We start from the raw sequence: 56268 nt of genomic DNA on the forward strand, positions 1-56268 counted from the left end.
TACCACCCCCCGCCGTGGGGGGTCCTGGTTGCCCGCGGTTCCCTCCCGGGGGCGGCGGGCGGGGGGGGGCCCCCCGCGCCCGGCCCGGCCCCCACCGCCCTCGGCGGTGTTCAGGGGCCGGATCAGCCGGCGTGCGGCACGACCTTGACGATCTTCACCATGGCCGGCTTGCCGTTCGGCAGCTCGTAGGTGGCCTCGTCGCCGATCTTCTTGCCGTCGATCGCGCGGCCCAGCGGGGACTGCGGCGAGTAGACGTCCCGGTCGTCGGAGCCCGCGACCTCACGGGAGGCGAGCAGGAACTCCATCAGGTCGTCCTCGTCACCGTCGAAGGCGACCGTGACGACCATGCCCGGGGCCACCACACCCGAGTCGGCCGGGGCCTCGCCGACCTTGGCGCGCTCCAGCAGCTGGGTCAGCTGGCGGATGCGCAGCTCGGTCTTGCCCTGCTCCTCCTTCGCCGCGTGGTAACCGGCGTTCTCCTTGAGGTCGCCCTCCTCGCGCGCCGCCTCGATCTTCTGGGCGATCTCGATGCGCCAGGTCCCGGTCAGATGGTCCAGCTCGGCCTTGAGCTGGTCGTAGCCGGCCTGAGTGAGCCAGGTCACGTTCTCGCTGGTCTGGGTCACGGGTGCTCCTCGTAGGTGCTGGGGCTGTGCTGAGGGTGTGAGTCGTCAGCAGGGTTGTCGGTGATATCGGTCGTAACTACAAAGCAACGCCCGCTCCCGTACCATCCGGTGCGGAAGGGGCGAAACCACGAGCCTAACAAGTCCTGCCGACAAGCGGGAGAGGCGTTAGTGGGTCATTGACGACAGTGTTACGCCACGGTGTACAGGAACGGTGTACGGGACTTCCTACGGATGCCCGTTCTCCCGAACGAATATGCGCTCCCGCGCCGTTCCGCCTACTTCGCCGGAGTGCAGCCCAGCAGCTCGGCGGTGGTGCCGCGGGTCGTGGTGCGCAGGGTGACGGTGGCCTCGTAGCTCGACCCGGCCGCCGGGACGGGGAAGTCCGCCACCCCGACCACCGCGTGGTCGTCGCTCTGCGAGCGGACCGTACAGGTGCCCGCCGTCCCGTCGCTCTTGCTCACGGTCAGGTGCAGCTGGACCTCGGTGTCGGAGAGCACCTGGAAGGTCGGCACCGAGCCGTTGATCTTCGACTCGCGCAGCACGTACGAGCCGCCCAGCCAGGCGATCACGCCCAGGGCGAGCACGCCGCAGACCGCGCCGACCACCTTCAGGCGGCGGTCAGACTCGCTGTTGCCGCTCCGGCCGTAGCGTCCCTCGGGCAGCTGGGCGGCGGTGCTCTGTGCAGTCATCGGGCTACGTCCTTTCCCGGGGAGGGGCCGCGTGGGCGGTGCGGGGGAATGCGACGCTCCTCCAGTCCGTCACTATAGGAGGGACACGCCCGCGGCCGGTCCGGCGGGGGCGGGCTCGGCAAGGTCGACCACCGGCCGGTGGCCGGCCTTGCGGCGACGTGGTCCCGAAGTGAGCGGTTCGTACGGTGGGCAGACCGGACTTCGCGGAACGCCCGAACATGTGGAAGGAACGCAAGGCGTTGACTGAGCAGTTGCGACTGATGGCGGTGCACGCCCACCCGGACGACGAGTCCAGCAAGGGCGCGGCCACCATGGCCATGTACGTCGAGCAGGGCGTGGACGTGCTCGTGGCCACCTGCACGGGGGGCGAGCGCGGGTCGGTTCTCAACCCCAAGCTCCAGGGGGACCCGTACATCGAGGAGAACATCCACGAGGTCCGGCGCAAGGAGATGGACGAGGCGCGGGCGATCCTGGGCATCAAGCAGGCCTGGCTGGGCTTCGTCGACTCCGGCCTGCCGGAGGGGGACCCGCTGCCCCCGCTGCCCGAGGGCTGCTTCGCCCTGGAGGACGTCAAGGAGGCGGCCGAGCCGCTGGTCCGGCTGATCCGCGAGTTCAAGCCGCAGGTCATCACGACCTACGACGAGAACGGCGGCTACCCGCACCCGGACCACATCATGACCCACAAGATCACCATGGTGGCCTTCGACGCGGCCGGGGACCCGGACGCGTACCCGGAGGCCGGCGAGCCCTGGCAGCCGCTGAAGCTGTACTACAACCACGGCTTCCCGATGGGCCGCATCCGCGCGCTGCACCAGTACCTCACCGAGCACGGCCTCGACTCCCCGTACGGCGAGTGGATCGCGGGCTGGGAGAAGAGCGGCCGCAAGGAGCGCGAGATCACCACCCGGGTGCGCTGCGACGACTGGTTCGAGACCCGTGACCGCGCGCTGATCGCCCACGCCACCCAGATCGACCCGGACGGGCCGTGGTTCCGCGTCCCGCTGGAGGTCCAGCGCGAGGTCTGGCCCACGGAGGACTACGAGCTCGCCCGTACCCTGATCGATGTGGACCTGCCGGAGGACGACCTGTTCGCCGGTCTGCGCACCCCCACCCTGGTGGCCGAGGCCGCCGACGCGCGCGACTGACCCACCCCCGACGGCCCGGCTCGCCGTGAGCCGGGCCACCATAGAGATATGAGCGCCCCCGTGAACTTCGTCCACCTCGCCGCTGACCTCGCCGTCGACGACGCCAAGGTCACCCCCGGTCTCCTCGGCTTCGTCGTCTTCGCCGCGCTCGGCGTGGCGACGTGGTTCCTGGCCAAGTCGATGAACCGGCAGTTCAAGAAGGTCGACTTCGCGGAGGAGCCGGAGGCTCCCAAGGAGTGACCCCCGCTGCGGACCGGCTTCGGTGAGGCCGGTCCGGCGGGCATCCGGTAGCGGGTGTCCGGTAGTGGGCGCCCGGCGGCGGGTGGCCGGCGGCGGGATCGGCGCGAGCGGGGCCCGGGCTGACGCGTGTCCCGGCTGACACGCGTCAGGGCCCCGATGCGGGAGGATGGGGGCATGCCGAACCGTCTCGCGGACGCGACCTCGCCCTACCTGCTGCAGCACGCCGAGAACCCGGTCGACTGGTGGCCCTGGGGCCCCGAGGCCTTCGCGGAGGCGGAGCGGCGCGGCGTGCCCGTGCTGCTGTCCGTCGGCTACGCCGCCTGCCACTGGTGCCATGTGATGGCCCATGAGAGCTTCGAGGACGCCGGGCTCGCCGGATACCTGACCGAGCGGTTCGTCGCGGTCAAGGTGGACCGGGAGGAGCGGCCCGACGTCGACGCCGTGTACATGGAGGCCGTCCAGGCGGCGACCGGGCAGGGCGGCTGGCCCATGACGGTGTTCCTCACGCCGGAGAAGGAGCCCTTCTACTTCGGCACGTACTTCCCGCCCGAGCCCCGGCACGGAATGCCGTCCTTCCGGCAGGTCCTGGAGGGCGTGGACGCCGCCTGGCGGGACCGGCGGCAGGAGGTCGGCGAGGTCGCCGGACGGATCCGCGCCGACCTGGCCGAGCGGGCCGCCGTCTACTCGGCCGGCGCCCACCACCCGCCGGGCGAGGCCGACCTGCACCAGGCGCTGGTCGCCCTCAGCCGGGAGTTCGACCAGCACCGCGGCGGCTTCGGCGGGGCGCCCAAGTTCCCGCCGGCCATGGTGATCGAGTTCCTGCTGCGCCACCACGCCCGGACCGGCTCGGCGGCGGCACTGGAGATGGCCGTCCACACCGCGGAGGCGATGGCCTGCGGCGGCATCCACGACCAGCTCGGCGGTGGCTTCGCCCGGTACGCGGTGGACGCCGGCTGGGTGGTGCCGCACTTCGAGAAGATGCTGTACGACAACGCCCTGCTGCTGCGCGCCTACCTGCACCTGTGGCGGGCCACCGGCTCCGCGCTCGCCCGCCGGGTCGCGCTCTCCACCGCCGACTTCCTGCTGCGCGAACTCCGCACCCCTGAAGGCGCGTTCGCCTCCGCGCTGGACGCCGACAGCCTGGACGAGGAGACCGGCGCCACCGCCGAAGGCGCCTACTACGTGTGGGAGCCCGGCCAGTTGGTCGACCTGCTCGGCCCCGCCGACGCCGCCACCGCCGCCCGGCTGTTCACCGTCACCGCCGACGGCACCTTCGAACACGGCTCTTCCGTACTCCAACTCCTCGCCGATCCCGAGGACTTCGCCGAGTACGAGACGATCCGCGCCCGGATGGCCGAGGCCCGGGCCGCCCGCCCCGCCCCGGCCCGCGACGACAAGGTGGTCGCCGCCTGGAACGGCCTCGCCATCGCCGCGCTCGCCGAGACCGGCGCCCTGCTGGAGCGCCCCGACCTCGTCGACGCCGCCGAACGCGCCGCCGACCTGCTGCTCGCCGTCCACCTCACCCCCGACGGGCGACTGCTGCGCACCTCCCGGGACGGCCGGACCGGCGCCAACGCGGGCGTCCTGGAGGACTACGCCGACACCGCCGAGGGCTTCCTCGCGCTGTACGCCGTCACCGGCGAGACCTCCTGGCTGCAGCTGGCCGGCGGGCTGCTCGACACCGTGCTCAAGCACTTCACCGACGAGACCTCCGGCGCGCTGTACGACACCGCCGACGACGCCGAGGAACTCATCCGCCGCCCGCAGGACCCCACCGACAACGCCACCCCCTCCGGCTGGACCGCCGCCGCCGGCGCCCTGCTGACCTACGCCGCGTACACCGGCTCCGACCGGCACCGCACCGCCGCCGAACGCGCCCTCGGCATCGTCGGCGCGCTGGCCGGGCGGGCCCCCCGGTTCATCGGCTGGGGTCTGGCCGTCGCCGAAGCCCTGCTGGACGGGCCGCGCGAGATCGCCGTCGTCGGCCCCGCCGGGGATCCGGCCACCGCGGCGCTGCGGCGGGCCGCGCTGCTCGGGACGGCGCCGGGCGCCGTCGTCGCGGTCGGGGAGCCCGGGGACACCGACGTCCCCCTGCTCGCGGACCGGCCGCTGGTCGGCGGGGCGCCCGCCGCGTACGTGTGCCGGCACTTCGCCTGCGAGGCGCCGACCACGGATCCGGCGGTGCTCGGTGAACGGCTCGGGACGGCGGTCGAGTAGACCCGGTCGGCGTGGTCGGCGGGCGGATAATCGTTGGCGGGAAAGGGCCGGTCGGGGCGAGCATGGGCCATGACCTGGACCCTCAGCACCTCGCTCGACGACTTCCGTGGGCAGGCCGGTGAGTTCCTGGCCTCCCGTCCGGCCGAGAACACCGTCCTGCTCACCATCGCCCACCGACTGGCCGAGGCCGGACTCGACGTGTTCGGGGAACGTCCGCCGGTCTTCGGATGGTGGCGCGGCGAGGAGGGCGGCCCCGTCGAGGGCGCCTTCCTCCAGACGCCGCCCTTCCCGCCCCGGCTCTCCTTCATGCCGCCGGCCGCGGCCGCCGAGCTGGCGGTGCGGCTGGCCGAGGCCGGAAGCGGGTTCACCGAAGTGACCGGGATCGGCGGCGGAGCCGACGCCGTCCGCGCCTTCGGCGAGGCCTGGACGGCCGCCACCGGTGCCGGGCAGACCGTCAGCGTCAGCGAACGCCTCTACCGCCTTGGCGAGTTGACCGATCCGCCACGCCCGCCGGCCGGCCGCCACCGGCTCGCCGAACCGGCCGACCGCGAGCTGGCGATCCGCTGGTACTGCGAGTTCCTGTCCGAGGCCAAGGTCCGCCTGCCCGACGTGCCCAAGGCGGTCGACGAGAAGATCGCGAACGGCGGCCTCCACCTCTGGGAGGACGACGGCCGCCCGGTCTCCTTCGCCGGCACCAGCCCGGTCCTCGCCGGCATGTCCCGCATCGGCCCGGTCTACACTCCCGTCGACCTCCGCGGCCACGGCTACGCCAGCGCCGTCACGGCAGCCGCCTCCGCACACGTGCTCGGGCTGGGGGCGCAGGAGGTGCTGTTGTACACGGACCTGTCCAACCCGATCAGCAACTCGATCTACCAGCAGATCGGGTACCGGGCGGTGGAGGACGCTGTGGTGCTGGACTTCGAGGCGCGGTAGGGGAGTTACGCGTCCCTGGTCAGATGGCCGCCGGTCGCGCCGACCACCTTCGTGCCGAAGGGGTCGGAGACCGGCGCCGGGGTGGGTGGCGGCAGGTGGTCGGCGTTCAGGTACGTCTGCGCGCAGGTGATGAGGTTGCCCCCGGCCGACTTCATGTCATGGGAGAGCCCGTCCAGCAGCGTCTTCCAAGCGCTGCCGCACCCCGTCAGCGCCGCCCCGCTCTGCCAGCCGGCCAGGCCCCCGGCCGCCTTGCTGCTGGGCTCCGCCAGCTTCGCCGTCTCCTCGGGGACCTTCCCGGCCACCGCCACCGCGTTGTTCCCGGCGGCGGTCAACTCGCCGGGCTTGACGGTGAATCCCGGATCCTGCCCCACCGAATCCCCCTGCTGTCCGTGTCGGTCACGAACGTTATGGTAGCTGTGGGTGTCGCGAGGGGCACGGAGTGTGCAGGGGGACTGGGGATGGACATCGCGAGCCTGCGGAACGCCAAACTGGCGGACCTCTACACGGCGGCGGACGCGTACGACGCGCTGTGCAAGGCGTTCCACCAGCATGTCAACGACTGGACGAGCGGAACCACGGACCGGGTCCACGGTTCCCAGTGGACCGGCCCGTCGGCCGACGCCGCGATTCCAGTGCTGGACGGTCTCACCACCAAGATGCGTTCGGCGATGACCGAACTCAGTTGCATCGGCAAGGACATCCGCGACTGCGCCGACACCATGACGCTCGCCCAGGGCAGGCTCACCCAGGCACTGTCGGACGCCCAGGCGAAGGGCTTCTCGGTCAGCGACACCGGTGCGGTGAGCTGGCCGGCGTCGACCAACCCGTACCAGGCCACCGACTGGCAGGCCAAGCAGAAGGCGGCCGCCGACGAGATCAGCAAGCAGATCGGCAGGGCGCTGTCCGATGCCACCGAGGCCGATACAAGCCTGACCCAGGCGCTCAACCGGTACGCGGGCCACGCCAAGGACAAGTCGGGCCTGGACGAGAAGACGGCCGAGGCCGACGCGTACATGGAGACCTGGGCCGACGCGGCCAACCCGTGGTGGAAGAAATTCACCCCGGACAAGGACGCCAGTCCGACGGAGGTCAACTCCTGGTGGAAGGGGCTCGGGCCGCAGGGCCAGCAGTGGTACCTCAGCCACCACCCGGAGGTGCTCGGCAACCTCGACGGCATTCCGGCGGAGGTTCGGGACAGGGTGAACCGCGACCACCTGGAAGCCCTGATGAAGCCCATCAGGGACAAGACGAAAGCGGGCCAGCCGCTGGACTCCAAAGACAAGTCGATCCTCGCCCTCTACGGGCCGATCAACGCCCGCCTTGCCGACAGCAAGGGCGACCCGCCGATCTTCCTGCTCGGCCTCGGCAGTGAGGGCCAGGGCCGGGCGGTCCTCTCCTACGGGAACCCGGACACCGCCACCGACATCTCCGCCTACGTGCCGGGGATCACCACCACTACGGCCAGCCTCGGGCCGGGGGAGAACGACGGGACCAACGAGGCGGAGAACGCGCTGAACCTCTACCGCGCCGCGAGCGGCAAGGCTCCGGCCGGCCACTCCGTCGCCTCGATCGTCTGGCTCGGGTACGACTCGCCGGGGATGGACCTCGGGGCCGCGTCGACGAAAGCGGGCAAGGACGGCGCCCCGGCCTACGCGAAGTTCCTGAGCGGTGTGCGGGCTAGCCACGAAGGCATCCAGCCTCCGCACATCACCTCGGTCGGGCACAGCTACGGTTCGTACCTGGTCGGCCAGGCCACCAAGCTCGCCACCCAGCCGGGGTCGCACTGCGCGCCCCCGGACGACGTGGTCTTCATCGGCAGCCCGGGCGTCGGCGTGGACAAGGCCTCCGATCTCAAGATGCCCTCCGGCCACGTCTGGGTCGGTGCCGCCGACAACGACGTCGTGACGCACGCCCCGTCGAAGTTCAGCCTCGACCCGGACGAGCGCTGGTACGGGCGGGACCCGTCGAGCAAGCACTTCGGCGCGAACCGCTTCACCGTCGACGACTGGAGCCGCGGCAACCCCATCGACGCGCACACCAAGTACCTGAACGGGCGCGGCGGGCCCTCACTGGACAACATTGCGGCCGTCGTCAGTGGCAGTGGGGGCGTCAAACTGCAGGGCCAGCGCGGGTGAAGCGGCGGCGACGTGCGCTGGGCTGTTCCGCGACGGCGGCGGTCGTGCTGGCCACGGGGGTGGGGCTGTTCTACAACGGGTACGGTCCGATGGCGCTGATGGACCGGGACTCCGCCCGGAGCGCGCGTGAGGCGAAGGAACAGCTCGACGACACCCTGCAGGCCGCCATGGGTGCGATCAGCCCGTCGCTGAGCTACTTCGGCGGTGTCTACGTCGTTGAGCGCGCTCAGGAGCACGCCGACGGCGAGCCGAGCATGCTCTCCAGCGTCACGGCCTCGGTCTCCGTTCGGACGAAGGTGGCTCCGGCGAAGGTACCGGTGCTGGTGGACCAGGTGAAGCAGCTCTGGGGTGGGCAGTGCCGACCCGACAGTACCGTGGAGACCGCGGCGAAGCGCTACACGGACCTGAACTGTTCCGGACGCGGAGACACCCTGTTCACGCTGTCGGTGATCAGTTCCACGACCGACTCGACCATGCAGGTGCTCATGAGCGCGGAGGCGTTCGTGGTGCGCTACCAGCCCGCCGAGGACTACGGCGCTTCCCCGGTCAAGCCGCGGCTGACCGGACACGAGCCTGCCCCCGACGTCGACGACCCGTACTGGTCGCACTGACTGCCCCCCGTCATTCCCAGTCCCACCTGATCCCCAATATGCACGGCCGCACCGCCGTCGCCACCAGGTGCACGCAGCGGTGTCCGTCGAGGGTCAACTCCTCCGTCTCGTACGGCGCTTCGCCAGGCGAGTGCAGGGCGAAGCGGTGGCAGCGGACCGGTAACGCGGCGGGGTGGAAGGTGACCTGGAGGACGTACTGGCCGGCGCCGGAGTTGAAGCCGCGGACGTATTCGCAGCTGGGTTCGGGGGAGGGGGCGTCGTCGAAGCCGTAGCCGAGGAGGTGGGTGTCGCCGGCGCGTAGGCGGCGGTCGAGGAGGAGTTCGGCGGCGAGCAGGTGGTGGGCCTGGTCGCGGCGGACGCGGCCGGGGCGGCAGTTCTCCTCGGCGCGGACGCCGACGCGGGTGATGTCGCTGCCGGGGTCGCCTTGGTAGAGGGCGAGGTAGCGGTCGATGCCGTCGCGGTGGGCGCGTAGGGCGTGTTGGGAGTCGCGGCGGGCGAGTTGGCGGTCGGGGCCGATGCGGATGCGTTCGATGTGGGTGATGGTGTGCAGGCCGGTGTCGCGGGGGCTGGCCAGGGTGGTGAGCAGGTCGTCGACGGCGGTGGGTGGGGAGATCAGGTCGCGGTAGGGGCGGACCGGGGGTCCGGCGGTGACGGCGGTGCGGCGGGGGCCGAGCAGTCGGGTGAGCGAGTGGTGGGGCAGGTCGAGGACTTCTTCCAGGGCGGCGACGGCGCGCAGTGATTCGGGGCGTTCCGGGCGACGGCGGCCTTGCTGCCAGTAGCTGAGGCTGGTGACTCCGACGTGGACGCCGCGTAGTGCGAGGTGGCGGCGGATGCGGTGGAGGGCGAGGCCTCGGGCGGCGATGGCGGTGCGCAGGGCGAGGTGGAAGGGGCCGGTGCGCAGGGCGGCAGCGAGGTCGGCGGGGTCGCTCCGGTGGATGTCGGCCTCCTGAGGGGCGTTCGCGGAACCGGGTTTTGACCGTGAATATTCACATCGGTTCGCCGGTTTGTCACCGGTCCCGGGCAGGTGGCGCTGCGGTTTCCCGGGTGGTGTTCACAGCCGAGCCGGCCCGTTCACACCTGAACTCGGGTCGAAGCCAAGCCCGTTGACCAGTCTCCGACAACGGCGCGATGCTCGGGACGCGATCCGGACCGCGCCCCCACACTGCACTTCGCTCCGCTCGCAAGGAGGCACCACCCCCATGCCAGTTCCACGGATACGACTGCGCCGCGCGGTCTCCCTGCTCGCCCTCGGCGTGCTCGGCCCGGCGCTGACCGCCGCGGTGAGCACCCCCGCGGCCGCCGCCCCCACGCAGGACCGGGCTCCGGCGCAGGTCCGCCGGGCCGCCGAGCCCGGCAGCACGGCCGATCTCGCCGGCACGTTCAAGAAGCTCAACATCTCCATGCAGCAGCAACAGCAGACCAACTGGTGCTGGGCGGCGAGCGGGAACACCATCGCCACCTGGTTCGGCTACAACTACAGCCAGAACCAGTTCTGCAACGCCGCGTTCGGCCGCTCGATCGACTCCAACTGCCCCAACAGCCAGGCCACGCTGGCCGATGTGCAGAACGGGCTGGACTGGGTGGGCATCACCCCGGGCTCGTACGTCACCGGCTACCTGCGCTACAGCACGGTGCAGTCGGAGGTGGACGCCAACCGGCCGATCGAGACCCGGATCCAGTGGAGTTCGGGTGGCGGGCACATGCACGTCCTGTACGGCTACGACACCGGCGACAACTGGGTCTACTGGGGCGACCCGTGGCCGTCCAACTACCGCTACAACTGGGCGGATTACTGGTACTACGTGAACAACGACACGTTCTCGTGGACCCACTCCCTGTACCGGATCGGCGCGTGAGGGGCGACCATGACCGAGCTCAGCAAGGCCCGTCGGGCCGCCGTGACCGCCCTGTTCGCCGCCGGCCTCGCGCTGGCGCCGGCCCCGGCCGCGCAGGCCGACACCCCGAGCGGCGCCGCCCCTGAACCGGTGCCCGCGGCCGACCTGGCCCAGGCGCGCGGCGCGGTCCAGGACCCCGCGGTGCTGGACAAGGTGGGGCACTTCTTCGCCCGCAAGGGCGTCCCGCCGACCAGGCAGCTGACCATCGGCGCCGCCGAGGAGGCGAGGGCGGCGAGCGATTCCGCGCCCCGGCTGGCCGGTGACACCGTGCCGGTCTACACCCTGGACGCCGGTTTCGTGGCCGGCACCCCGGGCGCGCCGGTGGCGAAGGCCGCGTTCACGGCGAGCAAGGTGGTCGCGGCGGACGGGCAGGCCGCCTCGGTCTGGACGGTCCGTCAGGGTGACGCCTGGCGGGTGGTCAACATCGCCTCCGGCGGCGACGAGAGCGACTACGCGGCGAGGGCGGCGGACAGCGGCGGGGGCACGGCCTTCCGCGAGCCGCAGGTCAACGCCTGGTACGTGCTGCGCGACGGCCGGGTGCTGCCGCTGGACGAGGAGGCGAAGCGCTCGGTGGGCGCGGGCGGGCTGTCGTTGGCCGCGTACCAGCAGCTGGTGCACCAGCGGTACGGGAACAAGCTGCCCGGTTCGGCGTACGACCGGGCGGGCGAGGGCGGCGGCTACCGGGTGGACGCCGCGCCGCAGCGGGAGGCGGCGGGCAGCGGCTCGGAGCTGCCGGCCGTGACGGCGGCCGCGGCGCTGGGCGCCACCGCGCTGGTGGGCGCGGGCGCCGTGCTGCGGCGGAGGCGGAGCGGCCGCTGACGCCGGGCGGGGTCCGGCCGGTCGGGCCGGGCTCCGCCCCTTCCTCTTCCTCAGGCCGGGGCCCACCCCCTGGCGCAGGGCTCACACCCCCGCGAAGCCGCTCCCGAGCAGCGCGAAGGTGTGGTCGACCAGGTCCGCGATGTCCTGCCGGCCGTCGGCCGCGGCCCACTGCAGCACGGCCTCGGTGGTGGCGGCGCCGATGGCGGCGGCCGTGACCCGCATGTCGTAGGTGGGTTCCTCGACACCGGCCCGCCGGGTGAGGACGGAGAGGTAGAGCTCCCGCGGGCTGTTGCCGGAGCGGTCGAGGCCGGCGCGCAGCGCGGGGACCTCGGTGACCAGCCGCATCCGGGTCAGCAGCTCCTGGCGTTCGTGCTGGAGCAGGGCGCGGATCAGGTCGATGATCGCCTCCCGGCAGGAGGTGAGGAAGGGCTCGTCGGCGGGGCGGGCCAGCAGGGCGGAGACCATCGCCGGGTCGTACTCGTCGGAGAGGACGAGATCCTCCTTGGTGGCGAAGTAGCGGAAGAAGGTGGACGGCGAGATCTCGGCGGCGGCGGCGATCTGCTCCACCGTGGTGTTCTCGTAGCCCTGCTCGGAGATCAGCCGGTAGGCCTCGCGGCGGATGGTCTGCCGGGTCTTCAGCTTCTTGCGCTCGCGCAGCGACAGCGGCGCCTCCAACAGTGCCTGGACCGGGTTGGTCGGGGCGTCCGGGAGGGCCGCGGTCGGCTGCTTGGGAGTCATGGCGACGATTATCGGCGATCTCCCGCGGCGACGTGTTCGGGCGCGTCCGCGGCCGTGTCGGCATCCACGCCGGCATCCCCGCCGACCGGCATCCGGGCCGCGACCAGCACCGCTGAGACCACCGCGACCAGTCCGGAGACCAGCAGCACCACCGTCATCCCGTGCACGTACGCCGCGTGCGCGGAGGCGCTGAGCGAAGGATGTCCGGTGGCCCGGGCGACGGCGTCGGCGGCGACCACCGACTTCCCGGCCCGGTGCGCGGCCTCGGCCGGCAGTCCACCGGTGTCCAGCGCGCCCCGGTAGGCCCCGGCGAGCAGGCTGCCGAAGGCGGCGATGCCGATCGCACCGCCGACCTGCCGCAGGGTCTGGAGCAGTCCGGACCCGACCCCGGCCCTGGCGGGCGGCAGGGTGACCAGGGCGGAGGCCTGGGCGGTGATCAGCGACAGGCCCATGCCGAGGCCCAGGACGGTGAGCCAGACCGCGGCCCGTCCGTACCCGTCGGTGGGGCCGGTCCGGCTGCCGAACAGCAGCGCGCCGCCGAGCAGGGCCAGGCCGAGGGTGATCACGGTACGGGCGCCGATCCGGCTGACCAGCCGGTCGGTGAGCTTGGCGGCGACCAGCAGGCCGAGCATCATCGGCATCAGCCGCAGTCCGGAGCCGAGGGCGTCCGTGCCGAGCACGCTCTGGAAGTAGAGGGGCAGCACGAAGAAGACGCCGAACAGGACGAGCGAGATCAGCGTGGCCGCGACGGCGGACCAGCGGAAGGTCCGGTCGGCGAGCAGGGCGAGGTCGAGCATCGGGTCGCGCCGGCGGCGGCTGCGCAGCACCAGCGCGGTGAGCAGGGGCACCGAGCCGACCAGGGTGGTGACCACCACCGGGTCTCCCCAGCCGGCGTCGGCGCCCTCGATGATGCCGTAGGTGAGCGCGCCCAGTCCGGCGGCGGCGAGCGCGGTGCCGGGCAGGTCCATCCGGGGTGCGGCGGGGTTGCGGCTCTCGGGCAGCAGCAGGACGCAGGCGACGATGCCGATCGCGGTCAGCGGGACGTTGATCGCGAAGACCGAGCCCCACCAGAAGTGCTGCAGCAGGAAGCCGCCGATGAGCGGTCCGAGCGGGGCGCCGGCGGCGAGCGAGGCGGCCAGGACGGCGGTGGCCCGGCGCTGTTCGGCGGCGGGGAAGAGCCCGGGGATGACCGCCATCGACATCGGCATGACGAGTGCGCCGGCCAGTCCCATTCCGGTGCGGGCGGCGATCAGGGTGCCGGGGGAGTCGGCGAGCGTGCCGACGACGGAGGCGAGCGCGAACAGGGCGAGGCCGGTGGTGAGGGTGCGGCGGCGGCCGTACCTGTCGCCGAGCAGTCCGGCCGGGAGCATCGCGGCGGCGAACACCACGGTGTAGGCGTCGACGATCCACTGCTGCTGCCCGGTGTCGGCCTGTAACTGCGAGGCCAGGGTGGGCAGGGCGACGTTGAGGATCGTCATGTCGAAGCTGATCACCAGGACGCTGAGGGCGACGGCGACCAGGGCGAGCCGGCGGCGGGGGTCGGCGACCTCGGTGGTGGTGGCGGAAGCGGGCGGAACGGCGGGCACGGTGACCTCCAGAGCCATCCGAAAGGGAGTCACTTTCAAATGACAGTAACTCTCAAAAGATGGCAGCCGTCAATATGACTCCGCACCGTAGGCACGTAGTCGTACGGGCACGGTCCGTGATGTGTCCTGGAAGTGCTGCTTCCGCACGCGGAATTGACGCAACGTTGATCTGTCGTTCGCCGCCCGGGGGCAGTCCCGAGTGACTGTCGGTAGATACCATGTGGCAATCGGTCAGTGCCGGCCGACGCACGCCGAGAGCGGAGAAGGGGTGGGGCGGCAGGAGCCGACCACGAGCCCGGCGCCGGGAAAGGAGAAGCCGAAGTGGCCGACAGTGACGACAGGCAGGCAAGTGCCCAGGGGTGGGGTGCGGCCGTGGTGGTGGGCTCCGCGCTGGCCGTGGTCGCGGCCTATCTGATCAACGGCGCTGCGCTGGTCCTCGGGGTCGCCGGGGCCGAGGTGCTGCTGCTCATGGTGTACGTCGCGCGCCGCTGGCGCGCCCTGCACCAGCAGGCCTCCCCCGCCGGACACCGTCCGCGGCGTGGCATCCCGGACGCGGCGCACTGCGAGCGCTGCCGCCGGGCGCGCGAGGCGCTGGACGCGCGGGAGGCGCGTGGGCGGGGCGCGAAGGCCGCCCGCGCCGCACGCCGGGAGTCCGGGCCGGAGTTCGCGCCGGAGTTCGCGCCGGAGTTCGCGCCGGAGTCCGCGCCGCGGTCGGCCGAGCCCGCGCAGGTCCGGCAGCCGGAGTCCGACGCCGCCGACCACCCGCCGTACCCGCACCGTTCGCAGGGCCGGGCCCCGTACGAGCGGCCCTGGACGGCGGAACGGGCGGCCGCCCGGTCCGTGGACCGTACGACCGCCCGTCGGAACGCGCCGGGTTCAGCCGGCCGTGCTGTACGCCACCAGTGAGACGCCGACGTACTGCACGATGAAGGCTCCGAGGGTGAAGGCGTGGAACACCTCGTGGAAGCCGAACCAGCGCGGTGAGGGGTCGGGCCGCTTGAGCCCGTACACCACGCCGCCGATGCTGTAGAGCACCCCGCCGACGATCATCAGCACCAGGACCGCGACCCCGCCGGTGCGCAGGAAGTCCGGCAGGAAGAACGCGGCGGCCCAGCCCAGCGCTATGTACACCGGTGTGTACAGCCAGCGCGGCGCGCCGACCCAGAACACCCGGAAGGCGATCCCGGCGAGCGCCCCGCCCCAGACCGCCCAGAGCAGCACCTGCTGGCTGTTTCCCCTGAGCAGCAGGATCGTGAACGGCGTGTAGGTGCCCGCGATGATCAGGAAGATGTTCGCGTGGTCCAGCCGGCGGAGGACGGCGTCCCCGCGCGGGCCCCAGTTGAAGCGGTGGTAGACCGCGCTGACCCCGAACAGCATCCAGGCGCTGACCGAGTAGATCGCGCAGGCGATCTTGGCGGGCGTGGAGCCGGCCAGGCAGATCAGCACGATCCCGGCGGCGACCGTGGCGGGGAACATCCCGGCGTGCAGCCAGCCGCGCCACTTCGGCTTGCCCTCCCTGTTCTCGGCAGGGCCCTCCGGGAGGCGCTCGGCGAGCGCGGCAGCAGTCATGCGCAGCATGCTACCCGTTACCTACGCATCCGTAGGTTACTGGCGCGTAATGAAGTGGCGATCATCACTCTTAGACGTTTTGGAGCATTTGGAGTGTGGCGCCGCGCACTCCGGCCCGGGTGTGAGTGGCATGCTACTGGCCGGTAATCGTACTTACTGTAGTAAAAGATGCGTCAATTTCGCCGCTGCGCCCCATTCAGGCCCGAAGACCGGGGCTACGCTGCAAGCACCCTCAGACCCCCGCAACGCCGCCTCCTCGCCGAGTCGGCGTGAAACGGAGCGATCGTGTCGTACGAGATCTCTGCTCTCAGCGCATCCGCGCCCACCCGCCACAAGCAGCTGCTCGCTTGGGTGAGCGAGATCGCCGAGCTCACCCAGCCGGCCCGCATCGAGTGGTGCGACGGCTCCGACGAGGAGTACCAGCGCCTCGCGGACCTGCTGGTGGCTCAGGGCACCTTCAAGAAGCTCAACGAGGAGAAGCGCCCCAACTCCTACTACGCCGCCTCGGACCCGTCCGACGTGGCGCGCGTGGAGGACCGCACCTTCATCTGCTCCGAGCAGGAGAAGGACGCCGGCCCGACCAACCACTGGAAGGCCCCCGCCGAGATGCGGGAGATCTTCCAGGGCGAGCAGGGCCTGTTCCGCGGCGCGATGAAGGGCCGCACGATGTACGTCGTGCCCTTCTCGATGGGCCCGGTCGGCTCCCCGCTGGCCGCGTACGGCGTCGAGATCACCGACTCCGCCTACGTCGCGGTGTCGATGCGCGTGATGACCCGCATGGGCCAGGCCGTGCTCGACCAGCTCGGCGAGGACGGGGACTTCGTCAAGGCCGTGCACACCGTCGGCGCCCCGCTGGCCGAGGGCCAGGCGGACGTGCCGTGGCCGTGCAACAGCACCAAGTACATCTCGCACTTCCCGGAGACCAAGGAGATCTGGTCCTTCGGCTCCGGCTACGGCGGCAACGCCCTGCTCGGCAAGAAGTGCTACGCGCTGCGCATCGCCTCGACCATGGCCCGCGACGAGGGCTGGCTGGCCGAGCACATGCTGATCCTGAAGCTCACCCCGCCGGCCGGCTCCGCAGGCGAGGCGGAGCCGAAGTACGTCGCGGCCGCCTTCCCGTCGGCCTGCGGCAAGACCAACCTGGCCATGCTCCAGCCGACCATCCCGGGCTGGAAGGTCGAGACGATCGGCGACGACATCGCCTGGATGCGCTTCGGCGAGGACGGCCGCCTGTACGCCATCAACCCCGAGGCCGGCTTCTTCGGCGTCGCCCCCGGCACCGGCGTGGACACCAACGCCAACGCCATCGACACCCTCTGGGGCAACACCGTCTTCACCAACGTCGCCCTCACCGACGACGGCGACGTGTGGTGGGAGGGCCTGACCGAGGAGCCCCCGGCGCACCTGATCGACTGGCGCGGCAACGACTGGACCCCCGAGTCCGGCACCCCCGCCGCCCACCCGAACGCCCGCTTCGCCGTCCCGGCCGCGCAGTGCCCGACCATCGCCCCGGAGTGGGAGGACCAGGCGGGCGTGCCGATCTCGGCGATCCTGTTCGGCGGCCGCCGCGCCACCGCCGTCCCGCTGGTGACCGAGTCCTTCGACTGGCAGCACGGCGTCTTCCTCGGCGCCAACATCGCCTCCGAGAAGACCGCCGCCGCCGAGGGCACCGTCGGCGAGCTGCGCCGCGACCCGTTCGCGATGCTGCCGTTCTGCGGCTACAACATGGGCGACTACTTCGCCCACTGGCTGAAGGTCGGCGCCCAGGCGGACGCCGCCAAGCTGCCGAAGATCTACTACGTCAACTGGTTCCGCAAGAACGCCGAGGGCAAGTTCGTCTGGCCCGGCTACGGCGAGAACAGCCGCGTGCTCAAGTGGATCGTCGAGCGGCTGGAGGGCAAGGCCGAGGGCGTCGAGACCCCGATCGGCGTGCTGCCGACGGTCGACGGCTTCGACCTGGGTGACCTGAAGCTGTCCGAGGAGGACCTCGACCTGCTCTTCACCGTGGACGCCGACATCTGGCGCCAGGAGGCCGCGCTGGTGCCGGCCCACCTGGAGCTGTTCGGCGACCACACCCCGAAGGAGCTGTGGGACGAGTACCGGAGCCTGGTCGCGCGCCTCGGCTGAGCCTCAGCCGAGCGAGAGGTGGGCGCGCGGCACGAACCGCGCGCCCGCCGAGTGACAGGACGGCCGGAGTTCCGCCGGACGGTCTTTCCCCGACCAAGGAGACCGCCCGGGCCGGGACTCCGGCCGTAGTGTTTTCCCCGGCCGTGGGACCTACGGCTGGGTGTAGCCGCTGAGGAAGTCCCCGATCCTGGTCACCGCGTCGGTGATCTCCTCCGCCCGCGGCAGCGTGACCAGCCGGAAGTGGTCCGGTTCGGGCCAGTTGAAGCCGGTGCCCTGGACCAGCAGGATCCGCTGGGAGCGCAGCAGGTCCAGCACCATCTGGGCGTCGTCCTTGATCTTGTAGACCTTCGGGTCCAGCCGGGGGAAGGCGTACAGCGCGCCCTTGGGCTTGACGCAGCTGACGCCCGGGATCTGGTTCAGCAGCTCGTACGCCGCGTCGCGGGAGGCCAGCAGCCGGCCGCCGGGCAGCACCAGGTCGCGGATCGACTGCCGGCCGCCGAGTGCGGCGGCCACCGCGTGCTGGGCGGGCATGTTGGCGCACAGCCGCATCGAGGCCAGTACGGTCAGGCCCTCGACGTAGCTGTGGGCGCGGTTGCGGTCGCCGGAGAGCACCATCCAGCCGGAGCGGAAGCCCGCCACCCGGTACGCCTTGGACAGTCCGTTGAAGGTGACGCAGAAGAGGTCCGGGGCCAGGGTGGCCAGCGGGACGTGCTCGGCGTCGTCGTAGAGGATCTTGTCGTAGATCTCGTCCGCGTAGACCACCAGCTGGTGCCGGCGGGCGATCTCGACGATGCCCTCCAGCACCTCGCGCGGGTAGACCGCGCCGGTCGGGTTGTTCGGGTTGATCACCACGATGGCCCGGGTCCGGTCGGTGACCTTGGCCTCGATGTCGGCGAGGTCCGGGTACCACTCGGCCTGCTCGTCGCAGCGGTAGTGCACGGCGGTGCCGCCGGCCAGCGAGACCGAGGCGGTCCACAGCGGGTAGTCCGGCGCCGGGACGAGCACCTCGTCGCCGTCGTCCAGCAGCGCGGTCATGGCCAGCTGGATCAGCTCGGAGACGCCGTTGCCGAGGAAGACGTCGTCCACCGAGAGCCCGTGCAGGCCGCGGTCCTCGTAGTGCATGACCACCGCGCGGCGGGCCGAGAGCAGGCCCTTGGAGTCGCCGTACCCGTGCGCGTTGGAGAGGTTGCGCAGGATGTCCTGGAGGATCTCCGGGGGCGCCTCGAAGCCGAAGGTGGCGGGGTTGCCGGTGTTGAGCTTGAGGATGCGGTGGCCCTGCTCCTCCAGCCGCATCGCCTCGTCGAGCACCGGGCCGCGGATGTCGTAGCAGACATTGGCGAGCTTCGTGGACTGGATGACCTGCATGCCTGCTTACTTTAGGGGTACGCCGGGGCTCCGTACCGGGTATCCCGGGGACGGGTGAAGGCGTTCGGAGCGCCCCCCTTGGATCGACAGGCGGGGGTGTCCGGTCGCCTTCCAAACCGGTGGCCGAATGTCCGGAATACTCCCGTATGCGAGGAACGCGGGCGCGATCCTGTTCGGAACGAGACGGACGGCACACCCCGGGCGGGGCAGGATGTGGTCGGTGCGTCGGATCGAGGAGGGGGTGTGCCGGTGGTGCCGGTCGTGGTCGCGGCGGTGCTGGTCGGTCTCCTGGCGGCCCCGCCGCTGCGCGGGCTGATCGCCTACTTCGCCGTGCCGGAGGGTGAGCCCTGGTGCGGGGCCTGCCCGGTGTGCGGGCGAGTGGTGCGGCTGCTGCCGCCGACCGGGCGCTGCCCGGGCTGCCGGGGGCGGCTGGGCGCCGGTGCCGGAGTGGTGGAGGCGGTCACGGTGGCGGTCGCGGTCGCGGTGGCGTACGCGGCGGACGGGCCGCAGGCGATGGCCCTGGGCTGGGCGGGCGCGCTCGGCGTGGCGCTCGGTTTCGTGGACGGGCGGGTGCACCGGCTGCCGCACCGGCTGAACCTCGCGCTGCTGGCCGGAGTGGCCGTGCTGCTGACGGCGGCGGCGCTGGCCGAGGGGCGCCCGGGGGTGCTGCTGCGCTGCCTGCTGGTCGCGCTGACGGTCGGGGCGTTGCTCGAAGTAGCCGTCCAGATCGGCGCGTTGGGCCCCGGCGACTCCCCGCTCGGGCTCGCCCTGGGCGGGCTGCTCGGGTGGTACGGCTGGTGGGTCGCGATCGGCGGGCTGGTCGCCGCGGTGGTGCTCGCCGGACTCTGGGCCACCCTGTGGGTCGCAGCCCTGCTGATCCGTCGGCGCCCGTGGCGCGGGCTCGACGTCCCGGTGGGCCCGTTCCTGCTGCTCGGCGCGCTCACGGCGGTACTGGCCCGGTAGTGCGGAGAGGGCCCGCCGTACCGGAGTCGGCACGACGGGCCCCGCCGTCGGCGCGCGAGCCCCACCCTCAAGGAGCGGCGCGCCGAGGGGAGTTGGATCCGGGATCCACTCACGGCATCCTGTGGACGAACGGGCCGACCGCGTTGGAGAAGGCGTTCCCGTTGTCGGCGTCCCAGTTGGTGGACCAGGTCATCGCGCCCCGGATGGTGGGCCACTTGGCCGGCGGCACGAAGCTGCCGCAGTTGTTGCCGGTGGCCAGGCAGTTGAGCGCGTTGTTCACCACCGACGGGTCGACGTAGCCGCCGCCGGCCGCCTTGCCGGAGGCGGGGACGCCGATGCCGACCTGGTCGGGCCGCAGACCGCCCTGGATGTGGGTGCAGACCTGCGAGGTGATGAAGTCGATCGTGCCCTGGTTGTAGACCTTGCCGTCGCAGCCGTTCATGCCGCCCGAGTTGTAGAACTGGGTGTTGACGACGGTCAGGATGTCCTTGGTGTTCAGCGCCAGCTGGAAGTAGGCGCCGGAGGTGCTGTACATCCCGATGGTCTCGGGGGCCATGGTCAGCACGAAGCCGGGGCCGACCTTGGCCTGCAGGGCGTGCAGCGCGTCGCCGAGCGGGCCGGCCTGGACGCCGTTCTCCAGGTCGACGTCGATGCCGTCGAAGCCGTAGTCCTTGATGATCGCGTACGCGCTGTTGGCGAAGCCGGCCCCGGCGGTGGCGTCGCCGACGGTGATCGCGCCGTTCTGGCCGCCGATGGAGAGGACGACCTTCTTGCCCGCCGCCTGCTTGGCCTTGATGTCGGCGCGGAACTGGGCGTCGGTGTAGCCGCCGAGCGCCTTGGACAGGCCCGGGTCCAGGGTGAAGCTGATCGCGCCGGTCTGGGTCGGCACGGCGTCGGCGAAGGAGACCGCGATGATGTCGTACGCGTTCTGTACGTCGCTCAGCCGCTGCGGGGTCGAGCCGTTGTCGAAGTTCTGCCAGTAGCCGGTGACCACGTGGGCGGGCAGGCCGGTGGTCGGCGGGTTGGTCGGCGTGGCGGTGGGGGTCGGGGTGGCCGTGGGGGTCGGCGTCGCGGTCGGAGTCGCCGTCGGGGTCGGGGTCGGCGTCCGGGTGGGGGTGGCCGTGGGCGACGGGGTGGAGGTGCCGCCCGGGCCGACCAGCGCGACGTCGTCCGCGAGGTAGGCGCCCTGTCCGTACCAGCCGTGCAGGTAGACCGTGACGCTGGTGGCGTTCGCCCCGGTGGTGAAGGTGGTGGACAGCTGGTTCCAGCTGTTCTGGTTCGACCAGGTGGACGGGTCGGTGCCGCCGGTGCCGCGCGCGCCGAGGTAGACGTACGGGCCCTGAACCCAGGCGCTCAGCGTGTAGCTGGTGTTGGGCAGCACGCTGATGGTCTGGGTGCACTCGGCCGTGTCGCCCGCGCCCGGGGTGGCCTGCAGCGCGCCGGTTCCGGAGTGGACCGGCGAGGACACGGCGGTCGCGGCGCCGGCGCAGGACCAGCCGCCGAGCCCGCTCTCGAAGCCGCCGTTGGTGACGAGGTTGCCGACCGCCGCGCCGGCGCCCCCGGCGAAGAGGGCGAGCCCCCCGCCGGCCAGGGCGAGGGCGGTGGCACCGGCCGCGACGGCCGGGAGGGGGCGGCGCCGGCGCTTGTGGGCAGGCTGGTTCGGCGTACGGGCCATGGGGTGACGCTCCTGGGGGAGGAGCGGCCGCCGCGGTGGGGGGCGCGGCGGCCGCGTGTGGGGGAGGGGAGGTCCGGTGTGAGCCTTGCGGGACGCGGGAGTTCGCTGTCGTCCCGGGTCACAAGCTGGACTAGACCATTGCCGGTCGTCAAGCACCGGACCGTCGGCTTACGGATTCTTTAAGGATTCGGAGACCGTTCCGTGTCCGCGCCGGGTCGGGCCCGGCGGAGCCCGGGGACGCGCCCGCCGCGACAGACTTCGTACAGGACCGTGACCAGACCGCTACCTGGGGCTTTCCCGCGCGCCAGCGCGCGGGAGTAGGCTGCGCCGGTGCGGTGACGCACCAGCTGAACGAGCACGGAGGGGCCGGGAAACATGGGTCTGCGCGATGTCGCCGAACGGACGCCGGGGCTGCGCACCCTGCTGGGCGGGATGTACCGGCTCTACGGCCGCCGGGTCGAGGTCCACCTCGGCCGCACCCCGCACCACATCGGCGTGATCCTGGACGGCAACCGCCGCTGGGCCAAGGCCGCCGGCGGCTCCACCGCGTACGGCCACCAGCGCGGTGCCGACAAGATCAGCGAGTTCCTCGGCTGGTGCGACGAGACCCACGTCAAGGTCGTCACCCTGTGGATGCTCTCCACCGACAACCTGGACCGCCCGGCCGACGAACTCGTCCCGCTGCTCGGCATCATCGAGGACGCCGTCACCGGCCTGGCCGCCGCCCGCCGCTGGCGGGTCAACCCGGTCGGCGCCCTGGACCTGCTCCCGCAGCACACCGCCGACGTGCTCAAGCGCGCCGCCGAGCAGACCGCCGCGATCGACGGCATCACCGTCAACGTCGCGGTCGGCTACGGCGGCCGGCACGAGATCGCCGACGCCGTCCGCTCGCTGCTCCAGGAGCACGCCGGACGCGGTACCTCGATCGAGGAACTGGCCGAGATCCTGACCGTCGAGCACATCGCCGAGCACCTCTACACCCGCAACCAGCCCGACCCGGACCTGATCATCCGCACCTCGGGCGAGCAGCGCCTGTCCGGTTTCCTGCTCTGGCAGAGCGCCCACAGCGAGTTCTACTTCTGCGAGGCCTACTGGCCGGCCTTCCGTAAGGTCGACTTCCTGCGCGCCCTGCGCGCGTTCGAGCAGCGGCACCGGCGGCTGGGGCTGTAAGGCCTGTCCCTCGGATCCTCGCCGGGTCCGCCGAGCTCCACGAGACGGGCCCCAGCGCGGTGAAGTGACCGCCGTAGGGCTTGCCTACCCGGGGTCCGCGCGAGGCCAAACGTTCACCGGCAATGATCCGTCAGTTCGCCGGGGACGCGAATGCACCGCTCCTCGCCTGGGAATACTCCAGTCAGTCCGGCCCCGAGGCCACCGGGGCAGCGGGGGCCGGCATGCCGCGGATGACGCAGGGTCATCCGCTCTGGAGGCCTAGTGGTCAGTTCCAAGAGCCGCCGGACACCAGACCGGCGCACGTACGTTCTCGACACCAGCGTGCTCCTGGCGGACCCGCTCGCCATGACCCGCTTCGAGGAGCACGAGGTCGTCCTCCCGGTGGTGGTCGTCACCGAGCTGGAGGCCAAGCGGCACCACCCGGAGCTGGGCTACTTCGCCCGCCAGGCGCTGCGACTGCTCGACGACTACCGCATCCGCTACGGGCGGCTCGACGAGCCGATCCCGGTCGGCGAACTCGGCGGGACGATCCGGGTGGAGCTCAACCACTCGGACGCCTCGATACTGCCGGTCGGCTACCGGGCCGGCGGAGGCGAGGCCGACACCCGGATCCTGGCGGTCGCCCGCAACCTGCAGGCCGAGGGCTACGACGTCACCGTCGTCTCCAAGGACCTCCCGCTGCGGATCAAGGCCAGCTCGGTGGGCCTGCTCGCCGAGGAGTACCGGGCCGAGCTCGCGATCACCTCCGGCTGGACCGGGATGTCCGAGCTGCACGTCGCGGCCGACCAGGTGGACGCGCTGTTCGCGGCCGGTCACGACGCCGCGGTGGACGTCGAGGGCGCCGCCGAACTGCCGGTCCACACCGGACTGGTGCTCACCTCGGAGCGAGGCCGGGCGCTCGGCCGGGTCACCGGCGACGGGCGGGTCCGGCTGGTGCGCGGCGAGCGCGAGGCGTTCGGGCTGCGCGGTCGCAGCGCCGAGCAGCGGGTGGCGCTGGACCTGCTGCTCGACCCGGACATCGGCATCGTCTCGATGGGCGGCCGGGCCGGCACCGGCAAGTCGGCGCTGGCGCTGTGCGCGGGGCTGGAGGCGGTGCTGGAGCGGGGGCAGCACCGCAAGGTGATGGTCTTCCGGCCGCTGTACGCGGTCGGCGGACAGGAGCTCGGCTACCTGCCGGGCACCGAGGCGGAGAAGATGGGCCCCTGGGCGCAGGCGGTCTTCGACACCCTCTCCGCCGTCACCACCCCGGACGTGATCGAGGAGGTCATCGCCCGGGGGATGCTGGAGGTCCTGCCGCTGACCCACATCCGGGGGCGCTCGCTGCACGACGCCTTCGTGATCGTGGACGAGGCCCAGTCGCTGGAGCGGAACGTCCTGCTGACGGTGCTGTCCCGGATCGGCCAGGGCTCGCGGGTGGTGCTCACCCACGACGTGGCCCAGCGGGACAACCTCCGGGTCGGCCGGTACGACGGTGTGGTGGCGGTGGTGGAGAAGCTGAAGGGCCATCCACTCTTCGCCCACATCACGCTCACGCGCTCGGAGCGTTCGCCGATCGCGGCGCTGGTCACGGAGATGCTGGAGGACATCCACCCGTGAGTCATCCCTGATCGGGACATAGTTGGACAATAAGGTCAACTCGTGATGCGGGGCCCGTTCCTGACGGAGCGGGCCCCGCCCGTTTCATCACATCGAGTGCTTTCTGTCCGGGGAACTCCCATGCGATGAATGTGACATGCGCCACGCGGATGGGAATTGCGTCGACAGTGCCCGGTGCGGCATGGTGAGGGTTCTGTCAGGCCCCGCGTACGGCGCGGCAGGGCTTCCGGACCCCGGAAGTCAGGCCCCGGAAGGTCCACCAACTTCGGTCGGTGGGCGCACAATTGAAGACCGACGAGCCGTACGCCGCCCGATTCCAACGCCCGGTCGCCTCACCTCGGCCGGACGCCGGGCCAGCACCTCCCGTGACCAGAGCATCCAACGGAGGTCCGCGCCAAGGGGCATGTTGCGCCCGTACGGTCACGCATGGGCGATGCTGGAAGGAATCCATGTGACTCGGATCTCGGTCCGGGGAGTTGCTGTGGCCTCCGCCACCGCCGTCACCGCTGTCGGTGCCGTCGTGGGCATGGCCTCGGGCAGCGAGGGCAAGACGACGCAGACGGTCGACGTCGCCGGCGCGACCCTGCTTGCCGAAGTCCCCTCTGGCGCCCAGGCGCAGAGCATCAGTGACAACATCAGCCAGCAGGCATCCGCCCAGCAGGCCTCCGCCGACGCTGCCGCCAAGGCCGCCGCCGAGCAGAAGGCCGCCGACGAGGCCGCGCGCCAGAAGGCCGCCGCGGACGCCCAGGCGAAGGCCGACGCCCAGGCCAAGGCCGACGCGGACAAGGCCGCCAAGGCTGCCGCCGACCAGCGCGCCGCCGACGCCGCCGCCGCCAACCGCTCCAAGGCGCGTTCGGCGATGACCGCGGTGGACAGCAGCACGCCCCCCGTCTCGGTCACTCCCGGCTCCGTCCAGGACATGGCCCGGCAGATCGTCGGCAACGACACCCAGTTCCAGTGCTTCAGCAACATCGTGAAGCGCGAGAGCGGCTGGGACTACACCGCGACCAACAGCGGCTCCGGCGCTTACGGCCTGGTCCAGGCGCTGCCCGGCTCCAAGATGGCCTCGGCCGGTGCCGACTGGCGCACCAACCCGGCCACCCAGATCAAGTGGGGCCTGGGCTACATGAACGACCGCTACGGCAGCCCGTGTGGTGCCTGGTCGTTCTGGCAGGCGCACAGCTGGTACTAGGCCGCCCCTCGCTCCGAAGGTGGCCGTCGCCCTCGGGCGGCGCACTCCGCACGGCCCCCGGCCGCTCGTCCCGTTCGACGAGCGGCCGGGGGCCGTCGCGTTCTCCCGCCGGTGGCGTGCTCCGACCGGGCGGACTCCCTCCATCGGCCTGCACCGGCCGAGAAGGGGCGGGCCGCGCCGCCCGGGCTGCGCTGACCAGTGCGCCCGCGGGCGGTGCGGTCCTGGGTGCGGACGTTGGGGCGCGGGAAGGGGTCCTGGTTGCTTCCCGTACCGGCCGGTCCGCCGGCGGTTGGCTTGAGGGGGATGACCCTGAGGTCTCGTTCGAACTCCTCCCCAACGGCGTGTGGACGAAACCATCTGCAATCCGGTGATTTGTCCGAGTTTGTGGAATGAGGCGATCGAATCGAACCCACCGGTGGGCGGACTCGTCCGGCCCCCGCCGGGTAGCGTCATCCCTGACGGCCGTGGCAGGACCCACGGCGTACCGCCGGCTCGGCGGGTACAGCGGGGAAGCGGTGGGTAGCGAGGATGGCGCGGGGCGGAAAGGCCTTCAAGGCCGTGGCCAAGGGCATGGCCGTGGTGGCGAGCGCGGCCGCCGTGATCGAACGGCGCCGACGCGCCGCGATGGCGGTCGACCCGCACGAGCCTCCCGCCGTCCCGGCCCTCACCGAGGCGCCCGGGCCCGTCCCGGTGCCGCGCGTCGACTCGGCAGCCGAAGCCGTCGAGCCCGCCGCAGCGGCGATGGCCGTGACGACGGCTACGGCTACGGTTACGGCCCCGGCGGCCCCGGCCGCCCCGGCCACGAACGTTGGGCTCGTGCGGGAGTACCACCCGGGCCGGCCCGCCACCCCCGCCGAGGCGGTGCCCTGGGGACTGCGGGTGGCCGCCGAATCGACCTGGCGGCTGCTGCTGCTCGGCGCCGCGCTGTACGTCGTCTTCTACGTCGTCGACATGCTGCGGCTGGTGGCCTTCTCGGTGCTGGCCTCGCTGCTGATCTCCGCGCTGCTGGAACCCTCCGTCTCCTGGCTGCGCCGGCACGGGGTGCCGCGCTCGCTCGCGGCGGGCGGGGTGTTCCTGAGCGGCCTGGCCGGGATCGGGCTGGTCGGCTGGTTCGTGGTGTGGCAGGTGACCACCAATCTGTCCGACGTCACCACCCAGGTGAAGACCGGCGTCAACCAGCTGAAGGACTGGCTGGTCACCGGACCGCTGCACCTGACCGACCAGCAGATCACCAGCTTCGCCGATCAGATCACCAAGGCGATCACCACCAACACCGACCAGCTCACCTCGGCCTCGATCACCGGCGCGCAGATCGCCGTCGAGGTGCTGACCGCGCTGATGATGACCTTCTTCACCACCTTCTTCTTCCTCTACGACGGGGCGAAGATCTGGAACTGGGCCCTGCGCGGCCTGCCCCGGCACTCCCGCTTCGCGATGGCCGGCGCCGGCCCCAAGGCCTGGATCACCCTCACCGCTTACGTGCGCGGCACGGTCTGCGTGGCCTTCATCGACGCGGTCTGCATCGGCACCGGCATCGAGCTGCTGGGCGTGCCGCTGGCCGTGCCGCTCGCCGTGATCATCTTCCTGGGCGCCTTCGTCCCGCTGGTCGGCGCCCTGGTCACCGGCACCGTCGCGGTCCTGATCGCCCTGGTCACCCAGGGGCCGTGGACGGCGCTGATGGTGCTGGTGATCCTGATCGTGGTGATGCAGGTCGAGAGCCACATCCTCCAGCCGCTGATCCTCGGCCGCGCCGTCCGGGTCCACCCGCTCGGCGTGGTCCTCGGCGTCGCGGCCGGCGGGATCATCGGCGGCATCGGCGGCGCGGTGGTCGCCGTCCCGCTGATCGCCGTCACCAACACCGTCATCACCCACCTGCGCCGCCGCAACGAGGCCGGCCAGGCCGTCTTCACCGCCCTCGAAGCCGCCCGCGAAGCCGCCGAGCACAAGGCGGCGGCCCAACCGGCGCAACCGACCCAGGCGGCGGAACCGGCCCCGGCAGTGGACTAGGACGGGGTCGGACGTGGCCACCGTGCCGGGTGTGGCCGCCGGAGCTGGGGGTGCCTCGTCCGGGGCGGGCGGGGTTCCGGCGTGTGGTCAGTCACGGCGGCCGGCCACCTTCGTGATCCGGTCGCCGTGACCGCTGACGATCTCTCCGATGTTGTCGATCGAGGTGTGGTCGTCATGGGGGCCGTCGTCCCAGTAGGACGAGTGTGCGGTGCCGTCGGCCGACCCGACGTCCACGGCGAAGCGCTGGGCGCCGAAGTCGGCGCTCGCCGGGTCCCGGGTGTACCAGCCGGCGTGCGAGACGTAGTCCCAGCCGGCGGCGCCGACGTAGGTGTGGGCGGCCCCCACCGAGAACTCGGAGGCGTGGAAGGCGTCGGTGCCGGGGCTGCCGACCAGGATGATGTCGTCGGCCGCCAGCCCGGCCGGCTTCCTCGCGGCGAGGCCGACCAGGAGTGAGCCGAAGCTGTGTCCCTGTGCCGTGACGTGGGCCGGAGGTCCCTGGTGCGTGACGCGCTGCCCTTCGAGGAAGGTGCGGTAGGCGTCGACTCCGCTCCGGGCGCGGCTGAAGTCGAGGGTCCGCTGAGGGGAGAGCGGCGCGTCGTAGCCCAGCCACGCGATCGACGCCGTGCTGCGGGCGGGGTCGGCGCGCCCGGCCGAGTCGTACACCGCCTTGGCCCGGTCGGCGTCGCCGCCGCCGACGCGTTGGAGTTCGGTGCCCATGCCGCCGACGAGGGAAGTGACGTTCCGGGCGGTGTCGGGGTTGCCGAAGGAGAGGATGGCGCGGCCCTGGCCCTCCTCGCCGATGCCGAGCAGGAGGACCGGCGGGTCCTGTCCCGCAGCGTTCTCCAACCGCTCGTTGATCTTGCGGAAGCCCGCGAGTCTGAGCTCGTCCATGTCGGAGAGCGGCGGTGGGTGGCCCTCGTACGTGGCGAGGAGCTGCGACAGGAGGGCCCGGTTGGCCTGGTTCCGGGCGAGGGCGGGGATGCCGTCGCGGTTGCCGACGAGGTCCGGGTGGTCCTTGATCAGCCGTTGTTGTTCGTCGGCGGGGAGTCCGTTCCACCAGGCGTTCACCTCGGTCGGTGGGGCGCCGTCCCGCGGCACGGCGACGCGGAGCAGGGTTCGTACGGCGAGGTTCGGGTCGAGCTGGTCCTGGACGGCCGCGTCCGGGTCGAGGCCGGTGCCGTCGTGGGCGCGGGTGGTGTAGTGCTGGAGCCGGGCGGCGACGGCCTGGTCGATGGTGCCGGCCTCGGTGAGGGCGGCGCGGATGCGGGCGGCGAGTGCCGTGGCGGTCCGCTCGCGGCTCTTCCGGTACTCGGGGTCGTGCTGGTCGGCGTAGGGGGCGGGCCCCCAGATGACGGCGCCGTGCTCGTTGACCGACATGCCGGCGGTCCTCACGTCCTCCAGGGCCTTGCGCAGGGCGGACTGGACGAGGACCAGGGCGTCCGCGCCGGTCCGGAGGACCTTGCCGATCTGGCCGACCTCGGAATGGGCGGCCCTCAACTCGCCGGTGGTGAGCCGTAAGGAGGGTGTGGCCGCGTCGGCCGCCGGTCCGGTCCAGCCGGAGGCGGCGAGCCGCTGGTCGACCCCGCTGTGCCAGCTCTCCAGGTGTTGTCCGAAGGCGCCGTGCAGTTTGTCGTACGCGTCGGCGGCGGCGTGGAGGGCGGCGAAGTCGGTGTCGCGCAGCGTCGCGAGATCCACGGTCGTCGGCCCCTAGCCGAAGTGCCGGACGAAGTTCTGCTGTTGCTCCGCCGTCGGGCCGAACCGGGTGGCGACCTGGTGGTCGGCGGCCCGGTACCGGTGGGCGGCCTCTTCGAGGTGCCGGCCGTGTCGGCTCATCGTGGTGCGGAGGTCGTCCAGGAGCATGTGCCAGGCGTCGCTGCAGGTGTCGAGCGCGGCGGCGCACCGGAGGCCCGACAGAGCGGTGACGGCCTGGTGGGACGAGTCGAGGACGGCCTTGGTCTGGCCGGGGATCCGGGCTGCGGTCGTGCTCGCCGTTCCGGCTGCCTCGTGGAGCGCGTCGGCGTCGATCTGGAAGCCGCCGCAATGCGAAGGGTGGTCGGACACCGCAGGCCCCCCTCGGACCGAATGTCGTGCACGGATCGCCCAGCACTGTACCGGAGTTGAGAGGGCCCAGGGCGCGGAAACGCCGACGGGCCCCTCCTGGGGAGGAGGGGCCCGTCGGCGTCGTGCCGGGTGCGTCAGGAGTTGACGGCGGCGAGGGCGGCCTCGGAGTCGAGGACGCCGGCCACGGCCTGCAGGACGGCGGCGATCTTCATCGAGGCCTGGATGACCTCGCGCTCGACGCCGGCCTTGCGCAGGACGGCCTCGTGCGAGTCGAGGCACTGGCCGCAGCCGTTGATGGCGGAGACCGCGAAGCACCAGAGCTCGAAGTCGATCTTCTCGACGCCGGGGGTGCCGATGATGTTCATCCGCAGGCCGGCGCGCATCGTGCTGTACTCCTTGTCGGAGAGCAGATGCAGCGTCCGGTAGTAGACGTTGTTCATCCCCATGATCGCGGCCGCGCCCTTGGCGGCGGTGTACGCCTCCGGGGAGAGGTTGGCCTTGGCCTCGGGCTCCAGCTCGCGCAGCAGGCCGGGGCTGCGGGTGGCCATCGCGCAGGAGAGCACGGTGCCCCAGAGCTGCTGGGCCGGGAGGTCGGAGTTGCCGATGACCGAGCCCAGGTTGAGCTTGAGGTCCTTGGCGTAGTCCGGGAGGGCGGCCTTCAGGTCGTCGAGGGCCATGGGTCAGCCCGCCAGGAGGGCCTGGGCGTCGAGGGTGTCCTCGCCCTTGTTCCAGTTGCACGGGCACAGCTCGTCGGTCTGCAGGGCGTCCAGCACCCGCAGGACCTCCTTGGGGTTACGGCCGACGGAGCCGGCGGTCACCATGACGAACTGGATCTCGTTGTTCGGGTCGACGATGAACACGGCGCGCTGGGCGGTGCCGTCCTCGCCCTCGACGCCGCAGGCACGCATCAGGTCGTGCTTGACGTCGGCCAGCATCGGGAAGGGCAGGTCGCGCAGGTCCTTGTGGTCCTTGCGCCAGGCGTGGTGCACGAACTCGGAGTCGCCGGAGACGCCGAGGATCTGGGCGTCGCGGTCGGCGAACTCGTCGTTCAGCTTGCCGAACGCGGCGATCTCGGTGGGGCAGACGAAGGTGAAGTCCATCGGCCAGAAGAAGACGATCTTCCACTTGCCCTCGTAGGACTTGTGGTTGATGTCGGCGAAGGCGTTCGCGGCGTCGAGGTCGACACAGGCCTTGAGGTCGAACTCGGGGAACTTGTCACCGATCGTGAGCACGTTCGCTTCTCCTGAAGTGAGACTGTGGGGAGCTTTGTCCGGATTCCGGACACGACCCACGATTCCACATCGTGGACTGATCAGGGAAATAGCTACACTGGATGTGTCTGATCGGAGATTGCTATCAGTACTGAACCGCCCGTATCCCGGCCCGCCGCCCGCAGGTCCGCCTCCGCCAAGGCCGATCCGACTGTGGCGAGCGCCACGGCCCGCAGCCCCCGGACGCCGACGGTCGCCCAGCTCAGGGCCTTCGTCGCGGTGGCCGAGCACCGACACTTCCGGGAGGCCGCCGCCGCGACCGGGACCAGCCAGCCGGCGCTGTCCGGGGCGGTCGCGGCACTGGAGGAGTCGCTGGGCGCCCAGCTGGTCGAGCGTACGACGCGCAAGGTGATCGTCACGCCGCTGGGGGAGCGGGTGCACCAGCACGCCCGTCGGGTGCTGGCCTCGCTGCAGGCGCTGACCGAGGAGGTCGAGGCCGCCCGCCGGCCGTTCACCGGGCCGCTGCACCTGGGCGTGATCCCGACCGTCGCGCCGTATCTCCTGCCCCTGGTGCTGAAGCTGGTCCGCGACCGGTTCCCGGAGTTGGAGCTGCACGTCCACGAGGAGCGCACCCCCTCGCTGCTGGAGGGTCTGGCCGCCGGGCGCCTGGACGTGCTGCTGCTCGCGCTGCCGGCCGGCGGGACCTCGCCGACCCGGGACATCCCGCTGTTCGACGAGGACTTCGTCCTGGTCACCCCGCCCGGGCATCCGCTCGCCGGGCGGATCGACGTCCCGCGCGACGTGCTGCTCGACCTGGACGTGCTGCTGCTGGAGGAGGGGCACTGCCTGCGTGACCAGGCGCTGGACATCTGCCGCGAGGTCGGCGCCGACCAGGCCGGCTCCACCACCCGCGCGGCCGGGCTGTCCACCCTGGTCCAGTTGGTCGCCGGGGGTCTCGGAGTGACCCTGCTGCCCGCCACCGCGCTGGACGTCGAGGCCGGCCGCGCCGACCGGCTGGCCGCCGTCCGCTTCGCCGATCCGGCACCCGGCCGCCGGATCGGGCTGGCCACCCGCCCGGGCTCGGCCCGCAGCGCGGAGTACGAGCGCTTCGCGGCCGCGCTGCGCGAGGTGCTGGCCGAACTGCCGGTCCGGATCGTCTCCTGAGGCCTGTCTGACGACTCCCGCCGGGCGGGCCCTGAGGGCCCGTCCTCGGCAGGCGGCTTCAGGCGCCCCGGCCGACCGCGGCGGGGGTGCCCAGGCAGAGCCCGACCGTCGTGGCCACCAGCAGGTCCAGCGCCCGCAGGGTGTCCGGGTCGGCGGGCTCGCCGGGGGAGTGCCCGGTGAGGTGGCGGGCCGTCAGGCCGTCGAAGCCGCTGAGGAAGTGGACGGCGATCTCGCGGGCGGGCACGGCCAGGGTCAGTCGGTGGGCGGCCGCGAGGGCGGCGAGCATCTCGGTGGCGGTGCCCTCGATCGCGCGGTCCAGTCCGAGCATGATCTCCCGTACGTCGGGATCGCGCATCGCCAGCGCCGAGAACTCGCTCAGCAGCACGCAGCGCCCCTCCTCGCCGGTGGCGGCGGCCCAGAGCGCGTGCACCAGGGTGCGGACCTGCTCGCCGAACGGGCCGTCGCCCGGGGACGCGGCGCGCACCTGGTCGATGAACTGGGAGGCCACCTCCTCGACGACGGACCGGTAGAGGTCCTTCTTGGTGCCGAAGGTGTAGTGCACCGTCGCCTGTGCCACGCCCAGCTCGGCCGCGATCGCGCGGGTGCTGCCGGCGGCGACCCCTTCCCGGGTCATCAGGTCGATCGCGGCCCGGACCAGTTGTGGTCGGCGTTCGGAGGCGGGGACATGAGCCATTCAGCCAGGGTAGCGCCATGGTCGGGCAACCGTGTCGGATGATTTTGTCGCCCAACTTTGTCACCTGACAAACTTGGGTCTACCGTGAGACGGGTCCGCTCAGGCAGCCGCCTGTCCGACGATCCGACCGAGGGAACCCATGGCCACGTACCTGTATCGGCTGGGCCGCTACTGCTTCCGGAGAAGGCGGGCCGTGCTGGCCGTCTGGATCGCCCTGCTGATCGCGATCGGCGGCGCCGCGGGGGCCTTCGCCGGCAAGACCAGCGACGAGTTCAAGGTCCCCGGCACCGAGGCCCAGAGCACCCTGGACAAGATCAAGGGCACCTTCCCGGCGCAGGGCCACGGCTCCGCGCAGATCGTCTTCGCCGCCAAGGACTCCGGCGGCATCAAGGCGCCCGGGGCGGGCAAGGCGGTCGGCGAGGCCGTCGACCGGATCGCCCACGTCCCCGGCGTGGCCGCGGTGCCCGACCCGTACGCCACCGGCGCCGTCTCCCCGGACGGGAAGGTCGCGATCGCGCTGGTCTCCTTCGACCACAAGCTCGCCGAGGTCACCGACCAGCAGCGCGAGGCCGTGAAGGCCGCCGCCGAACCGGCCCGCGCGGCCGGGCTGGACGTCGCCTTCGGCGGCGACGCGTACAACCGGTTCGCCCAGATCGAGGGCGGCACCGAGTCGATCGGCCTGGTGGTGGCCGGGGTGGTGCTGGTGGTCACCCTGGGCACCCTGGTCGCCGCCGGGCTCCCGCTGCTGACCGCCCTGATCGGCGTCGGCGTGGCCCTGGGCGCCCTGCTGGCGCTCACCGGCTCGTTCGAGATCATCACCACCGCGCCGGTGCTGGCGCTGATGGTCGGCCTCGCGGTCGGCATCGACTACGCGCTGTTCATCCTCTTCCGGCACCGCCGCAACCTGGACGAGGGCCTGGAGCCCGAGGAGGCCGCCGCCCGGGCCACCGCGACCGCCGGCAGCGCGGTGGTCTTCGCCGGCCTGACCGTCGTGGTCGCGCTCGCCGGGCTGGCCGTGGCCGGCGTCCCGTTCCTCACCGTGATGGGGCTGGCCGCCTCCGGCGCCGTCGTGGTCGCCGTCCTGGTCGCGATCACCCTGCTGCCCGCGGTGCTCGGCTTCGCCGGCCGCGCGATCGACCGGCTGCCGGTCTGGAAGCGGGCGCTGACCACGCACGGCCGGACCACCGTGGGCGAGCGCTGGGCCCGCTTCGTGGTCCGCCGCCCACTGGCCGTGCTGCTGGTCGGCCTGGCCGGGCTGGGCGCCCTCACGGTGCCCGCCGCGAGCCTTGAGCTCGGCCTGCCGGGCGGCGGATCGCAGGCCGCCGGGACGGACGCCCGCAAGGCGTACGACCTGGTCGGCGAGAGCTTCGGCCCGGGCTTCAACGCGCCGCTGGTGGTCGTCGTGGACGCCCATGACGCGCCCCGGCCCGAGCAGGCGGTGCAGGCCGTGGCCGGGAAGCTGCAGACCCTGAAGGGCGTCAGGACGCTGCTGCCGCCGACCGTCGACCAGGCCAGTCGGACCGCCCTGGTGCCCGTCATCCCGCAGACCGGCCCGGACCACGCGGACACCAAGGCGCTGGTCAACGAGATCCGCGACCAGCGCGCCGAGCTCAAGTCCGCGACCGGCGCGAGCATCGCCGTCACCGGCACCACGGCCGCCAACATCGACGTCTCCACCAAGCTCGGCCAGGCCCTGCCGCCGTTCGTCGCGGTGATCGTCGGCATCGCCCTGCTGCTGCTGGCGCTGGCCTTCCGCTCGGTGCTGGTGCCGCTCAAGGCGGTGCTCGGCTTCCTGCTCAGCATCGTGGCCTCGCTCGGCGCGGTGGTCGCGGTCTACCAGTGGGGCTGGCTGGACGGCCTGATCGACGTGCCCAAGGTCGGCCCGGTGGTCAGCTTCGTGCCGATCCTGCTGATCGGCGTGCTGTTCGGGCTGGCGATGGACTACGAGCTGTTCCTGGTCTCCGGGATGAAGGAGCAGTACGTCCACGGCAAGGAGCCGCGCGAGGCGGTCGTCGGCGGGGTGAAGGGCGGCGCCCGGGTGGTGACCGCGGCCGCGCTGATCATGATCTCGGTGTTCGGGGCCTTCGTCTTCGGCCACGACCCGATCGTCCAGCCGATCGGCTTCGCCCTCGCGGTGGGCGTGCTGGTGGACGCCTTCGTGGTGCGGATGGCGCTGGTACCGGCCGCGATGGCGCTGTTCGGCAAGGCGGCCTGGTGGTTCCCGAGGCGGCTGGAGAAGGTCGTGCCGAAGGTCGACATGGAGGGCGAACAGCTGATCGCCCGGCTGGAGGAGAAGCCGGTGAAGGAGCCCGTCGGGGTGTGACGGCCCCTTCGACGCGCCCGGTGGGATGTGTTCCCGCCGGGCGTCGTCACATCTGCGTGGGCAGCCGCTGTTCGAACCAGACCACCTTGCCGGTGCCCAGCCGGGTGGCGCCCCAGCGGTCCGCGCACCGGGCCACTATCTGCAGCCCGCGCCCGCGTTCGTCCTCCGGGCCGGTACGGCGCGGCCGCGGCAGCAGCGGGCTGTCGTCGCCGACCTCGCAGCGCAGCCGGGTGGTGCGCACCAGGCTCAGGGTGACCGGCCGGGTCGCGTGCTGGACGGCGTTGGTCACCAGCTCGCTGACCATCAGCTCGGTCGCCTCGCTCAGCTCGTCCAGCCCCCAGCGGCGCAGGGTGTGCGCGGCCAGCCGGCGCGCCCGGCCCGGCGTCTCGTTGCGCGGCTGCAGGTACCAGTGCGCGACGTCCCCGGCCGGGATGCCGTCGAAGCAGGCGCCGAGCAGGGCGATGTCGTCACCGCGGTCCCCGGGCGGCAGGATCCGCAGCGCCTCCTGGCACAGCTGCTCGGGGGACTGCCAGCGGGCGGCGGCGATCCTGGCGCGGAGCACCTCCAGGCCGTCGCTGATCGGACGGCTGCGGGTCTCCACCAGGCCGTCGGTGAACAGCAGCAGCGCCGAACCGGGCGGCGCGGGCAGTTCGACGGAGTTGAAGTCCACCCCGCCGACCCCGATCGGCGCCCCGGAGTCCAGCTCCACCAACTCGGCCGTGCCGTCCGGGCGGACCAGCACCGGTGGGACGTGCCCGGCGTTGGCCAGCACCACCCGGTTGGCGATCGGGTCGTACACCGCGTACACGCAGGTGGCCAGGTGCTGTTCGCGGCCGAGCCGCTGGGCCTGCTCGTCCAGGTGGTAGAGCACCTCGTGCGGCGGCAGGTCGAGAGCGGCCAAGGTCTGCGCGCTGGTGCGCAGTTGGCCCATGATGGCGGCCGAGGTGAGCGAGTGGCCCATCACGTCGCCGACGATCAGGGCGACCCGGTTTCCGGGCAGCGGCACCGCGTCGTACCAGTCACCGCCGACCTGCGCGCCGCGCTCACCGGGCAGGTAGCGCTGGGCGAGCCGGACGCCGTGCGGCTGTGGCAGCCGCAACGGCAGCATGCTGCGCTGGAGCTCGTTGGCTATCTCCCACTCGCGGGCGTACCGCAGCGCGGTGTCCACCGCCAGCCCGGCCTGGGTGGCCAGGTGCGCGGCGGTCGCGGTGTCGGCCGGGTCGAAGGCCGGGCGGCCGGTGCGTTCAGGGGGTCGCCGGATCAGCACCAGCAGTCCGAGGACGGCCTTGCGGCCGCGCAGCGGCAGAGCGAGGACGGAGGTGCCGGCGGCCAGCCGGGCCAGCCCGCGGGGGCCGTACAGCTCCCGCAGCAGCGTCTCGGCGCGCTCGGCCGCGGGCGTGCCCAGGACGGCCGCCTCGGCGGGGCGGCGGCTCAGCAGGGCGTGCGCGAGCGCGCCGCCGCGGGTGACCGGGACGGTCGGGCCCGGGTCGGCGGTGGAGCGGGAGCCGAATCGGGAGCGGTGCCGGTCGTCCACGCCGCCCTTGCGGCCGCGCCGGCCGATCCGGGTGCCGGTGCTGTGGTGGATCCTCAGCTCGTCAGGGAAGCCGGGCTCGCGCTCGACGTTGGGCAGCGGGTCGCGCAGGTGGACGACGGCCGCGTCGGCGAGGGTCGGGACCAGCACCCGGCCGATGTTGCGCAGGGTCGCGGACAGGTCGAGGGCGCTGTTGATCCGTCGGGTCGCCGCGTCGAGGTAGGCGAGGCGGTCGGCCACCCCTTCCGCCGCCCCGGCGCGGTCCGGCCGTGCCGTCGGCGGCTTCGCCGGGGCCTGTGCCCGGGCCGGGACCCGGCGGCGCTGGCCCGGGACGGCGGGCGGCTGCTCCGCCTCGGTCTTGAGCTGGTCGCGCACGGCTGCCTGTCCTGGATTCGGTGTGGTCGGTGGGTGTGCTGGGCGGTGGGCTGGTCGGTGGGTGTGCTGGTCGGGCGGTGGCCGGGTGGTCGGGTGGCCGATCAGCCGACGCGCCGACAGCACAGGAACAGCTGTTCCTCCGGCGGCAGCGTGGTACTGGCCGGCGCGTACGGATGCCCCGAGCACTCCTCGACGGCGAAACCGGCCGCGACCAGAACCCGTTCCAGATCCTCCCGCAGATACCCACTGATCCGCAGCTCTCTGCCAAGGAACGGAAGCGGAACGTGATCCAGGTCCGCCTCGACCATACCGAGCGCCAGCAGTCCGCCCGGTCGCAGGAGTTCGCGCAACCGCCCGAGCACGGTCGGGATCTCGTCCTGCGGCAGCAGGATCAGGGAGAAGAACGCGGTGACGGCGGCGAAGGTGCCGTGGCCCTCCGGGCCGAGCCCGGGGACGCCCCAGACCCGGTCGGCGCGCTCGGTGGCCAGATCGTACAGGTCGATCCGATGGAAATCGGGTGGGCACGGGCCGGGGTGGTTCGCCTGACGGGCCAGCGCGAGCATCACGTCCGAGAGGTCCACCCCGGTCACCCGCAGCCCGCCGGCGGTCAGCTGGCGGACGGTCGGCTCGCCGGTGCCGCAGCCCACGTCCAGCACCCGGGCCCCGGGTTCGAGCGCCGTGAGCAGCAGTTTCCCGCACTCCAGCTGCCCGTCCTTGGCCGGGAAGGCCTCGCCGTACCCGGCGCCGATGGTGTCGAAGGCGACCGCCTGGAGGGCCCGCGCCGCACGGCGCCGCCGTACGCCGGGTTCGTCGTCGTCGGCTTCCTCGCCGACCGGGAACGAGTCGGATATCTGTCCGGTCGTCACGTTGAGAGGCACCTTTCCACCCGTGGCCTCCGGTCGGCTCCTCCGCAGCCTCGCGGGCCGCTGCCGGTGGCGGTACGTCACGCTCCCCGCATCACACAGACGCACTGCACCCCGACACGTTGCCAGCGGACACTCGTGTGCGTACTGGCATCTGAGAATATGCGTGATCTCTGCGCCATGGGGTCCGTTTCCGGCCAACTCGTCATGCTTGGGCCGATGTGGACTAGGTTCTCGGAAGCACGACGGTGCGGGCGTGGGTGGTGCGCCGAGCCCCGCACGCCGGACGGAGCGCCGGGGTGACGGCGCTGACCTGCGGTTTCGCCAGTCCGCAGGCTGACAATCGGACGTTTATCGAACGTCAATCGGTGGGGTGCAGAGTGGAGTCCAGCGCCGGGGAAGCGTTGAGGGCGCTCCCGCAGCCGGGGGGCTGCGGGAGCGCCAACGCGCATCGGGGGAGGTGCTCCGCTGGGGGGCGGAGGCCTTAGGGCGCGGGGGGAGAAGAGAAGGGCTCGGTGTGCTGACGGGAAATGAGGTCCGCCACGGGGGAGGCCTCCGGCACACCGAGCCGCGTGAAGATCGCGTGCGCCTCCTGGAGGCACGCGAGCCCGCGGGCCGGCTGGGCCAGGGCGAGCAGCGCTTCGCCTAGGGCGGCGTTGGCGAGGCCCTGGCAGTAGGCGGAGCCCATCTCCTGGCCGATCGCGAGCGACGCGCCGGCCGTCTCGGCGGCGTCGGTGTGCTGCTCGGCGGCGAGCAGGGCGGAGGCGAGGCGGGCCAGGGTGTAGCCCTCCCAGAGCGAGTTGCGCTGGGACTGGTAGAGCCGGTGCGCCTCCCGCAGGTGCGGGACGGCCTCGTCGCCGGGGAGCACCACGCCGAGTTGATAGAGCGTCTGGGCGAGCAGTGGGCCGTTCTTGGACGCCCGGGCAGCGGCGACACCCTCGCTGGCGGACTGGATCGCGGTCTCGGCCATGCCGAGTCGGTGCTGCACCCGGGCCATGTTGCTGACGATCCGCGCCTCGGCGATCGGCGTACGGACCGCCTGGCTGGTGGCGCGCGCCTGTTCGAGGAACAACAGCGCCTCGTCCGGCCGGTTACCCACGCTCAGGATCACCCCCAGCATGTTGGCCGTGGCCAGGAGCAGGACGGTCGGATCGTCCGGAGCCTGGTGGTCCAGGCTCCGGCGGAAGGACTGTTCGGCCTCCTGGAAGTCGCTGGTGGCGGACTGCAGGGTACCCAGGGCGAAGTGCACTCGGGCGAGCGTGGCGAGGTCGCCGCAGTGCTCCGCCGCGCGGCCGACGGTCTCCAGGATCGGCCGTACCTGGGGGCCATGGGTGGGGTCCGGGCCGAGGCCGTACAACAGGATCAACAGGTCGATTGCCGCGTGCTGAGAGGGGCGGGGCCCGCGCGTCGCTGCGGCCATGGCACTGAGGAGCAGGGCACCCTCCGTCCGGAGCCAGTCCTGTGCTGAGCCGCTTGTGGGCAGGTCGATCCCCGGTGAAGCGGGCGTGGTCAGCAGCGCGGGCTCCGGGTCGTCCGGCTCGATGGTCCGCGCCGCGTTGCGCACGGTCGGGATCAGCAGGTCGAGCAGCCGCATGACCGCCCGCTCCTGCTCCTCGGTGTCCCCGATCCGCTCGTTCTGTCGCTGGGCGTAGAGCCGGAGCAGGTCGTGGTAGCGGTAGCGACCGGGGGCGAAGCACTCCAGCATGTTCGCCTCGACCAGCGCCTCGGCGAGGTCCTCGGCGGTGTACTCGTCCACGCCCAGCAGCGCCGTGACGGCCGCCAGCGGGATGTCCGGGGAGTCGATCAGGGCGAGCAGCCGAAATGCGCGGGCCTCGGCCGCGGACAGCTGTCCGTAGCCGAGCCCGATGGTGGTCTCCACGGCGAGGTTGCCGAGCTGGAGTTCGTCCAGCCGCCGTCGTTGATCGGCTAACCGACTGGCCAGGTCGGAGACGCTCCAGCGCGGGCGGCTGGCCAGCCGGGCGGCGGCGATACGGACGGCGAGCGGAAGGAAACCACAGGCGGTGACCACCTTCATGGCCGCCTCAGGCTCGGCGGCGACCCGCTGTTCGCCGACGATGGCCGAGAACAGCGCCAGCGCCTCGTCCGGGGTCAGCTCCTCGACGTCGAACAGCTGCGCACCCGGGATGCCGGCCAGCCGGGAGCGGCTGGTGGCAAGCACGGCGCAGCCGGAGACCCCGGGGATGAGCGGACGGATCTGGTCGGCATCGCGCGCGTTGTCGAGCAGGATCAACATCCGGCGGCTGGCGAGCAGCGAACGGTAGAGGGCGGCACGCTGTTCGAGCGAGTCGGGGCTCTCGGTGACGCCGAGCGCGTGCAGGAAGTCTCCAAGGACGACCACAGGGTCGGCTGGCGAGGCGCCGGCTCCGCGCAGGTCGACGTACAACTGCCCGTCCGGGAAGTCGGATCGGACGCGGTGGGCGACGTGCACCGCGAGGGTAGTCTTCCCGACCCCTCCGATGCCGGCCAGCGAGGTCACCACCACGGCCTGTCCCGTGGCGTTCATCAGGACCGTCGAGAGGTCGTCCACTAGATCCGAACGACCGCTGAAGTCTGATACGTCGGCGGGGAGTTGGGCCGGAGGTGGGGGTGCGGCCAGACCGTCCTCGCGGGTGGTGGGGGCAGGTGCGGCGGGGAGGGTGAGCGCCGGGTCAGCCGCGAGGATGCGGGTGTGCATCGCGGACAGGCCCGCGCCCGGTTCGACGCCGAGCTCCTCGATCAGCAGCTTGCGGGTGTCGGTGTAGACGCCGAGCGCCTCGGCCTGGCGTCCGCAGCGGTACAGCGCCAGCATCAGCAGTTCGCGCAGCCGCTCGCGCAGCGGATGCTCGGCCGTCAGGTTGTTGAGCTCGCCGACGATCTCGGAGTGCAGACCGATGTCGAGGGCGGCGGCGCACAGCTCCTCGGCGGCGGCCACCTGGCGTTCGGCCAGCCGCAGCCGCTGGGCGTCGGCGTAGGGGCCGGGGATGCCGGTGAGCGGGCGGCCGCTGAACAGGTCCAGTGCCTGCGCCAGCAGCCTGTGTGCCTCGTGCTTGTCACCGGAGGCGCGTGCGGCCGCGGCTTCGGCGGAGAGTCGTTCAAAGACCGTCAGGTCGAGAGCCTCGCCCGGGATGCGCAGGGCGTAGCCGTCGGCGACCGAGATCAGCAGCTCGGCGGGCCGGCGCACCTCGCGCCGGGGCTCGATGACGGTGCGCAGACGGGAGATGTAGGTGCGCAGCGCGGCGACGGCCTGGGCCGGCGGACGGTCGCCCCAGAGCGCGTCGACCAGGTCCTGGGTGGTGACCAGGCGGCCGGAGTGCAGCAGAAGGGTGGTCAGAACGGCCTGCTGCTGGGGGGATCCGAGGGAGAGGGGCTTGCCGTCGAGCCAGGCCTGGACCGGGCCGAGGACTTGGAAGCGCAGCGCAGGTGTCTGCGGCGTCTCCCGAAACTCCATGACGTCCCCCGATGGCCTGTGGTGTCGATTCCGTGAAAGGGCGCTCGGCGGTCCGCCGTGGTGCTTCAGCTTAGGCGGGCGCCTGACTCTGCCGGACGGCGCCGCAAGCCGCACGATGTTTATCGGACATTTAATCAACCCTACGATACTGTCCGCGCGCCCGCGCCACAGAGGTCGGGTGGGACACAATTGATGACTGAAAGGCGGCCGCCCAATGGCCAACGACCAGAGCGAGACCCCGGTGCCGTCGACGCCCGAGAGCGCGGCGCAGACCGGTGCCCCGGCCGCCGCTGTGGAGGCGGGCAAGGCTGTCGAGGGTGCGGTGACCGCGTCCTCGAACCCCACCGAGTACACCCAGCCGACCGACGCCGACAAGAACGCGTTCGAGAACGGCTCGTTCGGTGACGAGGGTCAGTACGTAGCGGAGCCCGACCCGGCCACCGGTGAGCCGGACAGCCCGCGCCAGCCCGAGAGCATCGTCGGCGGCCACCCGTAAGCCGTTGCCGGCTGAGCGCCCCCGTGCCCCCGTCCGGGCGCGGGGGCACTGTTGGTTATGTGCGCGCCAATTCGTGTGCGGGTCCATCGTGGTGGCCGATTCCCGTCCGTGGTGCACGCATGGTGACCGGAGTCATCCGTAACGTGCCCGGCGGCGGGCCCGCGGGGTTCCGGAATTCCGGATTCACCGGGGGGATTACCGGGGCCCTGAATGCCGTGGTTTGCGTGGGTTTTGCCGCAATTCCCGGCGCCGATCTCAATCAGCTGAATCGCGGGGGCCTGGGGCGGGCGAGACGTGGTTCGGTTCGGCGGTCCATTCGCGGCCGCCGCCCTCGGGGCGCAGGTAGTGCTCGCCGCCGAGGGTGCCCATGTAGATGCCGGTGCGTCCGGTCCTCCGGTCGAGGACGAGTTCGCCCACCTGTGGCCGGTAGGCCCGGGCGTCGTGCTGTCGAGTGCTCAACGTGCTGCTCCTCGCTCTCGTGCGCGACTGGCCAGCATCTCTAGAGAAGCTAATATCTCTAGAGATGTCAACGGTCGTATCTCCTTACTAGCGGCCGCGGGCGCGCCTAGGATTTGTCCGAGGGAGAGGGAGCGGCGATGACCGGCAGCAGTGGCGACAGACAGCCCAAGTACCAGCGGATCGCGGACTCCCTGAAGGCGGCCATCGACGACGGCCGCTACCGCGCGGGCGACCGGCTGCCCGGCGAGAACGACCTCATGGACGAGTACGGCGTGGCCCGGATGACCGCCCGCCAGGCGCTCGGCGTGCTGCAGAGCGAGGGGATCGCGGAGGCCCGCCGGGGCGCCGGGGTGTTCGTCCGGGACTTCCGACCGCTGCGCCGGCGCGGCATCCAGCGGCTGGCGCAGGGGCAGTGGGGGTCCGGGCGGTCGATATGGTCCGCGGACATCGACAACCGCAGCCTGGTGGTCGACCAGGTCTCCGTCGCCGAGCGGGGCGCGCCCGAACACGTGGCCCGGGTGCTCGGAGTCGACCCTGGCGCGCCGATGTGCGTACGGCACCGCCGCTTCGTCCTGGACGGCAAGCCGGTGCTGCTCTCGACCTCCTACCTGCCCGCCGTCCTGGTCGCCGGCACCGCCATCACCCGCGAGGACACCGGCCCCGGCGGCACCTACGCCCGGCTGGCCGAGATCGGCGCCAAGCCCGTGCACTTCCGCGAGGAGGTCCGCTCCCGGATGCCCAGCGCCGAGGAGGCCACCCGCCTCGAACTCTCCGCCGGCACCCCGGTCATCCTGATCTGCCGCACCGCCTTCGCCGACGAGGGGCAGGTCGTCGAACTCAACGAGATGATCCTGGACGCCGCCTCCTACGTCCTGGAGTACGACTTCGACGCGTGAGACGCGCCGGGGCCGTCAGAGGCTCGGATCCGCCAGTGCTTCCAGCTCTTCGACGGTCCTGACCACGCCGGGGTGGTCGGCCTTGTCGGGGGTGACGGCGGCCATGAGCCGTTCGGCGTTGGCGGGCGAGCGCAGCAGGTAGCTCGTCTCCTGCCAGGAGGTGAGGTCCGAAACCGCTTCGCGCGCCGCCCGCTTGCGGGCCTCGTAGACCCGGAAGCACGGTATTCACGTCCGGAGCTCGGTGGCACACAAAACCGCCCCAGCCGCAGGGGCGGCCGGGGCGGTCAGAGGGCGTGCGGGAGCGTTTCGCCGAGCGACTACTCCTTGGAGCGGATCCGCAGGCTGGTGATCAGCGGACCTTCCGTCGTCTCGCGGAAGAAGTCGTTGCCCTTGTCGTCGACCACGATGAAGGCCGGGAAGTCCTCGACCTCGATGCGCCAGACGGCCTCCATGCCGAGCTCGGCGTACTCCAGCACCTCGACCTTCTTGATGCAGTCCTGGGCGAGGCGGGCGGCCGGGCCGCCGATCGAGCCGAGGTAGAAGCCGCCGTGCGCGGCGCAGGCGTCGGTGACCTGCTTGCTGCGGTTGCCCTTGGCGAGCATGACCATCGAGCCGCCGGCGGCCTGGAACTGGTCGACGTAGGAGTCCATCCGGCCGGCCGTGGTCGGGCCGAAGGAGCCGGAGGCGTAGCCCTCGGGGGTCTTGGCCGGGCCGGCGTAGTAGACCGGGTGGTCCTGGAGGTACTTGGGCATGCCCTCGCCGGCGTCCAGGCGCTCCTTGATCTTGGCGTGGGCGATGTCGCGGGCGACCACCAGGGTGCCGGTGAGCGAGAGCCGGGTCTTGACCGGGTACTTGGACAGCTCGGCGCGGATCGCGGACATCGGCTGGTTGAGGTCGACGCGCACCACGTCGTCGTCCAGGTGCTCGTCGGTGGTGTCCGGCAGGTACTTGGCCGGGTCGGTCTCCAGCTGCTCCAGGAACACGCCCTCGGCGGTGATCTTGCCGAGCGCCTGGCGGTCGGCGGAGCAGGAGACGGCCATCGCGACCGGCAGCGAGGCGCCGTGGCGCGGCAGTCGGACCACGCGCACGTCGTGGCAGAAGTACTTGCCGCCGAACTGGGCGCCGATGCCGATCTTCTGGGTCAGCTCGGTGACCTTGGCCTCCAGCTCCAGGTCCCGGAAGCCGTGGCCGGTCTTGGCGTTGCCCGAGGTCGGCAGGTTGTCCAGGTAGTGCGCCGAGGCGTACTTGGCGGTCTTGAGCGCGAACTCGGCGCTGGTGCCGCCGATCACGATGGCCAGGTGGTACGGCGGGCAGGCGGCGGTGCCGAGCGAGCGGATCTTCTGCTCCAGGAACGAGAGCATGCTCGCCTCGTTCAGGATGGCTTTGGTCTCCTGGTACAGGTACGACTTGTTGGCGGAGCCGCCGCCCTTGGCCATGAACAGGAACTTGTACGCGTCGCCGTCGGTGGCGTACAGCTCGATCTGGGCCGGCAGGTTGTTGCCGGTGTTCTTCTCGTCCCACATGGTCACCGGGGCCATCTGGGAGTAGCGCAGGTTGAGCTTGGTGTACGCGTCGAACACGCCGCGCGCGATGGCGGACTCGTCGCCGCCCTGGGTCAGCACGTTCTGGCCGCGCTTGCCCATGACGATCGCGGTGCCGGTGTCCTGGCACATCGGGAGGATGCCGCCGGCCGAGATGTTGACGTTCTTCAGCAGGTCGAGCGCCACGAAGCGGTCGTTCGGGCTGGCCTCCGGGTCGTCCAGGATGCGGCGCAGCTGGGCGAGGTGCGCGGGGCGCAGGTAGTGCGAGATGTCGTGCATCGCCTCGGCCGTGAGCAGCCGCAGCGCCTCGGGCTCGACCTGGAGGAAGCTGCGACCGCCGGCCTCGAAGGTGGAGACACCCTCGGAGGTCAGCTTGCGGTACGGGGTCGGGTCAGCGCCCAGGGGGAGCAGGTCGCTGTACTCGAAGTCTGGCGTGGGAGCCATGGGGGCGGTCCTTAGGTGTCCAGTGATCCGGCTGCGTCGGCGAAGCACCATCCAGGGTAAGACCCGGTCGTGGTGGGCCTGCGGACAGGTCAGCCTTGCTTGAGTGCTCCCCCGCCTGAAGGCGGGGGCCCGCCTTCGCCTGGGGGATTTTTGGCTCGTGCTGCGTGGTCGCCCCACGGGCGGCCACGTCCTACGCACTCAACGCCAGCCGGGTTCGGACCTGCCCCGTGGAGCATCACGTGGGCGGAGTTCTTGTCTCTCGGGGACGAGGCTCCGCACGCGGTACAGGTGTACGTACGCATTCCCAGCGGCAGTGCGTGCTTGGCTCTCGCTCCGCAGTGCGCGCAGTCCATCGTGGTGTGCGCGGGGTGGACCAGGTGCACGGCCCTGCCGTGCTTGCGGCCCATCTCGATCAGGGCCGTCTTGGTTACGCCGATGGCGGCGTCAGCGGCCTTCCTGGCCATGGAGGTCTTGGCGAGGAACTTCGGTCGGAAGTCCTCTACTGCTATGTGGTCGTGGTCCCGGACGACGGTCTTGGCCCACTTGCGGGCGGTGTCCTGGCGCTGACGGGCGACCTTCTTGTGCAGTTTCGCGGCCTGCCGTCGCGCCTTGCGGTAGCCCTTGGACTGGAGGCTTGCACACGCGACTGACACATCCTCCGGTTATCAGGTGACCGGTCTCACTCGGGCAGGAGTGCGGGCGACTACGCTTGCGCCGTGGACAACTCGCCGTCGCAGGACGACCCGGGGCAGCCGCCGGTGTCGGCTCCCGTACCGATGACCAAGCCCGAACGCAAGCCGCAGCCCGAACCTGAGCCGCAGCCTGCAGCCACGCCGCAGCCCTCGCACGCCCCGGTGGCGGAGGCGGAGCTGCGCGTCTCGGACGCCGACCGCGAGCGGGTCGCGGAGCTGCTGCGGGACGCCTACGCCGAGGGCCGCCTGGACGCGGACGAGCACGCCGAGCGGATCGGGGCCGCGTACGCCGCCAAGACCTTCGGCGACCTGGTGCCGCTGACCCGGGACCTGCCCGCCCACCGGCCGCTGTCCTTCGAGAAGCCGCCGCCGGACGCCCCGGCGCCGGCCCCCGCCCCGAGGCAACTGCCGCCCGCGCGCCAGGAGTCGCCGTCGGTGGTGGCGATCTTCGGCGGCGCCGCCCGCAAGGGCCGCTGGCGGGTCGGCTCGCACCTGACCGCCTTCACCATGTTCGGCGGGGTGGAGATCGACCTGAGTGACGCCGTGTTCGAGTCCCCCGAGGTGGAGATCACCGTGACGGCGATCTTCGGCGGGGTCGAGGTCCGGGTGCCGGAGAACGTCAGCCTGCACGGCTCCGGGGTCGGCATCTTCGGCGGGTTCGACGTCCGCGAGCAAACCGCCGCGGACCCGTACGCTCCGGTCGTGCGGGTCAAGGGCGTTGCCCTGTTCGGCGGTTGCAACGCCAAGCCGCGCCGGGGCAAGAAGCTCAAGGAGTGGGTGCGCAAGCAACTCGGCTCCGACTGACTTGAATTGGCCTGTCGAGTGCCCGGCCGGGGATCAACTCCCGGCCGGGCACTCGCCGTTGTGGCGGGTGCACTCCGTAGTCGATTGCGTGCAGTGTGCATGAATCCCGGCGGGGCGGGGTAGGTCATTCCGCACATCGCTTCTTGTACGGCTGCGCACCGGAGGCGGCCAAGCGGCCGGTCCGGAGGGTTGGACCAGCGGGGGCTCGCAGCCGGGCAGCGGAGCGAGGTTCCCCCGTGTCCGAGAGCCTCGTCAGGAGTACGGCCGTGCTGCATCCGATCGAGTCCCGCCCCACCTCGCCAGTCGTCGCCGCCCACATGCTGGAGCGTCGTCCGGCCGTCCGCCCGCAGCCGCAGCCCCCGGGCGGCCCGGCGGGCACCGCTGCGGGCGCCGCCGCGGGCGAGGACAACCCCTGGCACACCGGTGCGGCCTGTCGGCGGGACGAGGTGGGGCTGTTCTTCGCGCCCTCGAAGGAGCCGACGGCGGCCCGGCTGTCGCGCGAGGAGCAGGCCAAGCAGGTGTGCGCCCGCTGCCCGGTGCTGCTGGAGTGCCGCGAGCACGCGCTGGCGCAGCCGGAGCCGTACGGGGTCTGGGGCGGGCTGACGGCCGCCGAGCGGCGGGTGGTGCTGGCCCGGCGCCGCCGCCGGGACGCGGAGCTGCGCGAGGCCGCCCGGGTGACCACGGCCCGGAGCCGGATAGCCGGTTGACGGCGGGCCGGAGACGGGAGCCGGGAGGCGGATCCCCCGGAAGGCGGTCGGAAACGCGGCGCGGCCTCGGCGGAGGGGGATTCCGCCGAGGCCGCGCCCGAACGTCCTGTCTTCGAGGCCGTTTCGCGTGGGTCAGTTGGCGCGGTCGAAGTCGATCGCGCTGTAGGCCCGCAGCTTCGCCAGCTTGTGGACGGAGTTGATCTCGCGGATCGTGCCGCTCTTGGAGCGCATCACCAGCGAGCTGGTGGTGGCGGTCTCCGAGCGGTAGTGCACGCCGCGCAGCAGCTCGCCGTCGGTGATGCCGGTGGCGACGAAGAACACGTTCTCGCCGCTGACCAGGTCGTTGGTGGTGAGCACCCGGTCCAGGTCGTGCCCGGCGTCCAGGGCCTTCTGCCGCTCGGCGTCGTCCTTGGGCCACAGCCGGCCCTGGATCACGCCGCCCATGCACTTCATCGCGCAGGCCGCGATGATGCCCTCCGGGGTGCCGCCGACGCCCATCAGCAGGTCGACGCCGGTGCCCTCGCGGGCGGCCATGATCGCGCCGGCCACGTCGCCGTCGGAGATGAACTTGATCCGGGCGCCCGCCTCGCGGATCTCCCGGACCAGGCCGTCGTGGCGCGGGCGGTCGAGCACGACCACGGTGACGTCCTCGACGGCGCTGCCCTTGGCCTTGGCGACCCGGCGGATGTTGACGGCCGCCGGGGCGGTGATGTCGACGAACTCGGCGGCCTCGGGGCCGGCCACCAGCTTGTCCATGTAGAACACGGCGCTGGGGTCGAACATGGTGCCGCGGTCGGCGACGGCCAGCACGGCCACCGCGTTGTTCATGCCCTTGGCGGTCAGCGTGGTGCCGTCCACCGGGTCGACCGCGACGTCGCACTCGGCGCCGGTGCCGTCGCCGACCCGCTCGCCGTTGTAGAGCATCGGGGCTTCGTCCTTCTCGCCCTCGCCGATGACGACCACGCCGTTCATCGAGACGGTCGAGACGAGGGTGCGCATCGCCTTCACGGCGGCACCGTCCGCGCCGTTCTTGTCACCGCGGCCGACCCATCGGCCGGCGGCCATGGCGGCCGCCTCGGTGACCCGGACGAGCTCGAGCGCGAGGTTCCGGTCGGGAGCCTCGGGCGCGACCTCCAGGGCGCGGGGGAGGTGGTGCGGGTACTGCGTGGTCATCGTCGTTACCTCTCTGTACGCGACGGCCAGTGAGCGCCCGACTACTGCCTGGTCGAACGCCGTGGTGAGGGTCCTGCGATCGTATCTGCCCACGAGATGACTGTCTGTGGCGCGGGTCGCCACCCCGTGGCGAAAAGCACCGGTTCGCCCGGCTTCACCCGTACGTGGACACCCCGGGTGGCACCGCCCGGATGTGGATGAGTCACCATGTGGGGGTGGCTGCAGAGAGCAAGGGCATGAGAGGTCGGCAGACCGTACGGGACATGGTCCTGTCGATGCTGGCGGTCGGTTTCGTCGTCTGGATCGGGTACCTGTTCCTCCCGCACGACGCCAACAGCGACCCGGTGCACGTGGTCGAGTACAAGGCGGCGGCGGCCAGCGCCAAGCGCGCCGCGCCCTATCCGCTGCTCTCCCCGGAGGGGCTGTCCGACAAGTGGCGGGCCACCTCGGTCAGCTACACCCCGGCCGACCTGAACTCCGGCAAGGGCAACGCCTGGCACCTGGGCTTCGTGACGCCCTCCGGCCAGTACGCGGCCGTCGAGCAGGCCGACGTGCCGCGCGACAAGCTGCTGGCGGACAAGGTCGCGGGCGGCCGGCCGGACGGCGCCTCGGACGCCGCCGGACACGCCTGGGACCGGGTGCAGGGCGAGAAGGGCCGCGCGCTGGCCGCGCAGACCGGCTCGGCGACCACCCTGATCACCGGCACCGCCTCGTACGAGGAGCTGGCCGAGCTGGCCCAGGCGCTCAAGTAGCGCCAGGGCTCCACGGGCACGCGGAAGGGCCCGCACCGGACGAACCGGTGCGGGCCCTTCGCCGTTCCGTCGCTGATCAGACGGTGGTGACGACCTCGTCGTAGGCCAGGCGCGGGGAGCGCGGGAACCAGGCGTCCTCGCCCGGCTTGCCGATGTTGACCACGGCCAGCACCGAGTGCTCGCCGTCGCCGAAGAACTCCTTGTTGAGGCCGGCGGCGTCGTAGCCGGTCATCGGGCCGGCGGCCAGGCCGGCGGCGCGCACGCCGATGATGAAGTACGCGGCCTGCAGGGCGCCGTTCAGCGTGGCGGACTGCTCACGGACGGAGCGCTCCGAGAAGAACATGTCCTTGGCCTGCGGGAAGTGCGGGAGCTGGGTCGGCAGCTCCTCGTGGAACTCGTTGTCCGCGGCCAGGATGGCGACCAGCGGCGCGGCGGAGGTCTTGGCCTTGTTGCCGTCCGCCATGTGCTGGACGAGGCGCTCGCGGGCCTCGGCGGAGCGGACCAGGACGACGCGCAGCGGCTGCTGGTTGAAGGCGGTCGGGCCGTACTTGACCAGGTCGTAGATGGCCTGGACCTGCTCCTCGGTGACCGGCTCGTCGGTGAAGGTGTTCGCGGTGCGCGCCTCGCGGAACAGCAGGTCCTGAGCGGCGGTGTCGAGTACCAGGGCGTCGGTGGTCATGCTTCTGCACCTCATGCGGGAGGGGGTTCGTCGGGGTGACCGGCGCGGCCGGTCACTTCCTCCAACATAGGTGAAGTTTCAACGATTCCCCAAGGGGTTGTGACCCGCGTCACTCCCCGGCCGGGGCTCCGCCCTCCTCGGCGGCCAGCGCGGCGTCCAGTCGGGCCCGGGCGCCGTCCAGCCAGCGCTGGCAGACCTTCGCCAGCTGCTCGCCGCGCTCCCACAGGGCCAGCGACTCCTCCAGGGAGGTCCCGCCGTTCTCCAGCTGCCGGACCACGTCCAGCAGCGCGTCCCGGGCGTGCTCGTACCCCAGCGCGTCGTCCGGGGTCGGCGCCGCCGCGTTCTGCTGCTCCTGCTGCTCTGCCATGCGTGCCAGCGTAGGGGCTGGCGCCGACAGGGACGGCTCCGGCGGGGCGGAAGCCCGGCTGCGCCCGGTCGACCGGTGGCGCCGGCCTCCGCCGCATGGTCGAGGTGCGACCCACCGTCCCGGCAGCGCTCGTACTAGTCCCGAGCCTCGGCCTCGGCCTCGGTCACCGTGACGTCGAAGCCGCCGCCCGCCACCCGGGCGTGCAGCCCCTCCCCGGCCGCGACCTGCGCCGGGTCCGTCACCACCGTGCCGTCCGCCCGCTGCAGCACCGCGTAGCCGCGCTCCAGGGTGGCCGCCGGGGACAGCGCGACCACCCGGGCCAGGGTGTGCCCGAGGTCGCTCTGCGCGTGGTCCAGCCGGTGCCGCAGGGTGCGCCGGGCCCGCTCCAGCAGGCCGTCCACCTCCTGGCCGCGCCCGTCCAGCATCCGGTGCGGGGCGGCCAGCGACGGGCGGCTGCGCAGACCGTCCAGCCCGTGCTGCTCGCGCTCGACCCGGGCCAGCACGTGCCGACGGGCCCGGTCGCGCAGCTGGCGGACCTTGGCCAGCTCCTCGCCGACGTCCGGGACCACCCGTTTGGCGGCATCGGTCGGGGTGGAGGCGCGCAGGTCCGCGACGAAGTCCAGCAGCGGCTGGTCCGGCTCGTGCCCGATCGCGCTGACCACCGGCGTACGGGCGGCCGCCACCAGCCGCACCAGCCCCTCGTCCGAGAACGGCAGCAGGTCCTCCACGCTGCCGCCGCCCCGGGCCACGATGATCACGTCCACCTCGGGGTGCTCGTCCAGCTCCCGGACGGCCGCGCTCACCCGCTCCACCGCGCTGACCCCCTGCACCGGGACGTTGCGCACCTCGAAGCGCACGGCCGGCCAGCGCCGCCGGGCGTTCTCCAGCACGTCCCGCTCGGCCGCCGAGTCGCGTCCGGTGACCAGTCCGACGCACTGCGGCAGGAACGGCAGCGGCCGCTTGCGCTCGGGTGCGAACAGGCCCTCCCCGGCGAGGCGCCGCTTCAGTTGCTCCAGCCGGGCCAGCAGCTCGCCCAGGCCCACCGGCCGGATCTCCGAGGCCCGCATCGACAGCTGCCCGCGCGCCGCGTACCACTCCGGCTTGGCGTGCACGACGACCCGCGCGCCCTCCTGCACCACGTCCGCGACCTGGTCGAAGACCGAGCGGAAGCAGGTCACCGTGAGCGAGACGTCGGCCTGCGGGTCGCGCAGGGTCAGGAACACCACGCCCGCCCCGGGCCGACGGCTGAGCTGGGTGATCTGCCCCTCGACCCACACCGCGCCGAGCCGGTCGATCCAGCCGCCGATCAGCGCGGAGACCTTGCCGACCGGGAGCGGGGCTTCGGGGGAGCTGGTGTTGGCCATGCGTACGAGGCTAGCGGCGCGCGCCGACAGCTCGGGCGCTAACGGTGCCCGCCGGCGCCCGAAGCGGTACTGCCCTGCACCCCGAGCACCACCAGCCCGACCGCCAGCCAGGCCAGCCCGACGAGCTGCGCCGTCGTCGCGGCCTCGCGGACCACCGCCCCGATCACCGCGATCCCCAGCGCCGGGACGACCAGGTGGCGCAGCCGGTCCCGCGAGCCGTGCCGGACGGTGTACCAGCCGACCACCGAGGCGTGCAGCAGCGCGAAGGCGGTCAGCGCGCCCACGTTCACCACCGAGGTCAGCTGGTCCAGCCCGTCGTCCCGGTTGGCGGCCCAGACCGCCGCCGCCATGGTGATGGCCGCGGCCGCCAGCAGCGCCCGGCGCGGCACCGCGCTGCCCGGGTCGACCGAGCCGAGCACCCGCGGCAGCCGCCCGTCCCGGCCCATCGCGAAGACCAGCCGCCCGGCCGCGGCCTGGCCGGCCAGTGCCGCGAAGGCCGCGCCGATCGCCTTGCCGGCCGCCACCAGCACGTGCAGCCAGTGCCCGATGCCGCTCTCCACGGTGTCGTAGAAGGCCGAGCCCTGTGCGGCCGGGTCGGCGGCCAGCTGCTGCGGGGTCATCGGCTCCAGCAGCGCCGCCAGGTAGGTCTGGGCGACGAACAGCACCCCGGCCAGCGCCAGGCACCACAGCACCGCCTTGGCCACCGCCGCCGAGGCGCCGACCGCCTCCTCGACGAAGGTGGCGATCGCGTCGAAGCCCAGGTAGGAGAGCACCGCGACGGACACCGCGGAGATCACCGCGGTGAGCGAGAAGTCCCCGACGGCGGTGAACGGGGTGTCCCAGCCGCGCCGGGCGCCGTCCTGGACCAGCGCCACCACGGCCGCGGCCGTGAACACCGCCAGCACCGCGATCTCCAGCGCCAGTACCGCGAAGCCGACCACGGCCGCCGTGCGCACCCCGACCAGGTTGAGCGCGGTGGTGGCCACCACCGCGAGCGCCGTCCACAGCCAGCGCGAGACGCCCGGCACCAGGGAGTGCAGCGCGATCCCGGAGAACAGGTAGGCCACCGCCGGGATCAGCAGGTAGTCCAGCATCGCCATCCACCCGGCGATGAAACCCGGTCCTTCGCCCAGCCCGGCCCGGGCGTAGGCGAACACCGAGCCGGTCTGCGGCACGGCGCGCACCATCTGGGCGTACGAGAAGGCGGTGAGGCCCATCGCCACCGTGGCGGCCACGTAGACCGAGGCGACGGCGCCGTGGCTCTTGGCGTCCAGCACGCCGAACACGCCGACCGGGGCCATCGGGGCGATGAACAGCAGTCCGTAGACCATCAGATCGCGGACGCCCAGACTGCGGCGCAGGCCGCTCGGTGTCGCCTGCTCGCTCACAGCGCTCATAGACACCACATTTGAGCATTTCTGATCGGATCCGACCGGAAACCGCCCGCCGTCGGCGCGGCTGCCCGCCGGGGGCGGTGCGACTCGCGGCCGCCCGTACGATGGAGCCATGTCCAACACCGCGCCGCGCCGTGTCCTGCTCGCCGCCCCCCGGGGCTACTGCGCGGGCGTCGACCGCGCCGTGATCGCCGTGGAGAAGGCCCTGGAGCAGTACGGGGCGCCCATCTACGTCCGCAAGCAGATCGTCCACAACAAGTACGTGGTGCAGACCCTGGAGAAGAAGGGCGCGATCTTCGTCGACGAGACGGAGGAGGTGCCCGAGGGCTCGATCGTCGTCTTCTCGGCGCACGGCGTCGCCCCGTCCGTCCACGACGAGGCGCGGGCCGGCAAGCTGGCCACCATCGACGCCACCTGCCCCCTGGTCACCAAGGTGCACAAGGAGGCCGTCCGCTTCGCCGACGAGGGCTTCGACATCCTGCTGGTGGGTCACGAGGGCCACGAGGAGGTCATCGGCACCATGGGCGAGGCCCCGGACCGGATCCACCTGGTGGACGGTGCCGAGGACGTCGCCAACGTGCAGGTGCGGGACGAGTCCAAGATCGTCTGGCTGTCCCAGACCACCCTGTCGGTGGACGAGACCATGGCCACCGTCGGCGAGCTGAAGAAGCGCTTCCCGGCGCTGGTCAGCCCGCCCAGCGACGACATCTGCTACGCGACCCAGAACCGCCAGGTCGCGGTCAAGCAGCTGGCCCCCGAGACCGACCTGCTGATCGTGGTCGGCTCCAAGAACTCCTCCAACTCGGTCCGCCTGGTCGAGGTCGGCCTGGAGTACGGCGCCAAGGCCGCCCACCTGGTGGACTTCGCCGAGGAGATCCAGGAGTCCTGGCTGGAGGGCGTCACCACGGTCGGCCTGACCAGCGGCGCCTCGGTGCCGGAGATCCTGGTGGACGGCGTGCTGGAGTTCCTGGCCGCGCGCGGTTACGACACGGTCGAGACGGTCAAGACCGCCGAGGAGCACCTGACCTTCTCGCTGCCCAAGGAACTGCGCCGCGACCTGCGCGCCGAGGCGGCGGGCAAGCTGTAGACCGTTGTGGAGAACCCGGCGCCCCGGTGGGGTGCCGGGTTTTTCGCTGTGCGTCGCCGCCGGGGCTCTCGTAGTTTTGTGCACAGGCTGTGGACAAGCCGGTCCACGGCCGAACGTCGGAGGGCGGAGTGATGACGGCGGTATTCGGCGTGGACATCGGCGGCTCGGGCATCAAGGGAGCCCCGGTCGACCTCGCCCGGGGAGTGCTCGCCCAGGAGCGCCACAAGGTGCTCACCCCGCATCCGTCCGAGCCCGAGGCCGTGGTCGCCGCCGTGTGCGAGGTGGTCCGGCACTTCGACCACCAGGGGCCGGTCGGGCTGACCTTCCCCGGCGTGGTGGTCGGCGGCCGCACCAGGACCGCCGCCAACGTGGACAAGGGCTGGGTCGGCCTGGACGCCGCGGGCCTGTTCCGCGAGGCACTGGGCCTGCCGGCGACCGTCCTCAACGACGCGGACGCGGCCGGCCTGGCGGAGTTCACCCACGGTGCCGGGCGCGGCGAGTCGGGCGTGGTGCTGGTGCTCACCTTCGGCACCGGCATCGGCAGCGCGCTCTTCGTGGACGGCACGCTGGTGCCCAACACCGAGCTGGGTCACCTGGAGCTGCGCGGCAAGGACGCCGAGCGCCGGGCCTCCTCGGCCGCCAAGGAGCGGCACGGGCTGGACTGGGAGCAGTGGGCCGGGCGGGTCAACGAGTACCTGGACCTGGTGGAGATGCTGTTCTCGCCGCAGCTGATCGTGATCGGCGGCGGGGTGAGCCGCAAGCACGAGAAGTTCCTGCCGCTGCTGAAGGACCGCGAGGCGAGGGTGGTGCCGGCGGAACTGCGCAACGACGCGGGCATCGTCGGGGCCGCCATGGCGGCGGCCCGGGCGGCGGGCTGAGGGCCTGCCGGTTCCGGGCTCCGACGGGAGGGGTGGAGCTCAGCGGGAGCGGTGGATCCGGCGCTGGGCGACGAAACGGGCGAGCACGATCAGCGCGGCCAGGCCGGTGCCGGAGAACAGCCAGCCGGCCCGCAGTGCCAGCCCGGTCGCCAGCGCCACCACCTGGGCGGTCACGCCCGAGGAGCCGACCGGCGCGAGCACCAGCAGCGCCAGGGCGAAGGCGATCGGCCCGCTGATCGGCGCGGCCAGCAGGTCGGCGTAGCGGACCCGGACGGCCAGCTGGAAGCAGACCATCAGGTAGCCGAGGCCGAACAGCCAGCCGAGGCCGTCGAAGAGCAGCCGGTCCACGCCCGCCACCGCGAGCGTCGCCAGCACGGCGGCCACGCCGGTGCCGATGGCGGTCAGCCGGGTCGGCCGGCCGGTGCGGCGGCGCCCGTACACCCGCAGCCGGCGCCCGGGGGACGGGCGCGCCGCGGTGGGCCGGCCGGCCGCCGGGCGCAGCCGGGCAGGGGGAGTCTCGGGGGCGGCAGGGGCTCGGGTGCTCTCGGGGGCCCGGCCGGGACCGGGGACGGCGGCCGCGGCCGCGCCGTTCGGCGGACGGCGTCTGGGCCCTGGCGGCTGGGTACGGGTGCTCTGCTCCACCCGCCCAACGTACGGTCCGATCATCGCCACACTGTGTAATGGACCGTTCAGGTCTTGTCCTGTGTCTCCGGACGGAGTAGTTCTGTGATCGTCGTTCAGCGGCCTGACCGGCTCGGACGGCTCGACGAACCAAGATCATCGAATCACCGTACGGGGGACCTCGTGGCCACGGACTTCACCTTCGAACGCCTCGACCACTTCCAGCTCGACATCCCGGCCGGCGCCGAGGACGCGTGCCGAGCCTTCTGGTCCGGCGTGCTCGGCATGACGGAGCTGGAGAAGCCGCCGGTGCTGGCGGCCCGCGGCGGCTGCTGGTTCCGTGGCGGCGGGGTCGAGGTGCACCTCGGCGTGACCCCGGACTTCCGGCCGTCCGTGAAGGGGCACCCGGGCATCCTGGTGCGCTCGCTGGACGCCCTGGCCGAGCGGCTCGCCGCGCACGGCCACGAGGTGGTCTGGGACGACAACCTGCCCGGCCACCGGCGCTTCTACGCGGCCGACAAGCTGGGCAACCGGCTGGAGTTCCTGGAGCCGCGACCGGCGGCGACCGAGGCGTAGGGCAGCGCAGACGCTGCCCGTAGACTTGGGGGTCGGCCCGTACGGTGCCGACCCAACTCCTCCAAGCCCACGGGACTGCGCTTCATGTCGCTCACGATCGGAATCGTCGGCCTGCCGAACGTCGGCAAGTCGACCCTGTTCAACGCCCTGACCAAGAACGACGTGCTGGCGGCCAACTACCCGTTCGCCACCATCGAGCCCAACGTCGGCGTCGTCGGCGTCCCCGACCAGCGGCTGGCCAAGCTCGCCGAGATCTTCGGCTCCCAGCGCATCCTCCCGGCCACCGTCGACTTCGTGGACATCGCGGGCATCGTGCGCGGCGCCAGCGAGGGCGAGGGCCTGGGTAACAAGTTCCTCGCCAACATCCGCGAGT

52 protein-coding genes (1 of these 52 only partly in view) are annotated in these 56268 nt (G+C 72.1%); 26 read left to right on the top strand and 26 right to left on the bottom strand.

Annotated elements, in window-relative coordinates; all coding sequences use genetic code 11:
- Positions 1-122: 122 nt before the first annotated feature.
- Together greA and ACFVWU_RS22090 are read right to left on the bottom strand one after the other, a co-directional pair.
- Complete coding sequence (gene greA, locus ACFVWU_RS22085; protein WP_380612143.1) at positions 123-623, bottom strand: transcription elongation factor GreA; 501 nt, start codon at positions 621-623, stop codon at positions 123-125.
- Positions 624-898: 275 nt separating this feature from the next.
- Positions 899-1312, bottom strand: a complete 414-nt coding sequence (locus ACFVWU_RS22090; protein ID WP_387623543.1) for a DUF4307 domain-containing protein — start codon at positions 1310-1312, stop codon at positions 899-901.
- A gap of 239 nt (positions 1313-1551) precedes the next feature.
- Here ACFVWU_RS22090 and mca point away from each other — a divergent pair, with 239 nt between their 5' ends.
- From mca to ACFVWU_RS22110, 4 genes are all read left to right on the top strand, one after another.
- The gene (gene mca, locus ACFVWU_RS22095; protein ID WP_387623546.1) at positions 1552-2457 is read left to right on the top strand and encodes a mycothiol conjugate amidase Mca; all 906 of its coding nucleotides are present in this window, start codon (positions 1552-1554) and stop codon (positions 2455-2457) included.
- Positions 2458-2505: 48 nt separating this feature from the next.
- Positions 2506-2697: a hypothetical protein gene (locus ACFVWU_RS22100; protein ID WP_387623549.1), complete on the top strand. Its 192-nt coding sequence runs from the start codon at positions 2506-2508 to the stop codon at positions 2695-2697.
- A gap of 174 nt (positions 2698-2871) precedes the next feature.
- Positions 2872-4914 (top strand): thioredoxin domain-containing protein, encoded by a 2043-nt coding sequence (locus tag ACFVWU_RS22105; protein ID WP_387623551.1) that lies wholly within the window; start codon positions 2872-2874, stop codon positions 4912-4914.
- A gap of 69 nt (positions 4915-4983) precedes the next feature.
- A complete protein-coding gene (locus ACFVWU_RS22110) occupies positions 4984-5847 on the top strand; it encodes a GNAT family N-acetyltransferase (protein ID WP_387623554.1) in 864 nt (287 codons plus the stop codon).
- A gap of 5 nt (positions 5848-5852) precedes the next feature.
- Here the strand turns inward: ACFVWU_RS22110 and ACFVWU_RS22115 are convergent, their stop codons facing one another.
- Positions 5853-6218, bottom strand: coding sequence for a hypothetical protein (locus ACFVWU_RS22115; protein WP_387623556.1), 366 nt, complete (start codon positions 6216-6218; stop codon positions 5853-5855).
- Positions 6219-6305: 87 nt separating this feature from the next.
- Here ACFVWU_RS22115 and ACFVWU_RS22120 point away from each other — a divergent pair, with 87 nt between their 5' ends.
- Complete coding sequence (locus ACFVWU_RS22120) at positions 6306-7982, top strand: alpha/beta hydrolase (protein WP_387623559.1); 1677 nt, start codon at positions 6306-6308, stop codon at positions 7980-7982.
- A 44-nt stretch (positions 7983-8026) separates the two neighbouring features.
- A complete protein-coding gene (locus ACFVWU_RS22125; RefSeq protein ID WP_387623562.1) occupies positions 8027-8593 on the top strand; it encodes a hypothetical protein in 567 nt (188 codons plus the stop codon).
- A gap of 10 nt (positions 8594-8603) precedes the next feature.
- Here ACFVWU_RS22125 and ACFVWU_RS22130 read toward each other — a convergent pair whose 3' ends face one another.
- The gene (locus ACFVWU_RS22130; RefSeq protein ID WP_387623681.1) at positions 8604-9530 is read right to left on the bottom strand and encodes a hypothetical protein; all 927 of its coding nucleotides are present in this window, start codon (positions 9528-9530) and stop codon (positions 8604-8606) included.
- A 262-nt stretch (positions 9531-9792) separates the two neighbouring features.
- Between ACFVWU_RS22130 and ACFVWU_RS22135 the strand changes: the two genes are divergently transcribed.
- Both ACFVWU_RS22135 and ACFVWU_RS22140 read left to right on the top strand, forming a co-directional pair.
- Positions 9793-10449, top strand: coding sequence for a papain-like cysteine protease family protein (locus ACFVWU_RS22135; protein WP_387623564.1), 657 nt, complete (start codon positions 9793-9795; stop codon positions 10447-10449).
- Positions 10450-10458: 9 nt separating this feature from the next.
- A complete protein-coding gene (locus tag ACFVWU_RS22140) occupies positions 10459-11307 on the top strand; it encodes a hypothetical protein (protein ID WP_387623567.1) in 849 nt (282 codons plus the stop codon).
- Positions 11308-11388: 81 nt separating this feature from the next.
- Here the strand turns inward: ACFVWU_RS22140 and ACFVWU_RS22145 are convergent, their stop codons facing one another.
- On the bottom strand, positions 11389-12045 hold the full coding sequence (locus ACFVWU_RS22145) for a TetR family transcriptional regulator (protein ID WP_387623570.1): 657 nt from the start codon (positions 12043-12045) through the stop codon (positions 11389-11391).
- 8 nt (positions 12046-12053) lie between these two features.
- Positions 12054-13649, bottom strand: coding sequence for an MFS transporter (locus tag ACFVWU_RS22150; protein WP_387623572.1), 1596 nt, complete (start codon positions 13647-13649; stop codon positions 12054-12056).
- Between the two features lie 303 nt (positions 13650-13952).
- On the opposite strand from ACFVWU_RS22150, the gene ACFVWU_RS22155 reads away from it, so the two are divergent.
- A complete protein-coding gene (locus ACFVWU_RS22155) occupies positions 13953-14537 on the top strand; it encodes a hypothetical protein (protein ID WP_387623575.1) in 585 nt (194 codons plus the stop codon).
- Here the strand turns inward: ACFVWU_RS22155 and ACFVWU_RS22160 are convergent.
- Complete coding sequence (locus ACFVWU_RS22160) at positions 14508-15200, bottom strand: hemolysin III family protein (RefSeq protein WP_387623577.1); 693 nt, start codon at positions 15198-15200, stop codon at positions 14508-14510. The two genes, ACFVWU_RS22155 and ACFVWU_RS22160, sit on opposite strands and share 30 nt — an antisense overlap.
- A 285-nt stretch (positions 15201-15485) precedes the next feature.
- On the opposite strand from ACFVWU_RS22160, the gene ACFVWU_RS22165 reads away from it, so the two are divergent.
- Positions 15486-17327 (top strand): phosphoenolpyruvate carboxykinase (GTP), encoded by a 1842-nt coding sequence (locus tag ACFVWU_RS22165; RefSeq protein WP_387623580.1) that lies wholly within the window; start codon positions 15486-15488, stop codon positions 17325-17327.
- A 150-nt stretch (positions 17328-17477) separates the two neighbouring features.
- Here ACFVWU_RS22165 and ACFVWU_RS22170 read toward each other — a convergent pair whose 3' ends face one another.
- On the bottom strand, positions 17478-18692 hold the full coding sequence (locus tag ACFVWU_RS22170; protein ID WP_380612159.1) for a pyridoxal phosphate-dependent aminotransferase: 1215 nt from the start codon (positions 18690-18692) through the stop codon (positions 17478-17480).
- 243 nt (positions 18693-18935) lie between these two features.
- Here ACFVWU_RS22170 and ACFVWU_RS22175 point away from each other — a divergent pair, with 243 nt between their 5' ends.
- Positions 18936-19655, top strand: a complete 720-nt coding sequence (locus tag ACFVWU_RS22175) for a prepilin peptidase (protein ID WP_387623583.1) — start codon at positions 18936-18938, stop codon at positions 19653-19655.
- A 109-nt stretch (positions 19656-19764) separates the two neighbouring features.
- Here the strand turns inward: ACFVWU_RS22175 and ACFVWU_RS22180 are convergent, their stop codons facing one another.
- On the bottom strand, positions 19765-21330 hold the full coding sequence (locus ACFVWU_RS22180) for a chitinase (RefSeq protein WP_387623586.1): 1566 nt from the start codon (positions 21328-21330) through the stop codon (positions 19765-19767).
- Between the two features lie 375 nt (positions 21331-21705).
- Here ACFVWU_RS22180 and ACFVWU_RS22185 point away from each other — a divergent pair, with 375 nt between their 5' ends.
- The 4 genes from ACFVWU_RS22185 to ACFVWU_RS22200 all read left to right on the top strand — a co-directional run bounded on the left by ACFVWU_RS22185 (position 21706) and on the right by ACFVWU_RS22200 (position 27295).
- Complete coding sequence (locus tag ACFVWU_RS22185; protein WP_380612162.1) at positions 21706-22500, top strand: isoprenyl transferase; 795 nt, start codon at positions 21706-21708, stop codon at positions 22498-22500.
- Between the two features lie 261 nt (positions 22501-22761).
- Positions 22762-24096 (top strand): PhoH family protein, encoded by a 1335-nt coding sequence (locus ACFVWU_RS22190; RefSeq protein ID WP_387623589.1) that lies wholly within the window; start codon positions 22762-22764, stop codon positions 24094-24096.
- Between the two features lie 451 nt (positions 24097-24547).
- Positions 24548-25288, top strand: coding sequence for a transglycosylase SLT domain-containing protein (locus tag ACFVWU_RS22195; RefSeq protein ID WP_387623592.1), 741 nt, complete (start codon positions 24548-24550; stop codon positions 25286-25288).
- 528 nt (positions 25289-25816) lie between these two features.
- Complete coding sequence (locus tag ACFVWU_RS22200) at positions 25817-27295, top strand: AI-2E family transporter (protein ID WP_387623595.1); 1479 nt, start codon at positions 25817-25819, stop codon at positions 27293-27295.
- An 87-nt stretch (positions 27296-27382) separates the two neighbouring features.
- Here ACFVWU_RS22200 and ACFVWU_RS22205 read toward each other — a convergent pair whose 3' ends face one another.
- The 4 genes from ACFVWU_RS22205 to ACFVWU_RS22220 form a co-directional block, all read right to left on the bottom strand.
- Entirely contained in the window at positions 27383-28990 is a 1608-nt protein-coding gene (locus ACFVWU_RS22205; protein WP_387623598.1) for an alpha/beta hydrolase, read from the bottom strand.
- Between the two features lie 12 nt (positions 28991-29002).
- Positions 29003-29356, bottom strand: coding sequence for a hypothetical protein (locus ACFVWU_RS22210; protein ID WP_387623600.1), 354 nt, complete (start codon positions 29354-29356; stop codon positions 29003-29005).
- A 134-nt stretch (positions 29357-29490) separates the two neighbouring features.
- On the bottom strand, positions 29491-30033 hold the full coding sequence (locus ACFVWU_RS22215; RefSeq protein ID WP_387623603.1) for an alkyl hydroperoxide reductase: 543 nt from the start codon (positions 30031-30033) through the stop codon (positions 29491-29493).
- A gap of 3 nt (positions 30034-30036) precedes the next feature.
- Complete coding sequence (locus tag ACFVWU_RS22220; RefSeq protein WP_045697699.1) at positions 30037-30588, bottom strand: peroxiredoxin; 552 nt, start codon at positions 30586-30588, stop codon at positions 30037-30039.
- A 192-nt stretch (positions 30589-30780) separates the two neighbouring features.
- Here ACFVWU_RS22220 and ACFVWU_RS22225 point away from each other — a divergent pair, with 192 nt between their 5' ends.
- Complete coding sequence (locus tag ACFVWU_RS22225; RefSeq protein ID WP_387623605.1) at positions 30781-31731, top strand: LysR substrate-binding domain-containing protein; 951 nt, start codon at positions 30781-30783, stop codon at positions 31729-31731.
- Between the two features lie 58 nt (positions 31732-31789).
- On the opposite strand, the gene ACFVWU_RS22230 is transcribed toward ACFVWU_RS22225, so the two are convergent.
- A complete protein-coding gene (locus ACFVWU_RS22230) occupies positions 31790-32425 on the bottom strand; it encodes a TetR/AcrR family transcriptional regulator (RefSeq protein ID WP_387623608.1) in 636 nt (211 codons plus the stop codon).
- Between the two features lie 139 nt (positions 32426-32564).
- Between ACFVWU_RS22230 and ACFVWU_RS22235 the strand changes: the two genes are divergently transcribed.
- Complete coding sequence (locus ACFVWU_RS22235; RefSeq protein ID WP_387623611.1) at positions 32565-34748, top strand: MMPL family transporter; 2184 nt, start codon at positions 32565-32567, stop codon at positions 34746-34748.
- A 46-nt stretch (positions 34749-34794) separates the two neighbouring features.
- Here ACFVWU_RS22235 and ACFVWU_RS22240 read toward each other — a convergent pair whose 3' ends face one another.
- From ACFVWU_RS22240 to ACFVWU_RS22250, 3 genes are all read right to left on the bottom strand, one after another.
- Positions 34795-36654 carry a SpoIIE family protein phosphatase gene (locus ACFVWU_RS22240; protein WP_387623613.1) on the bottom strand — a complete coding sequence of 620 codons (1860 nt, stop codon included), beginning with the start codon at positions 36652-36654 and terminating at the stop codon, positions 34795-34797.
- Positions 36655-36755: 101 nt separating this feature from the next.
- Complete coding sequence (locus tag ACFVWU_RS22245) at positions 36756-37520, bottom strand: class I SAM-dependent methyltransferase (protein WP_387623616.1); 765 nt, start codon at positions 37518-37520, stop codon at positions 36756-36758.
- 481 nt (positions 37521-38001) lie between these two features.
- Positions 38002-40965, bottom strand: coding sequence for a BTAD domain-containing putative transcriptional regulator (locus ACFVWU_RS22250; protein ID WP_387623619.1), 2964 nt, complete (start codon positions 40963-40965; stop codon positions 38002-38004).
- 214 nt (positions 40966-41179) lie between these two features.
- Between ACFVWU_RS22250 and ACFVWU_RS22255 the strand changes: the two genes are divergently transcribed.
- Complete coding sequence (locus tag ACFVWU_RS22255; protein ID WP_387623621.1) at positions 41180-41461, top strand: hypothetical protein; 282 nt, start codon at positions 41180-41182, stop codon at positions 41459-41461.
- Positions 41462-41716: 255 nt separating this feature from the next.
- Here ACFVWU_RS22255 and ACFVWU_RS22260 read toward each other — a convergent pair whose 3' ends face one another.
- Entirely contained in the window at positions 41717-41920 is a 204-nt protein-coding gene (locus ACFVWU_RS22260) for a hypothetical protein (RefSeq protein WP_387623624.1), read from the bottom strand.
- Between the two features lie 137 nt (positions 41921-42057).
- Between ACFVWU_RS22260 and ACFVWU_RS22265 the strand changes: the two genes are divergently transcribed.
- Positions 42058-42816 (top strand): GntR family transcriptional regulator, encoded by a 759-nt coding sequence (locus tag ACFVWU_RS22265; RefSeq protein WP_387623626.1) that lies wholly within the window; start codon positions 42058-42060, stop codon positions 42814-42816.
- Between the two features lie 317 nt (positions 42817-43133).
- Here the strand turns inward: ACFVWU_RS22265 and ACFVWU_RS22270 are convergent, their stop codons facing one another.
- Both ACFVWU_RS22270 and ACFVWU_RS22275 read right to left on the bottom strand, forming a co-directional pair.
- The gene (locus ACFVWU_RS22270) at positions 43134-44801 is read right to left on the bottom strand and encodes a fumarate hydratase (RefSeq protein WP_387623629.1); all 1668 of its coding nucleotides are present in this window, start codon (positions 44799-44801) and stop codon (positions 43134-43136) included.
- Between the two features lie 89 nt (positions 44802-44890).
- A complete protein-coding gene (locus ACFVWU_RS22275) occupies positions 44891-45454 on the bottom strand; it encodes an RNA-guided endonuclease InsQ/TnpB family protein (protein ID WP_387623631.1) in 564 nt (187 codons plus the stop codon).
- A gap of 123 nt (positions 45455-45577) precedes the next feature.
- On the opposite strand from ACFVWU_RS22275, the gene ACFVWU_RS22280 reads away from it, so the two are divergent.
- Together ACFVWU_RS22280 and ACFVWU_RS22285 are read left to right on the top strand one after the other, a co-directional pair.
- Positions 45578-46297: a DUF1707 domain-containing protein gene (locus ACFVWU_RS22280; protein ID WP_387623683.1), complete on the top strand. Its 720-nt coding sequence runs from the start codon at positions 45578-45580 to the stop codon at positions 46295-46297.
- A gap of 317 nt (positions 46298-46614) precedes the next feature.
- A complete protein-coding gene (locus tag ACFVWU_RS22285; protein WP_387623686.1) occupies positions 46615-47004 on the top strand; it encodes a WhiB family transcriptional regulator in 390 nt (129 codons plus the stop codon).
- 132 nt (positions 47005-47136) lie between these two features.
- Here ACFVWU_RS22285 and glpX read toward each other — a convergent pair whose 3' ends face one another.
- On the bottom strand, positions 47137-48177 hold the full coding sequence (gene glpX, locus ACFVWU_RS22290) for a class II fructose-bisphosphatase (RefSeq protein WP_387623633.1): 1041 nt from the start codon (positions 48175-48177) through the stop codon (positions 47137-47139).
- A 215-nt stretch (positions 48178-48392) separates the two neighbouring features.
- On the opposite strand from glpX, the gene ACFVWU_RS22295 reads away from it, so the two are divergent.
- On the top strand, positions 48393-48929 hold the full coding sequence (locus ACFVWU_RS22295) for a DUF4245 domain-containing protein (RefSeq protein ID WP_387623636.1): 537 nt from the start codon (positions 48393-48395) through the stop codon (positions 48927-48929).
- A 76-nt stretch (positions 48930-49005) separates the two neighbouring features.
- On the opposite strand, the gene ACFVWU_RS22300 is transcribed toward ACFVWU_RS22295, so the two are convergent.
- From ACFVWU_RS22300 to ACFVWU_RS22315, 4 genes are all read right to left on the bottom strand, one after another.
- Complete coding sequence (locus ACFVWU_RS22300; RefSeq protein ID WP_387623638.1) at positions 49006-49608, bottom strand: malonic semialdehyde reductase; 603 nt, start codon at positions 49606-49608, stop codon at positions 49006-49008.
- Between the two features lie 109 nt (positions 49609-49717).
- Positions 49718-49975 carry an exodeoxyribonuclease VII small subunit gene (locus ACFVWU_RS22305; protein ID WP_387623640.1) on the bottom strand — a complete coding sequence of 86 codons (258 nt, stop codon included), beginning with the start codon at positions 49973-49975 and terminating at the stop codon, positions 49718-49720.
- A 134-nt stretch (positions 49976-50109) separates the two neighbouring features.
- Positions 50110-51339, bottom strand: a complete 1230-nt coding sequence (gene xseA, locus ACFVWU_RS22310; protein WP_387623642.1) for an exodeoxyribonuclease VII large subunit — start codon at positions 51337-51339, stop codon at positions 50110-50112.
- Positions 51340-51377: 38 nt separating this feature from the next.
- Positions 51378-52736 (bottom strand): APC family permease, encoded by a 1359-nt coding sequence (locus tag ACFVWU_RS22315; protein WP_387623645.1) that lies wholly within the window; start codon positions 52734-52736, stop codon positions 51378-51380.
- 109 nt (positions 52737-52845) lie between these two features.
- Between ACFVWU_RS22315 and ACFVWU_RS22320 the strand changes: the two genes are divergently transcribed.
- Positions 52846-53820: a 4-hydroxy-3-methylbut-2-enyl diphosphate reductase gene (locus ACFVWU_RS22320; protein WP_387623647.1), complete on the top strand. Its 975-nt coding sequence runs from the start codon at positions 52846-52848 to the stop codon at positions 53818-53820.
- A 131-nt stretch (positions 53821-53951) separates the two neighbouring features.
- Positions 53952-54698 carry a polyphosphate--glucose phosphotransferase gene (gene ppgK, locus ACFVWU_RS22325; protein ID WP_387623650.1) on the top strand — a complete coding sequence of 249 codons (747 nt, stop codon included), beginning with the start codon at positions 53952-53954 and terminating at the stop codon, positions 54696-54698.
- Between the two features lie 39 nt (positions 54699-54737).
- Here ppgK and ACFVWU_RS22330 read toward each other — a convergent pair whose 3' ends face one another.
- Entirely contained in the window at positions 54738-55364 is a 627-nt protein-coding gene (locus tag ACFVWU_RS22330) for a DUF6542 domain-containing protein (protein ID WP_387623653.1), read from the bottom strand.
- A 138-nt stretch (positions 55365-55502) separates the two neighbouring features.
- Here ACFVWU_RS22330 and ACFVWU_RS22335 point away from each other — a divergent pair, with 138 nt between their 5' ends.
- Complete coding sequence (locus tag ACFVWU_RS22335) at positions 55503-55895, top strand: VOC family protein (RefSeq protein ID WP_387623655.1); 393 nt, start codon at positions 55503-55505, stop codon at positions 55893-55895.
- 84 nt (positions 55896-55979) lie between these two features.
- On the top strand, positions 55980-56268 hold the 5' portion of the coding sequence (gene ychF, locus ACFVWU_RS22340) for a redox-regulated ATPase YchF (RefSeq protein ID WP_380612195.1). 785 nt of this gene lie beyond the right edge of the window; only the first 289 of its 1074 coding nucleotides appear in the window; the start codon lies at positions 55980-55982; the stop codon falls past the right edge of the window.

The organism is Kitasatospora sp. NPDC058190, assembly GCF_042883685.1.
Classification (GTDB): domain Bacteria; phylum Actinomycetota; class Actinomycetes; order Streptomycetales; family Streptomycetaceae; genus Kitasatospora.

Excerpts from the sequence above, each read along its gene's own strand:
- ACFVWU_RS22280 (WP_387623683.1), top strand. The coding sequence starts at position 45,578 with ATGACCAAGCCCGAACGCAAGCCGCAGCCCGAACCTGAGCCGCAGCCT.
- ACFVWU_RS22230 (WP_387623608.1), bottom strand. The coding sequence starts at position 32,425 with ATGGCTCATGTCCCCGCCTCCGAACGCCGACCACAACTGGTCCGGGCC.
- ppgK (WP_387623650.1), top strand. The coding sequence starts at position 53,952 with ATGACGGCGGTATTCGGCGTGGACATCGGCGGCTCGGGCATCAAGGGA.
- ACFVWU_RS22170 (WP_380612159.1), bottom strand. The coding sequence starts at position 18,692 with ATGCAGGTCATCCAGTCCACGAAGCTCGCCAATGTCTGCTACGACATC.
- ACFVWU_RS22100 (WP_387623549.1), top strand. The coding sequence starts at position 2,506 with ATGAGCGCCCCCGTGAACTTCGTCCACCTCGCCGCTGACCTCGCCGTC.
- ACFVWU_RS22315 (WP_387623645.1), bottom strand. The coding sequence starts at position 52,736 with ATGAGCGCTGTGAGCGAGCAGGCGACACCGAGCGGCCTGCGCCGCAGT.
- ACFVWU_RS22320 (WP_387623647.1), top strand. The coding sequence starts at position 52,846 with ATGTCCAACACCGCGCCGCGCCGTGTCCTGCTCGCCGCCCCCCGGGGC.
- ACFVWU_RS22090 (WP_387623543.1), bottom strand. The coding sequence starts at position 1,312 with ATGACTGCACAGAGCACCGCCGCCCAGCTGCCCGAGGGACGCTACGGC.
- ACFVWU_RS22185 (WP_380612162.1), top strand. The coding sequence starts at position 21,706 with ATGGGTCTGCGCGATGTCGCCGAACGGACGCCGGGGCTGCGCACCCTG.
- glpX (WP_387623633.1), bottom strand. The coding sequence starts at position 48,177 with ATGACCACGCAGTACCCGCACCACCTCCCCCGCGCCCTGGAGGTCGCG.
- ACFVWU_RS22145 (WP_387623570.1), bottom strand. The coding sequence starts at position 12,045 with ATGACTCCCAAGCAGCCGACCGCGGCCCTCCCGGACGCCCCGACCAAC.
- ACFVWU_RS22270 (WP_387623629.1), bottom strand. The coding sequence starts at position 44,801 with ATGGCTCCCACGCCAGACTTCGAGTACAGCGACCTGCTCCCCCTGGGC.
- ACFVWU_RS22140 (WP_387623567.1), top strand. The coding sequence starts at position 10,459 with ATGACCGAGCTCAGCAAGGCCCGTCGGGCCGCCGTGACCGCCCTGTTC.
- ACFVWU_RS22120 (WP_387623559.1), top strand. The coding sequence starts at position 6,306 with ATGGACATCGCGAGCCTGCGGAACGCCAAACTGGCGGACCTCTACACG.
- ACFVWU_RS22300 (WP_387623638.1), bottom strand. The coding sequence starts at position 49,608 with ATGACCACCGACGCCCTGGTACTCGACACCGCCGCTCAGGACCTGCTG.
- xseA (WP_387623642.1), bottom strand. The coding sequence starts at position 51,339 with ATGGCCAACACCAGCTCCCCCGAAGCCCCGCTCCCGGTCGGCAAGGTC.
- ACFVWU_RS22180 (WP_387623586.1), bottom strand. The coding sequence starts at position 21,330 with ATGGCCCGTACGCCGAACCAGCCTGCCCACAAGCGCCGGCGCCGCCCC.
- ACFVWU_RS22250 (WP_387623619.1), bottom strand. The coding sequence starts at position 40,965 with ATGGAGTTTCGGGAGACGCCGCAGACACCTGCGCTGCGCTTCCAAGTC.
- ACFVWU_RS22150 (WP_387623572.1), bottom strand. The coding sequence starts at position 13,649 with ATGGCTCTGGAGGTCACCGTGCCCGCCGTTCCGCCCGCTTCCGCCACC.
- ACFVWU_RS22110 (WP_387623554.1), top strand. The coding sequence starts at position 4,984 with ATGACCTGGACCCTCAGCACCTCGCTCGACGACTTCCGTGGGCAGGCC.
- ACFVWU_RS22265 (WP_387623626.1), top strand. The coding sequence starts at position 42,058 with ATGACCGGCAGCAGTGGCGACAGACAGCCCAAGTACCAGCGGATCGCG.
- ACFVWU_RS22160 (WP_387623577.1), bottom strand. The coding sequence starts at position 15,200 with ATGACTGCTGCCGCGCTCGCCGAGCGCCTCCCGGAGGGCCCTGCCGAG.
- ACFVWU_RS22235 (WP_387623611.1), top strand. The coding sequence starts at position 32,565 with ATGGCCACGTACCTGTATCGGCTGGGCCGCTACTGCTTCCGGAGAAGG.
- ACFVWU_RS22135 (WP_387623564.1), top strand. The coding sequence starts at position 9,793 with ATGCCAGTTCCACGGATACGACTGCGCCGCGCGGTCTCCCTGCTCGCC.
- ACFVWU_RS22255 (WP_387623621.1), top strand. The coding sequence starts at position 41,180 with ATGGCCAACGACCAGAGCGAGACCCCGGTGCCGTCGACGCCCGAGAGC.
- ACFVWU_RS22215 (WP_387623603.1), bottom strand. The coding sequence starts at position 30,033 with ATGGCCCTCGACGACCTGAAGGCCGCCCTCCCGGACTACGCCAAGGAC.
- ACFVWU_RS22200 (WP_387623595.1), top strand. The coding sequence starts at position 25,817 with ATGGCGCGGGGCGGAAAGGCCTTCAAGGCCGTGGCCAAGGGCATGGCC.
- ACFVWU_RS22330 (WP_387623653.1), bottom strand. The coding sequence starts at position 55,364 with ATGATCGGACCGTACGTTGGGCGGGTGGAGCAGAGCACCCGTACCCAG.
- ACFVWU_RS22285 (WP_387623686.1), top strand. The coding sequence starts at position 46,615 with ATGCTGGAGCGTCGTCCGGCCGTCCGCCCGCAGCCGCAGCCCCCGGGC.
- ACFVWU_RS22305 (WP_387623640.1), bottom strand. The coding sequence starts at position 49,975 with ATGGCAGAGCAGCAGGAGCAGCAGAACGCGGCGGCGCCGACCCCGGAC.
- ACFVWU_RS22105 (WP_387623551.1), top strand. The coding sequence starts at position 2,872 with ATGCCGAACCGTCTCGCGGACGCGACCTCGCCCTACCTGCTGCAGCAC.